This is a genomic window from Candidatus Competibacteraceae bacterium, from assembly GCA_016713505.1.
GTDB lineage: Bacteria > Pseudomonadota > Gammaproteobacteria > Competibacterales > Competibacteraceae > Competibacter_A.
Genome location: JADJPA010000001.1, coordinates 2055172 through 2111616, shown reverse-complemented (window position 1 = coordinate 2111616; position 56445 = coordinate 2055172). Strand labels below are relative to the sequence as shown.

At 60.9% G+C, this 56445-nt stretch carries 51 protein-coding genes, 1 pseudogene and 2 riboswitches (2 of these 54 cut by a window edge); of the genes and pseudogenes, 29 read left to right on the top strand and 23 right to left on the bottom strand.

Going from position 1 to position 56445, the window contains the following annotated elements; translation table 11 throughout:
* Positions 1 to 366 carry the 3' portion of a molybdenum cofactor biosynthesis protein MoaE gene (locus IPK09_09545; protein MBK7983856.1) on the top strand. Its footprint begins 72 nt before the window's first position, so the window shows 366 of its 438 coding nt (coding positions 73-438); its start codon lies off the left edge, out of view; it ends in the stop codon at positions 364 to 366.
* Between the two features lie 63 nt (positions 367 to 429).
* Positions 430 to 1068: a ribonuclease T gene (gene rnt, locus IPK09_09540; protein ID MBK7983855.1), complete on the top strand. Its 639-nt coding sequence runs from the start codon at positions 430 to 432 to the stop codon at positions 1066 to 1068.
* Here rnt and IPK09_09535 read toward each other — a convergent pair.
* Positions 1065 to 2120: a folate-binding protein YgfZ gene (locus IPK09_09535; GenBank protein ID MBK7983854.1), complete on the bottom strand. Its 1056-nt coding sequence runs from the start codon at positions 2118 to 2120 to the stop codon at positions 1065 to 1067. The two genes, rnt and IPK09_09535, sit on opposite strands and share 4 nt — an antisense overlap.
* A 247-nt stretch (positions 2121 to 2367) precedes the next feature.
* On the opposite strand from IPK09_09535, the gene IPK09_09530 reads away from it, so the two are divergent.
* From IPK09_09530 to IPK09_09505, 6 genes are all read left to right on the top strand, one after another.
* Positions 2368 to 2544, top strand: coding sequence for a DUF1674 domain-containing protein (locus tag IPK09_09530; protein MBK7983853.1), 177 nt, complete (start codon positions 2368 to 2370; stop codon positions 2542 to 2544).
* A gap of 160 nt (positions 2545 to 2704) precedes the next feature.
* On the top strand, positions 2705 to 3091 hold the full coding sequence (gene sdhC, locus IPK09_09525) for a succinate dehydrogenase, cytochrome b556 subunit (protein MBK7983852.1): 387 nt from the start codon (positions 2705 to 2707) through the stop codon (positions 3089 to 3091).
* 11 nt (positions 3092 to 3102) lie between these two features.
* Positions 3103 to 3480: a succinate dehydrogenase, hydrophobic membrane anchor protein gene (sdhD, locus tag IPK09_09520; GenBank protein MBK7983851.1), complete on the top strand. Its 378-nt coding sequence runs from the start codon at positions 3103 to 3105 to the stop codon at positions 3478 to 3480.
* A 26-nt stretch (positions 3481 to 3506) separates the two neighbouring features.
* Positions 3507 to 5297 carry a succinate dehydrogenase flavoprotein subunit gene (locus IPK09_09515; protein MBK7983850.1) on the top strand — a complete coding sequence of 597 codons (1791 nt, stop codon included), beginning with the start codon at positions 3507 to 3509 and terminating at the stop codon, positions 5295 to 5297.
* A gap of 12 nt (positions 5298 to 5309) precedes the next feature.
* Positions 5310 to 6086 (top strand): succinate dehydrogenase iron-sulfur subunit, encoded by a 777-nt coding sequence (locus IPK09_09510; GenBank protein ID MBK7983849.1) that lies wholly within the window; start codon positions 5310 to 5312, stop codon positions 6084 to 6086.
* A gap of 88 nt (positions 6087 to 6174) precedes the next feature.
* Positions 6175 to 6432, top strand: a complete 258-nt coding sequence (locus IPK09_09505; GenBank protein ID MBK7983848.1) for a succinate dehydrogenase assembly factor 2 — start codon at positions 6175 to 6177, stop codon at positions 6430 to 6432.
* A gap of 19 nt (positions 6433 to 6451) precedes the next feature.
* Here IPK09_09505 and tilS read toward each other — a convergent pair whose 3' ends face one another.
* The 3 genes from tilS to IPK09_09490 are packed head-to-tail and all read right to left on the bottom strand — an operon-like array spanning position 6452 to position 10300.
* The gene (gene tilS / locus IPK09_09500) at positions 6452 to 7828 is read right to left on the bottom strand and encodes a tRNA lysidine(34) synthetase TilS (GenBank protein ID MBK7983847.1); all 1377 of its coding nucleotides are present in this window, start codon (positions 7826 to 7828) and stop codon (positions 6452 to 6454) included.
* A gap of 26 nt (positions 7829 to 7854) precedes the next feature.
* Entirely contained in the window at positions 7855 to 8889 is a 1035-nt protein-coding gene (locus IPK09_09495; GenBank protein ID MBK7983846.1) for an acetyl-CoA carboxylase carboxyltransferase subunit alpha, read from the bottom strand.
* Between the two features lie 16 nt (positions 8890 to 8905).
* Positions 8906 to 10300: a DegQ family serine endoprotease gene (locus tag IPK09_09490; protein ID MBK7983845.1), complete on the bottom strand. Its 1395-nt coding sequence runs from the start codon at positions 10298 to 10300 to the stop codon at positions 8906 to 8908.
* Positions 10301 to 10651: 351 nt separating this feature from the next.
* Between IPK09_09490 and IPK09_09485 the strand changes: the two genes are divergently transcribed.
* On the top strand, positions 10652 to 11833 hold the full coding sequence (locus tag IPK09_09485; protein ID MBK7983844.1) for a PilT/PilU family type 4a pilus ATPase: 1182 nt from the start codon (positions 10652 to 10654) through the stop codon (positions 11831 to 11833).
* A 12-nt stretch (positions 11834 to 11845) separates the two neighbouring features.
* Here the strand turns inward: IPK09_09485 and IPK09_09480 are convergent, their stop codons facing one another.
* The 9 genes from IPK09_09480 to IPK09_09440 all read right to left on the bottom strand — a co-directional run bounded on the left by IPK09_09480 (position 11846) and on the right by IPK09_09440 (position 22299).
* Entirely contained in the window at positions 11846 to 12628 is a 783-nt protein-coding gene (locus IPK09_09480; protein MBK7983843.1) for a general secretion pathway protein GspB, read from the bottom strand.
* Position 12629: 1 nt separating this feature from the next.
* Entirely contained in the window at positions 12630 to 14711 is a 2082-nt protein-coding gene (locus IPK09_09475; GenBank protein MBK7983842.1) for an AAA family ATPase, read from the bottom strand.
* A gap of 2 nt (positions 14712 to 14713) precedes the next feature.
* Complete coding sequence (recG, locus tag IPK09_09470; protein MBK7983841.1) at positions 14714 to 16852, bottom strand: ATP-dependent DNA helicase RecG; 2139 nt, start codon at positions 16850 to 16852, stop codon at positions 14714 to 14716.
* Positions 16853 to 16864: 12 nt separating this feature from the next.
* Positions 16865 to 17251: a RidA family protein gene (locus IPK09_09465; GenBank protein ID MBK7983840.1), complete on the bottom strand. Its 387-nt coding sequence runs from the start codon at positions 17249 to 17251 to the stop codon at positions 16865 to 16867.
* A gap of 102 nt (positions 17252 to 17353) precedes the next feature.
* Complete coding sequence (locus IPK09_09460) at positions 17354 to 19624, bottom strand: HD domain-containing protein (GenBank protein MBK7983839.1); 2271 nt, start codon at positions 19622 to 19624, stop codon at positions 17354 to 17356.
* 38 nt (positions 19625 to 19662) lie between these two features.
* Entirely contained in the window at positions 19663 to 19950 is a 288-nt protein-coding gene (rpoZ, locus tag IPK09_09455) for a DNA-directed RNA polymerase subunit omega (protein ID MBK7983838.1), read from the bottom strand.
* Between the two features lie 73 nt (positions 19951 to 20023).
* A complete protein-coding gene (gmk, locus tag IPK09_09450) occupies positions 20024 to 20638 on the bottom strand; it encodes a guanylate kinase (protein ID MBK7983837.1) in 615 nt (204 codons plus the stop codon).
* A 318-nt stretch (positions 20639 to 20956) separates the two neighbouring features.
* A complete protein-coding gene (locus IPK09_09445; protein ID MBK7983836.1) occupies positions 20957 to 21118 on the bottom strand; it encodes a hypothetical protein in 162 nt (53 codons plus the stop codon).
* Between the two features lie 314 nt (positions 21119 to 21432).
* Complete coding sequence (locus tag IPK09_09440; GenBank protein MBK7983835.1) at positions 21433 to 22299, bottom strand: YicC family protein; 867 nt, start codon at positions 22297 to 22299, stop codon at positions 21433 to 21435.
* Between the two features lie 176 nt (positions 22300 to 22475).
* Between IPK09_09440 and rph the strand changes: the two genes are divergently transcribed.
* Both rph and rdgB read left to right on the top strand, forming a co-directional pair.
* Positions 22476 to 23198 carry a ribonuclease PH gene (gene rph / locus IPK09_09435; GenBank protein ID MBK7983834.1) on the top strand — a complete coding sequence of 241 codons (723 nt, stop codon included), beginning with the start codon at positions 22476 to 22478 and terminating at the stop codon, positions 23196 to 23198.
* A 21-nt stretch (positions 23199 to 23219) separates the two neighbouring features.
* On the top strand, positions 23220 to 23822 hold the full coding sequence (rdgB, locus tag IPK09_09430; protein MBK7983833.1) for an RdgB/HAM1 family non-canonical purine NTP pyrophosphatase: 603 nt from the start codon (positions 23220 to 23222) through the stop codon (positions 23820 to 23822).
* On the opposite strand, the gene IPK09_09425 is transcribed toward rdgB, so the two are convergent.
* On the bottom strand, positions 23819 to 24370 hold the full coding sequence (locus IPK09_09425; GenBank protein MBK7983832.1) for a hypothetical protein: 552 nt from the start codon (positions 24368 to 24370) through the stop codon (positions 23819 to 23821). The genes rdgB and IPK09_09425 overlap by 4 nt on opposite strands.
* Positions 24371 to 24634: 264 nt before the next feature.
* Here IPK09_09425 and IPK09_09420 point away from each other — a divergent pair, with 264 nt between their 5' ends.
* On the top strand, positions 24635 to 25789 hold the full coding sequence (locus IPK09_09420) for an oxygen-independent coproporphyrinogen III oxidase-like protein (protein ID MBK7983831.1): 1155 nt from the start codon (positions 24635 to 24637) through the stop codon (positions 25787 to 25789).
* Here the strand turns inward: IPK09_09420 and IPK09_09415 are convergent.
* Together IPK09_09415 and cysK are read right to left on the bottom strand one after the other, a co-directional pair.
* Complete coding sequence (locus IPK09_09415) at positions 25776 to 26834, bottom strand: agmatine deiminase family protein (protein ID MBK7983830.1); 1059 nt, start codon at positions 26832 to 26834, stop codon at positions 25776 to 25778. The genes IPK09_09420 and IPK09_09415 overlap by 14 nt on opposite strands.
* A 97-nt stretch (positions 26835 to 26931) precedes the next feature.
* The gene (gene cysK / locus IPK09_09410; GenBank protein ID MBK7983829.1) at positions 26932 to 27849 is read right to left on the bottom strand and encodes a cysteine synthase A; all 918 of its coding nucleotides are present in this window, start codon (positions 27847 to 27849) and stop codon (positions 26932 to 26934) included.
* Between the two features lie 245 nt (positions 27850 to 28094).
* On the opposite strand from cysK, the gene IPK09_09405 reads away from it, so the two are divergent.
* A complete protein-coding gene (locus IPK09_09405) occupies positions 28095 to 28946 on the top strand; it encodes a MoxR family ATPase (GenBank protein ID MBK7983828.1) in 852 nt (283 codons plus the stop codon).
* A gap of 56 nt (positions 28947 to 29002) precedes the next feature.
* Positions 29003 to 30190, top strand: a complete 1188-nt coding sequence (locus IPK09_09400; protein MBK7983827.1) for a VWA domain-containing protein — start codon at positions 29003 to 29005, stop codon at positions 30188 to 30190.
* A gap of 13 nt (positions 30191 to 30203) precedes the next feature.
* Here IPK09_09400 and IPK09_09395 read toward each other — a convergent pair whose 3' ends face one another.
* The 3 genes from IPK09_09395 to IPK09_09385 all read right to left on the bottom strand — a co-directional run bounded on the left by IPK09_09395 (position 30204) and on the right by IPK09_09385 (position 32307).
* Positions 30204 to 30863 (bottom strand): hypothetical protein, encoded by a 660-nt coding sequence (locus tag IPK09_09395; GenBank protein MBK7983826.1) that lies wholly within the window; start codon positions 30861 to 30863, stop codon positions 30204 to 30206.
* 44 nt (positions 30864 to 30907) lie between these two features.
* Entirely contained in the window at positions 30908 to 31429 is a 522-nt protein-coding gene (locus IPK09_09390; GenBank protein ID MBK7983825.1) for a nitroreductase family protein, read from the bottom strand.
* A gap of 86 nt (positions 31430 to 31515) precedes the next feature.
* The gene (locus IPK09_09385; protein ID MBK7983824.1) at positions 31516 to 32307 is read right to left on the bottom strand and encodes an outer membrane protein assembly factor BamD; all 792 of its coding nucleotides are present in this window, start codon (positions 32305 to 32307) and stop codon (positions 31516 to 31518) included.
* 79 nt (positions 32308 to 32386) lie between these two features.
* Between IPK09_09385 and rluD the strand changes: the two genes are divergently transcribed.
* Complete coding sequence (gene rluD / locus IPK09_09380; GenBank protein MBK7983823.1) at positions 32387 to 33343, top strand: 23S rRNA pseudouridine(1911/1915/1917) synthase RluD; 957 nt, start codon at positions 32387 to 32389, stop codon at positions 33341 to 33343.
* Positions 33340 to 34089: a peptidoglycan editing factor PgeF gene (pgeF, locus tag IPK09_09375; protein ID MBK7983822.1), complete on the top strand. Its 750-nt coding sequence runs from the start codon at positions 33340 to 33342 to the stop codon at positions 34087 to 34089. Before rluD ends, pgeF begins: the two co-directional genes overlap by 4 nt.
* Positions 34090 to 34134: 45 nt before the next feature.
* On the opposite strand, the gene IPK09_09370 is transcribed toward pgeF, so the two are convergent.
* On the bottom strand, positions 34135 to 34758 hold the full coding sequence (locus IPK09_09370; GenBank protein ID MBK7983821.1) for a TenA family protein: 624 nt from the start codon (positions 34756 to 34758) through the stop codon (positions 34135 to 34137).
* 151 nt (positions 34759 to 34909) lie between these two features.
* Between IPK09_09370 and IPK09_09365 the strand changes: the two genes are divergently transcribed.
* Positions 34910 to 36082 carry a PLP-dependent transferase gene (locus IPK09_09365; protein MBK7983820.1) on the top strand — a complete coding sequence of 391 codons (1173 nt, stop codon included), beginning with the start codon at positions 34910 to 34912 and terminating at the stop codon, positions 36080 to 36082.
* 44 nt (positions 36083 to 36126) lie between these two features.
* Here the strand turns inward: IPK09_09365 and IPK09_09360 are convergent, their stop codons facing one another.
* Positions 36127 to 37062 (bottom strand): LysR family transcriptional regulator, encoded by a 936-nt coding sequence (locus tag IPK09_09360; GenBank protein ID MBK7983819.1) that lies wholly within the window; start codon positions 37060 to 37062, stop codon positions 36127 to 36129.
* 171 nt (positions 37063 to 37233) lie between these two features.
* On the opposite strand from IPK09_09360, the gene IPK09_09355 reads away from it, so the two are divergent.
* Genes IPK09_09355 through IPK09_09345 form a run of 3 tightly spaced genes read left to right on the top strand, consistent with a single transcriptional unit; the run spans position 37234 to position 39884 of the window.
* Positions 37234 to 38391: a c-type cytochrome gene (locus IPK09_09355; protein ID MBK7983818.1), complete on the top strand. Its 1158-nt coding sequence runs from the start codon at positions 37234 to 37236 to the stop codon at positions 38389 to 38391.
* On the top strand, positions 38388 to 39461 hold the full coding sequence (locus IPK09_09350) for a metallophosphoesterase (protein ID MBK7983817.1): 1074 nt from the start codon (positions 38388 to 38390) through the stop codon (positions 39459 to 39461). The genes IPK09_09355 and IPK09_09350 overlap by 4 nt, the downstream gene beginning before the upstream one ends.
* 12 nt (positions 39462 to 39473) lie before the next feature.
* Positions 39474 to 39884: a cytochrome C gene (locus IPK09_09345; GenBank protein ID MBK7983816.1), complete on the top strand. Its 411-nt coding sequence runs from the start codon at positions 39474 to 39476 to the stop codon at positions 39882 to 39884.
* Positions 39885 to 39918: 34 nt separating this feature from the next.
* Here the strand turns inward: IPK09_09345 and IPK09_09340 are convergent, their stop codons facing one another.
* Positions 39919 to 40326, bottom strand: a complete 408-nt coding sequence (locus IPK09_09340) for a YjbQ family protein (protein MBK7983815.1) — start codon at positions 40324 to 40326, stop codon at positions 39919 to 39921.
* 116 nt (positions 40327 to 40442) lie between these two features.
* A riboswitch (cyclic di-GMP riboswitch) is annotated at positions 40443 to 40528 on the top strand.
* 137 nt (positions 40529 to 40665) lie between these two features.
* Here IPK09_09340 and IPK09_09335 point away from each other — a divergent pair.
* The 3 genes from IPK09_09335 (at position 40666) to clpB (ending at position 48345) form a co-directional block, all read left to right on the top strand.
* Complete coding sequence (locus tag IPK09_09335) at positions 40666 to 43032, top strand: DUF4214 domain-containing protein (GenBank protein ID MBK7983814.1); 2367 nt, start codon at positions 40666 to 40668, stop codon at positions 43030 to 43032.
* Positions 43033 to 43194: 162 nt separating this feature from the next.
* Positions 43195 to 43280: riboswitch (cyclic di-GMP riboswitch) on the top strand.
* A gap of 164 nt (positions 43281 to 43444) precedes the next feature.
* Positions 43445 to 45523 (top strand): hypothetical protein, encoded by a 2079-nt coding sequence (locus tag IPK09_09330; GenBank protein ID MBK7983813.1) that lies wholly within the window; start codon positions 43445 to 43447, stop codon positions 45521 to 45523.
* 215 nt (positions 45524 to 45738) lie between these two features.
* Positions 45739 to 48345 (top strand): ATP-dependent chaperone ClpB, encoded by a 2607-nt coding sequence (clpB, locus tag IPK09_09325; protein MBK7983812.1) that lies wholly within the window; start codon positions 45739 to 45741, stop codon positions 48343 to 48345.
* A 35-nt stretch (positions 48346 to 48380) separates the two neighbouring features.
* Here the strand turns inward: clpB and IPK09_09320 are convergent, their stop codons facing one another.
* The gene (locus IPK09_09320) at positions 48381 to 48557 is read right to left on the bottom strand and encodes a hypothetical protein (GenBank protein ID MBK7983811.1); all 177 of its coding nucleotides are present in this window, start codon (positions 48555 to 48557) and stop codon (positions 48381 to 48383) included.
* Positions 48558 to 48629: 72 nt separating this feature from the next.
* Here IPK09_09320 and IPK09_09315 point away from each other — a divergent pair, with 72 nt between their 5' ends.
* The 6 genes and pseudogenes from IPK09_09315 to glmS all read left to right on the top strand — a co-directional run.
* A complete protein-coding gene (locus IPK09_09315; GenBank protein MBK7983810.1) occupies positions 48630 to 50585 on the top strand; it encodes an AAA family ATPase in 1956 nt (651 codons plus the stop codon).
* A gap of 128 nt (positions 50586 to 50713) precedes the next feature.
* Positions 50714 to 51342, top strand: a pseudogene (locus tag IPK09_09310) (TetR/AcrR family transcriptional regulator).
* Positions 51339 to 52457, top strand: a complete 1119-nt coding sequence (locus tag IPK09_09305; protein ID MBK7983809.1) for a methyltransferase — start codon at positions 51339 to 51341, stop codon at positions 52455 to 52457. Before IPK09_09310 ends, IPK09_09305 begins: the two are co-directional and overlap by 4 nt.
* Before the next feature lie 114 nt (positions 52458 to 52571).
* On the top strand, positions 52572 to 53594 hold the full coding sequence (gene galU, locus IPK09_09300) for a UTP--glucose-1-phosphate uridylyltransferase GalU (protein ID MBK7983808.1): 1023 nt from the start codon (positions 52572 to 52574) through the stop codon (positions 53592 to 53594).
* A 27-nt stretch (positions 53595 to 53621) separates the two neighbouring features.
* Positions 53622 to 54887 carry an acetate/propionate family kinase gene (locus IPK09_09295; GenBank protein MBK7983807.1) on the top strand — a complete coding sequence of 422 codons (1266 nt, stop codon included), beginning with the start codon at positions 53622 to 53624 and terminating at the stop codon, positions 54885 to 54887.
* A gap of 145 nt (positions 54888 to 55032) precedes the next feature.
* Positions 55033 to 56445 carry the 5' portion of a glutamine--fructose-6-phosphate transaminase (isomerizing) gene (glmS, locus tag IPK09_09290; GenBank protein MBK7983806.1) on the top strand. It continues 426 nt past the right edge of the window, so the window shows 1413 of its 1839 coding nt (coding positions 1-1413); the start codon lies at positions 55033 to 55035; its stop codon lies off the right edge, out of view.

Genomic DNA, 56445 nt, shown 5'->3' with positions numbered 1-56445 from the left:
GAACTGAAAGGTCAGTACGGCGCGACGGCGATCTTCATCGGCACCGTGCGCGCCTCTAACGAACAAGCCGCCATCAGCCGGATGAGCCTGGAGCATTATCCCGGTATGACCGAGCGCTATTTGCAGCGCATCGTCGAGACCGCCGCTCGGGAATGGCCGCTCCTGGATGCCCTGGTGCTGCATCGGGTCGGCGAGCTGAACCCCAGCGATCCCATCGTGCTGGTGGCGGTCTGGTCGGCGCACCGGGCGACGGCCTTCGCGGCCTGCCGGTGGATCATGGAAGAACTGAAATCGAAAGCGCCCTTCTGGAAGCGCGAAGACACCACCGCCGGCTCGCACTGGGTGGAATACAACACGCCGGGCTGAGCCCAGCCCGCCCGCCGCGCGGGTGTCAGTGCGTTTCGACAGGCGATCCGTTATCCTGCACGGATGAACGGACCCCCCCCGAACGCTCTCATCGCTCGCCGGTTCCGGGGATTCCTCCCGGTCATCGTGGATGTCGAAACCGGCGGCATCAACGCCCAAACCGACGCCTTGTTGGAAATCGCCGCCGTCATCGTGCGCATGGACTGGCAAGGCGATTTACGTCCCGCCGGCACCTTGGCCCATCACGTCCAGCCCTTTCCCGGCGCGCGGCTGGACCCGGCATCGATGGCGGTCAACGGCATCGATCCCGACCATCCTTTCCGTTTCGCGGTCGCGGAACGCGAAGCCTTGGAGGGCATCTTTCAGGAGGTCCGACGGGAGATGCGGGAAACCGGCTGCACCCGCGCCGTTCTGGTCGGCCACAATGCGTTTTTCGATCTGGCGTTTCTGAACGCGGCGGTGGCCCGCGCCAAGATCAAGCGTAACCCTTTTCATCCGTTCAGCAGCTTCGATACGGTGTCGCTGGCCGGATTGGCCTACGGACAAACGGTGCTGGCGCGGGCGCTCCAGGCGGCGGACATCCGCTGGGACGAGCGCGAGGCGCATTCGGCGATTTACGATGCCGAACGCACGGCGGACCTGTTTTGCTTGATTGTCAACCGCTGGAAAGCATTGGGAGGTTGGATGCCCGCCGACGGTTAAGCGGTGGCCTCGAAGCAGTAAGGCAGCGGCTCCAGACGGAGCGTCGGCCCGCCGCTGGCGCCCAGTTGTAACGCCCCCCGTTCGGCAAGCTCGATCATTGCCACCGCCAGCACGGCATAGCCGCCGGCGGGATGCAATGCCGCATCGGCCAGTTGTCCCGCGCTCTGGCCGGGGTCGGCGTGAAGTGAAAACAGCGCATCGCCGGGATGGGGTGGCGTCGGACTGTCCGCCCGCGCCAAATACATCCGCCGTTTCAGTTTGCCCAAATACTGGGTGCGCGCCACGATCTCCTGCCCGGTATAGCAACCTTTCTGAAAGCCGATCCCATCCAGAAACTGCAGGTTGAGCATTTGCGGCACGAACGCGTCCACGGTTTCGGGGTAGACGGCCGGCGTTCCCGCCAAAATGTCCAGCAAGCGCCAGGACTCAGCGCCAATCGGGGTGACGCTCGGAACGAGCGCGTTCCAAAGCGCGCTGAGTGCCGGGGCCGGGCCATGCAGTTGGAAGCGAGGAGTGGGGCCGGGCAGGCGAAGGATGGTGACGCCGTGGGCATAGCGCGCCTCACCTTCCAGCATGGCAGCGACATCCGCTGAACCGTATTCCGCCAGCAAGGGCGCGGCGGCAGGCCCAGCCACTCCCATTCGCGCCAGGGTGTCGCTGGCGTCCTCCAGCGCGGTTTTGGCCCTGAGCACATATTTTCGCAAGCGCGCCAGCGTCGGCTCCACCAGCGCGCGCGGCAGCTCCAGATAATAAGCGTCTTCGCGTTGGAACACCCGCGGGCAGGCCAGCGCCCGACCCTTGGGGCTGCAATAAGCGCCGAGCAGGCTGCGCTCCGGCGTCGCCTGCCGCAGGTCGCAAGTCAGTTGGCCTTGCAAGAAGGTCTCGCTATCGGGGCCGCGCGCGACGATCAGACCCCGTTGCGACAGATCGCAACACACCTCGCCGGAAAGCGCCGCGCGGGATTCGAGGTCAGCCCGGCCGAAGTTTGCCACGCCATCGTTCGCCAGCACGGCGCCCGCCCGCTCAAGAAATACCCGCCATTCTGCGTTCATAGGATGAAATCTCGTTGTCTTTCCAATTTATAGCAGCAGGATGCGCGCGTGGTCCACCCGTTTGAGAATCCGCTGATTCGTTGCGTTCGAAGGCCGTGAAAGGCATAATGTCCACAAGAAATAAACCAAAATACCCGACCGTCGTACTAGGTTTTCAGAACTGTAATCTTTCCAGTGGCAGGGTCGACGGCTGGAAGTTGGATGGCCGGCTAGCGCCATCCCTTAACTTGCTTTTTCGTGAGCTGTCATGAACGAGAACGACACGCAGATAACGCCGCCGCAGCCGTCCACGAGCCCCGATCCGTCCCCGCCAGTCGAACCCGCCGCAAAACCCAAACAGCCCCTGGAATTTGGCGGTCCCAAAGGACCTGAGCCTACCCGCTACGGCGATTGGGAGAAAGCGGGCCGCTGTATCGATTTCTAGGCCCCCACCGTGGTGGCAGGCCCGCTAGCGTGCAACGTCGTCCGAATCCATCGTTTTCATTGTGATGTCCCCGAACATGGGGGTAGCATTCGACCTTGATTTTTGCGTCGCACAAAAAAACGAGCTTCATCTTCGCCACTGTATTAACGAGGAGAAACCTATGTCAGCCAACCAGCGGCCACTGTCGCCGTTCATGATCGGCCCGTATTACAAACCACAAATGACTTCGGTGTTATCCATCACCCACCGCGCCACCGGAGCGGCCCTGGTGGCCGGCACGCTGCTGCTGGTGTACTGGTTGGCCGCGGCCGCGCTCGGCCCGCAAGCCTATCACCACGCTCAAGCGGTGATCGGTTCGATGCTCGGCCAATTGCTGCTGTTTCTGTGGACTTGGGCGCTGTTTTACCACATGGCGAACGGTATCCGTCATCTGTTTTGGGACGCCGGTTACGGTTTTGAGTTGCAGGACGCCGCTAAATCCGGCTGGGCCGTGATCTGGGCGTCCATCATTCTGACCACGCTGTGCTGGCTGATCGCCGCGCCCTGAGGAGAGTCGCCATGAGTTTACGTACCCCGCTCGCTCGCGTTCGCGGCCTAGGCACCGCCAAAGAGGGCACCCATCACTGGTGGATGCAGCGCGTGACCTCCATCGCCTTGGTCCCCTTGGTGCTGTGGTTCGCGTTTTCGATGCTGCGCTACTCCCGCACCGAGTATGAAATGTTCCAGCACTGGTTGAGCAACCCGATCAACGCCGGATTGATGGTGACGTTCCTGTTTGTGGTGTTTTATCACGCCAAGCTGGGGATGCAGGTCATTTACGAAGACTACGTTCGGCCGGAATGGGCCATGTACCTCGCCCTGCTGGTGACCCAGTTCGTGTTGTTCCTGCTGGGCGCGATCTCCATTATCAGCGTGCTCAAAATCGCGCTTGCCTGACGCCCACCACCGGAGGCTGAGGTTTCATGTCCAACGAATACAAATTGATCCATCATAATTACGACGTGGTCGTGGTCGGCGCGGGCGGCGCGGGCTTGCGCGCCACCTTCGGCATGGCCCAGAAGGGCCTGAAGACGGCCTGTTTGACCAAGGTGTTTCCCACTCGCAGCCATACGGTCGCGGCGCAGGGCGGCATGTCGGCGGCGCTGGCCAACATGGGCCAGGATCTGTGGCAGTGGCACATGTATGACACCGTGAAGGGCTCCGACTGGCTCGGCGATCAGGACGCCATCGAATACATGTGCCGCGAGGCGGTGCCGGCGGTGATCGAGCTGGAGCACTACGGGGTGCCATTCTCCCGCACCGAGGAAGGCAAGATTTACCAGCGCCCCTTCGGCGGCATGACCACCAACTACGGCGAGGGCATCGCCCAGCGCACCTGCGCCGCCGCCGACCGCACCGGCCACGCCATCCTGCACACCCTCTACCAGCAGGCGCTCAAACACAACGCTGAATTCTTCATCGAATATTTCGCGCTGGATTTGATCATGGACGATTCGGGCGCCTGCCGCGGCGTGGTGGCCTGGGATTTGGCCGACGGTTCGCTGCATGTCTTCAACGCCCATCAAACCGTGTTGGCGACCGGCGGCTACGGCCGCGCCTACTTTTCGGCGACCTCGGCACACACCTGCACCGGTGATGGCAACGGCATGGTGCTACGGGCCGGTCTGCCGTTGCAAGACATGGAATTCACCCAGTTCCATCCGACCGGCATCTACGGCTCCGGCTGTCTGATGACCGAAGGCTGCCGGGGCGAGGGCGGCTATCTGACCAACTCCAACGGCGAGCGCTTCATGGAGCGCTACGCGCCGAACGCCAAGGACCTGGCCTCGCGCGATGTGGTCAGCCGTTCCATGACCATCGAAATCCGCGAGGGGCGCGGGGTCGGCGAACACAAGGATCACATTTATCTGCATCTGGAACATTTGGGCGCCAACGTCATCAACGAGCGGCTGCCGGGCATCGCCGAAACCGCCCGCATCTTCGCCGGCGTGGACGTGACCAAGGAGCCCGCGCCGGTGCTGCCGACCGTGCATTACAACATGGGCGGCATCCCGACCAACTACCACGGCGAAGTCGTCATCCTCAAAGACGGCAACCCCGATACCGTCATTCCCGGTTTGATGGCCATCGGCGAATCCGCTTGCGTGTCGGTGCACGGCGCCAACCGCCTGGGCTCCAACTCGCTGCTGGACATCGTGGTGTTCGGGCGCGCCGCCGCCATCCGCTGCGCCGAGCTGGTCAAACCCAACAGCTCGCACGGACCCTTGCCGCAAGCTTCGGTGGATAAGATCGTCGCCCGCTTCGACGGCCTGCGCAACGCCAAGGGCGAGAACCCGACCGCCAGTTTGCGGATGCGGATGCAGCGCACCATGCAGAATCACGCGGCGGTGTTCCGCACCGGCGATTCCATGGCCGAGGGCATCAAACTGCTGGAGGAGGTTTACGCCGGCTTCGAGCAGGTCGGCGTCAGCGACCGAGGCATGGTCTGGAATTCCGATCTGGTCGAGACCCTGGAACTGGACAACCTGCTCGGTTGCGCGATGGTCTCGATCAAATCGGCGATCAACCGGCCCGAAAGTCGCGGCGCGCACGCCCGCGAGGACTATCCCGACCGCGACGATGAGAACTGGATGAAGCACACCCTGGCGTGGCTGGACCCCAAGGGCGGTGTCAAGATCGACTACCGTCCGGTTCACACCTATACCCTGACCCAAGAGGTGGAATACATCCCACCCAAGAAGCGCACGTACTGAGGGGACACCGTCATGGCTCAATTCAAACTTCCAGCCAATTCCGTCATCGGCAAGGGCAAAACCTACTATGCCGGCGCGGGCGCCAAAAACGTCAGGCGCTTCCAGATTTATCGCTGGGACCCGGACAGCGGCGAAAACCCGCGCATGGATACTTACGAAGTCGATCTGGCCGCCTGCGGGCCGATGGTGTTGGACGCGCTGCTCAAGATCAAGAACGAGGTCGATCCGACCCTGACGCTCCGGCGCTCCTGCCGGGAAGGGGTGTGCGGTTCTTGCGCCATGAACATCGACGGCACCAACACCTTGGCGTGCACCAAGGCCATCGAGGACATCTCCGGCGAGGTCAAGATCTATCCGTTGCCGCACATGCCCGTCGTCAAGGATCTGGTGCCCGATCTGACCCATTTCTACGCGCAGTACACCTCGATCAAGCCCTGGTTGCAGGCCGCCACGCCGCCGCCGGCGCGGGAGCGCCTGCAATCCAAGGAGGATCGCGCCAAGCTGGATGGGTTGTATGAATGTATCCTGTGCGCCTGCTGCTCCACCAGTTGCCCGAGTTACTGGTGGAACGGCGAGCGGTATCTCGGTCCTTCCATCTTGCTGCAAGCCTATCGCTGGATCGTGGACAGCCGCGATGAATTTACCGGCGAGCGCTTGGACGATCTGGAAGACCCGTTCCGGCTCTATCGCTGCCATACCATCATGAATTGCACCAAGACCTGCCCGAAGAGCTTGAATCCCGCCAAAGCCATCGCGGAGATCAAAAAACTGATGGTGGAACGGCGCTAATTCGCTTCGGTTTTACGTTAGATTTTCTTATCCTTGACCCCTCTCCCGCGGTGCGGGTGAGGGGTTTTGTTTATGGGAGCAGCGGATCGTGACCGAACAATTAGGCAAATTGCGCTGGCGCTGCCGGCGCGGCATGAAAGAGTTGGACCTGCTGACGTTGGGCTATCTGGAACGGCATTACCCGGCTGCTTCAGCAGAAGAGCAGCAAGCGTTCGCGGAATTGCTGGAGCTGCAAGACCCGTTATTGATGCGCTATATGGTCGGACGAGAAACGCCGGCGGAGCCGATAACGGCGCAAGTAGTCAGCGTCATGCGCGCGCTGCTGAACGATGTGGATGCGTCTTGATCCTGAATGGGCGATGCCGTTACCGAGCACCGCCCATGAAGGACCCGCCGTATCGCAGCGGCGGCTCCAGCACCGGTTGCCAGCCCGTTTCGCCGGGCCTGGCGGCCCGGTCGGCGGCGACGCTCAATCCTACAACCGCTAGCAAGCTCCGATCCCTATACAGTAGCGGCAACCGGTCCCGCTCCCACGGTGGGATGCTCGCTTCCTGTAGCAGCTTCTTCAGTTCTTGACTGTGGCCGCGCCCGACCGGTTGAAAGCGTTCGCCGCCGATCCGAAAGCGAACGAGCAACGGACCATCGCGCCAGATTTCTGCCCGTAACCCTTGACTGAGCGCTGCCCGCATCCGCAGCCGGCCCACGCCCGGAAGCTCCAGCGGCGGCCAGCCATCGCCACACGCTCGCCAGCTGAAGGTTTGGCGTGCGTCATGCGGCGGCAAGGGCGGCATGGCGTAGAGTCTGTCCCGGTAGCGGCGCGCTTCGCCACCCGGCCAGCGGACGTAAGGCTGCCGGTCGCGCCCGGCGGCCAGCATATCGTGCAGCAGGTGCCGCAATTGCCGGTGGTCGGGAACCGGCAAGCCGAGCCGGCGCAACCAAAAGCGCACGACGTTGCGTTGGCGGATATCGCTAAGCTCGCACAGCGGCGGAAGGCGCAGCGCATCGATGCGTTCGGCGCCGATCCCACTAAGATCGGTTGCGGCTTCCGCGTTCAGCCAGTCGGCGGTTTCGGCGCACCAGCGCGCCGAACGCGCCAAATTGCGGTGAGCGGCCGGCCAGCGCTCGGCCAGTAAGGGCAGGATGTGGTGGCGAAGATAGTTGCGGTCGAACGCGGAATCCGTGTTGCTGGCATCCTCGATCCAGGGCAACTGATGGGTGCGGGCATAAGCCAGCAAATCGGCGCGGCCGACCTCCAACAAGGGCCGCAGCAGCCAGCCCTGTCCGAGTCGGGCCGCCGCTGGCATCGCCGCCAATCCGTGCGGACCCGCGCCGCGCAACAGTTGCAGCAACAGGGTTTCGGCTTGATCGTCCCGGTGATGGGCGGTCAACAAGCCAGTATCCGATTTGAGTTCGGCGGCGAGGGCGGCATAGCGGACACGGCGGGCGGCGGCTTCCGGACTCTCGCCGGATAGGGGTCGCGCATCGACTTTCAAGACTCGCAACGGAACGGCCAAGGTGCGACAGATGCGGGCGCAATGCTCGCCCCAGATGGCCGACGCGGGGTGCAACCCATGATCCACGTAGCAAGCCGCCAACGTCCGTTCGGGCCGAGCAGCGCGGTCGGTCGCCAGCAGATGCAGCAGTCCGTGGGAATCCAGACCACCGCTGTAAGCGACGATCAGATGGCGGAGCTGAGGATGGTCGTTTAGCAGAGGGGCGAACAGGGCGGGCGAAAGCACCATCGCGTTGCAATCCGAGTCCCGCCGGCTCAGGAATCCTTGTCCTTGCCCAGCAAGGCGGCCACGCTGCTCTGCCAGGACGATTGGGTCGAGGCGGCCGGCTCCGATTCCTTGAACACGCCGTAAGCCATCAGCCGCTGGTAGCGTTGTTCCAACAGCGCATCCACCGTCAGGGCGTCCAGTTGTTGCAAGTTTTTATGCAAGGCGGCTCGAATGTTCTCGACGATGCGCGTCGGGTCACGATGGGCGCCGCCCGGTGGTTCGGGGATAACGCTGTCGATCAGCTTCAGCTTCAGCAAGCGGTCGGCGGTCAACCCCAGCGCTTCGGCGGCTTCGGCGGCTTTTTCGGCGCTCTTCCATAAAATCGCCGCGCAGCCTTCCGGCGAAATCACCGAATAGGTGCTGTATTGCAGCATCAGCACGCGGTCGCCGACGCCGACCGCCAGCGCGCCGCCGGAACCGCCCTCACCGATCACCACGCAAATCACCGGAATGCGCAGCCGGCACATTTCGAACAAATTGCGGGCGATAGCCTCGCTCTGGCCGCGTTCCTCGGCGCCGATGCCGGGGTACGCGCCCGGCGTGTCGATGAACGTCAGCAGCGGCAGATGAAAGCGTTCGGCCAACTTCATCAGGCGCAGCGCCTTGCGATAACCTTCCGGTCGCGGCATTCCGAAATTGCGGTAAATCTTTTCCTTGGTGTCGCGACCTTTCTGGTGGCCGATCACCAGCACCGCCCGTCCGTCCAAGCGCGCCAGCCCGCCAACGATGGCGTGATCGTCGGCGAAGCTGCGGTCGCCGTGCAGTTCCTGGAAATCGGTGAACAGCCGCTCCACGTAGTCCAACGTGTAAGGGCGCAACGGGTGGCGGGCGATTTGGGAAATCTGCCACGGGGTCAGACTGGCGAAGATGGAGTCGGTCAGCGCTTTGCTCTTGGCTTCCAGCCGGGCGATTTCATCGCTGATGTTCAGCTCCTGTTCGGCGCTGAGAGTGCGCAATTCCTGGAGCATCGCCTCCAGTTCGGCGATGGGCTTTTCGAAATCCAGACAGTTGTTCGGAGTCATCGCGAAGATACTTGCTTCAATCCTTGTCGGGCAGGCGCACGGCCAAGTAGAGTGACTCGGTTTCCCGTTTCACCAATAACGGCACCGCCTTGCCCTTGGGCAGGCCCTTGGCCAGCTCGACGAACTGGCTGGCGCTTTTGACCGGATTGTGATTGATTTGCAGGATGATGTCGTCCGGATACAGGCCGGCGTTCGCGGCCGGGCCCTCGTCCACGGCGGTGACCAGCACGCCCTGTTCTTCGGCCGCCATGTTGCGACGCTGGTCGTTGCTGAGATCGGCGACGGTGATGTTGAGGCGTGAATCCGTGTGTTCGTCCATGGTGGCGACCGGTTCCTCCATCGCTTCCAGCCGGGCGATGGTCGCCTTGATTTCCAACGGCTCGCCGTTGCGCAAGACCGACATCGCCACTGTCTTACCGACCGGCGTGACGCCGATCATCCTCGGCAGCTGCGAAGAATCTTCCACCAATTCGCCGCCGTAACGCAGGATTACGTCCCCCACCTTGAAGCCGGCGCTGGCCGCCGGACTGTCCGGCAAGACCTGGGCGACCAGCGCCCCGCGCGGCCGGTCGAGCTGAAAGGCTTCAGCCAGATCGTTGTTGACCGCTTGCAGCAGGATGCCCAGCCAGCCGCGGGTGACTTCGCCGGTCGCTTTCAGTTGGTCGGTCACCTGCATGGCCAGCTTGATGGGAATGGCGAACGACAGCCCCATATAGCCGCCGGTGCTGCTGTAAATCTGCGAATTGATCCCGACCACTTCCCCGCGCAGGTTGAACAAGGGGCCGCCGGAGCTGCCGGGATTGACCGCCACATCACTCTGGATGAACGGCACGTAGGTGCCGCTGGGCAAATTGCGGCCGACCGCGCTGACGATGCCCTGGGTGGCGGTGTGTTCCAATCCGAACGGCGAGCCGATGGCCAACACCCATTCGCCGACTTCCAAGGCGTCGGAGTCGCCGATCTTGACCGCCGGCAGGTTGTCGCCTTCGATCTTGAGCACCGCCACATCGGTCAGTTCGTCCACCCCGATCACCTTGGCGGGACGTTCCCGCTGGTCGCTGAGCCGCGCGATGATCTTGTCGGCGTCGCGGGCGACATGGGCGTTGGTCAGGATGAAACCGTCCGGCGAAATGATGAAGCCCGAGCCCAGGGAGTTGGTTTGACGGTCGCCCGGCAATTCGGGTCGTTCCTGGAAGAAACGCCTAAAGAATTCCAGATACGGGTTTTCCTTGCCCGGCAGCTCCGGCAAACCGGGCTTGCGGGTGGCGTTTTGTTTGCTGGGCGCTTGGGTTGAGCTGATATTGACGACCGCCGATTCGTTTTGTTTGACCAACTTGCGAAAATCCGGCAGCGGTTGCGCTTCGGCGGGGCGGGGCGGGGCGGCGGCCGAGCAGCACAGCGGGAACAGCAGCGCGAGCGCGTAAGCCGTGCGATGGCCAGCGCGGTTTAGGACAAAGAGGGTCTCCTGAACACGAATCAAAGAGGGTCTCCTGAAACGAATGCGAAAGGGCGTGGCGAGCGCTGGCGATTTTTTCAAAAATTGGAGGGCGAACCAAACACTTGGTCGAAGCCTGAGGGGCGGGTTGAGCGGGTGTCCGAAACGGCCAAGCAGCGGCGCGATTTGCACAGTATAGAATAGTTGGCGATACTCGGGTAAGGCAGGTGAGAGCAGAAACGTAACCCGGAGCGGCGGGAGCGGTCGGAAGCGACGGCGTCAACCCGGCGCGTGGTGTGGTGCGAGCGATGAGAAGGGGAACCGATAATGGAGCAAAAATCCGAGCAGGTTGTGACCGATAATGATAAAGCGACCCAGTATCTTTATGAATTGGCACTCAAATTACTGGAGTTGAAAGGATCGGATATCTTTATCACCGCCGGCAGCCCGGCCGCCTTCAAGATCAATCAGGAAATCCGCCGGGTCGGCGGCCCAAGTTTGAGCCCGCAGCAAGTAGCGCTCCTGGTGCGTTCGATCATGAACGACCGGCAGGCGCGGGAGTTCGATCAGAATCGTGAGGCCAATTTTTCCCTCAATTTCCCGGATGTGGCGCGCTTTCGGGTCAGCGCTTTCACCCAGCGGGGTAGCTCCGGCATGGTGCTGCGGCTGATTCAGCAGCAGATTCCGACGCTTGACGAGCTCAATCTGCCGCCGATCCTGCATGACATCGCGCTGGCCAAGCGCGGGTTGGTGATTTTCCTGGGCGGCACCGGCTGCGGCAAGACCACGTCGATGGCGGCCATGTTGGATCATCGCAACAGTCAATGCCGCGAGCATATCATCACCATCGAAGACCCCATCGAGTTTTTCCACCGCCACAAACTTTCCCTGGTGGACCAGCGCGAAGTCGGCGTGGATACCGATTCCTACGACACCGCTTTAAAGAATACCTTGCGCCAAGCCCCTAACGTCATCCTGATCGGCGAGGTGCGGGATCGGGAAACCATGCAATCGGTCATCAACTTCGCCGAAACCGGCCACCTGTGCCTGACCACCTTGCACGCCAACACCACCGATCAGGCGTTCGATCGTATCATCAACTTTTTCCCGGAAGAAAGGCGCACTCAAATCTTGATGGATTTGTCCTTCAACATGAAGGCGTTCATCTCGCAGCGCTTGCTGCCGCGCGTGGACCAGCCCGGTTTGATCCCGGCGGTGGAAATCCTGCTCAACACGCCGCTGATGGCGGAATTGATCTTTCAGGGGCGGATCAAGGAAATCAAGACCATGATGATGCGCTCCAGCGATCAGGGCATCATCACCTTCGACATGGCGCTGTTCGATCTCTACGAAGCCGGCCAGATCGGCTACGAAACCGCGATCCGCCATGCGGACTCCGCCAACAACCTGCGCCTGAAGATCAAGCTGGAAAGCAAGCGACCGCCGCCACGCGCGGCGGGCGACAGCAACAGCCAGCTCAACGTCGATCCGGATCAAAGAAGGCGCTGAGCCACCCGGCGGCTAGCGGCGCACCGAGAGCCGAAACCGCTGGCCGCCCTGGCGCAACACCGCGCCGTTGGGCGTCACGCTTTCCAGCACGGCGCCCTTTTCGATCGGATCGCCTTCCCGATAGCGCCGGCCGTTGACGACCACAAAACGTTTGTCGCGATCCGGGCTGTAGACGTGAATGTCGAGATTCAGGTCGGGAAGGCCACGCCGTCCCTCGGCGGGCAACGTCTCCAGCAGCGGTGGGGGTTCCGGTCCGATGGTGACCGTGGGTCCGGGCGCCGGCTTCGGAGTCGATGCCTGCCGACGTTCCCGCACGGGAGCGGCCGACGACGGTCGCGCCGCTTCGGGCGGACTCGCTGCGGCGGGGCTTTTACGAGACGCGGGCGGTTGCGCGGGCGGAGCGGGCGGAGACTCGACGGTTGCTGGAGTTTTGGGTGGTGGGCTGACGGACGGGCCGGCATCCGGGTGCGTCGGCGCGATTGCGAGAGGCGCTGAACCGCTCGGTTCGGTTGTCGGTTTCGATACGCCAGCCGGCGGGCCGGACTCCAAAGGCGTTTGTTGGGCCGGCTTGGGGGTGGTCGCTACCAGCGTGGCCGGCCCGGTTGCCGGTTGGGGTCTGGTCAAGAAATAAGCCAGCAGAGCGGCGTTGAATCCCAAACCCAATCCTACGGCCAGCCAAAGCCACAGCCGCTGTCCTGTTGTCTGTGCCGGTGCCGGAGAAGCTGTAAGGCTCGGTGGTCGACCCAGGTGGCGCTCGTGCTCGGCCTTGCGCAGCGCGTCGAGGATATAAGACATCTTACGGTTCCCGCAGCGATTGACTGAGGAGCGGGGTGCCAGGCAGCGGTGCGAGGTTGTTCAGCAAGACCAGCGTTTGTTCGCCCGCCATGCCGTCCGCTAAAAGACCACGTGCCTGTTGAAACGCGCGCACTTGCTTGCCCAGTTCAGCGTCGAAACGTTCCGATGGCGCTTCGGGGATGGGCTGGCCGGCCGCCATCGCCAAGCGCCGACGCAGCCAGCGCACCGCCTCGCCGTTGTTGCCGGGACCGATGATGGGTTGATCGGTTTGCAATTTCCACAGCAGAACATATTGGCCGGTCCACAGCGGCTTGATCTGCTCTAAGGGTACGGTAACCAGTTGCCCGCCGACCTCCAAGGTCGCTCGATTGTCCGCGAGCGAGCGCAGCAGCACCGGGGCGGCGCCACCACCGGCTCGGTTCAGCGGCAGCACGGCGGGGCGGTTGAAATGGCGTAGCGCTTCCCAGTCGCCTTGACCGGACAGGCAACGCAGGCCGCGCGTTTTGACCTGTTCGCAAAAGGCTGCCGCGCGTCCCTGAAACGGGGCGATGCCCCACAGTGCCAGCAAGCCTTCGTTCGCTTTCTCAATGTGGGCATCGCGCAACAACGCGCTTAGATTGAGTTGACCGCCACCGACCGACGATGAGGGTGGTTTGCCTTCGTTGGAGGTTGGCGATAGGAGGGATATGAGGTCGGCCGTTGTGGCCGATGAAGTGGCCGGCATGGGCGTCGCCGGGCGTTCGCTAACGCCACTGGGAGCGGATGAAGGCGGTGCGCTGGCGGCGGATGACGCCGCTGGAGAGCTAGCGGCGACAGACGCTGGTGCTGGGGCGGTCTCAGTGACGGTTACGGCTGGAGCGCTAAAGGTCGTCGGTGACGCCGGCGCGGTGGTGCCGGCGGTGGAAGTCGGAGCTATTGCCGGCGCGTTAGCTAACGCCGTTGCTGGATCGACCCTGGCGGCCACTGGCGGCGGCGAGCGGATTTCTGAAGCGGACGCGGCGGCTTGATCGGCTTTTCTGGAAGCAGGGACCGAGGCCGGCGCGGCGGCTTGATCGGCTTTTCTGGAAGCGGGAGCCAGGGCGGGCGCGGCTACGAAAGCCGGCGCCGCAGCTGGCGCAGCCGTCTTACCGGCGGTCGGATCGTCGGCCGGTAAGGCGAGGGGCAGCGTGACGGTATCGGGTAGCCGAAGCGCGATGCCGATCATGAGCAGACCGGCCAGGGCGATGGCCAGCGCCGGCCGGATGTGAACGAAGCGCTTTTCCAACCCGAAACTTCGATCTTGCAACGCCTCGCGCGCCGCTTGCTGGACCACTCCGGCGCTGACCCGCCGCGCGTTTTGACCGTAAGCCCCCAGCAGCGCGCGGTCGCAGATAATGTTGATCAGGCGCGGCACTCCGCCGGAGCGTCGGTAAACGGCCCGCAGCGCCCGCCGGCTGAACAGATCGTCCCGCCCGCCGGCCACGCGCAGCCGATGGCGGATGTAGGCGGCGGTGTCCTCGGCATCGAGCGACGGCAGGTGGTAGCGGGCGGTGATGCGCTGGGCCAGTTGCCGCAAATCCGGTCGCGCCAGCAATGCCCGCAATTCCGGTTGCCCGACTAAGATGATGCGCAGCAGCTTGTGTTTGGTGGTTTCCAGATTGGTCAGCAGGCGCACTTGCTCCAGCACTTCCCGGCTCAGGTTCTGCGCCTCGTCGATGATCAGCACCGTGCGCCGGCCGGTCGCATGGACGCGCAGCAGATGCTCGTTGAGCGCGTCCACCAAGCCTTTGAGGGTGGGATGCTCGCGCGGGTAGCTGACATTTAGCTCATCGCAGACCGTGGCCAGCAGTTCCTCGACGGTCAGGCGCGGGTTCAGGCACAGCGCGATATCCACCTGCTCCAAGCCTTGTTCCAGCAAGGAGCGGACCAGAGTGGTCTTGCCGGTGCCGACCTCGCCGGTCAGTTGCACGAAGCCGCCGTTCTCGTCGGTGCCGTACAGCAGGTGCGCCAGCGCTTCCCGGTGGTGGGGGCTCAGATAAACGTAGCCTGGATCGGGCGTGATCGCGAACGGCGGCTCGCGCAAGCCGAAATATTCCGCATACATCGCTAGACCTCGCCGTAACGCGCGCCCGCCCCAATCCAGCGGCGGATCAGCGGTTCGACGCACTCGGGATGGTCGCGCAACAGGCGGTCGGCGGCGTAACGGGCCGCGTTCAACAAATCCTGATCGCGCAGCAAATCGGCCACCCGCAAGCTTTGCTCGCCGGTCTGCCGGGTGCCGAGCACCTCGCCGGGACCGCGCAACTCCAAATCCCGACGGGCGATTTCGAAACCGTCGTTGCATTCCCGCAGCGTCGCCAGCCGGGCGTGAGCGATGGGCGACAGCGGCGGCCGGTACAACAGCACGCAACTGCTGTCGCTGTTGCCGCGTCCGACCCGGCCCCGCAACTGGTGCAATTGCGCCAATCCCAGCCGTTCGGCGTTTTCCACGATCATCAGGCTGGCGTTGGGTACGTCCACCCCGACCTCGATCACCGTGGTGGCTACCAGCAAGTCGGTCGTGCCGGCCTTGAAGGCGGCCATCGCTGTTTCCTTATCGGCGGCCGACAAGCGGCCATGCACCAGGCCGATCCGCAGCTCCGGCAACAATGCCGTCAGCCGTTCGGCGGTGGCTGCGGCCGCCTGGCATTCCAACAGTTCGGATTCCTCGATCAACGGGCAAACCCAGTACGCTTGCCGGCCGCCGCGACACGCTTGGCGGATGCGCTCGATCACTTCCGCACGGCGGCCGTCGGGGGCGGCGACCGTTTTCACCGGCCGGCGGCCGGGCGGCAATGCATCGATCACCGAGGTATCGAGATCGGCGTAAGCGCTCATCGCCAGCGTGCGTGGGATCGGCGTGGCGGTCATGATCAACTGATGCAGGCAACAGCCGCTGTGGCGGCCTTTTTCACGCAACGCCAGCCGCTGGTGGACGCCGAAGCGATGCTGCTCGTCCACGATGGCCAGCGCCAGTTCGGAAAACACCACGGCTTCCTGGAACAGGGCGTGCGTGCCGACCGCCACCTGAACGTCGCCGGCCGCGAGCCGTTCCAGCAGAGTTTTACGGGCCCGGCCGACCAGTCGCCCGGTCAGCCAAGCGACCTCGACGCCCAACTCACCCAACCACTCTTGAAAATTCCGGTGGTGTTGTTCGGCCAGCAGTTCGGTAGGGGCCATCAATACCGCCTGGGCCCCGGATTCCACGGCCCGCAGCGCGGCGGCGGCGGCCACCACGGTTTTGCCGGAACCGACATCGCCTTGCAGCAGTCGCAACATCGGCCGGGGCTGAGCGAGATCGGCGGTGATTTCCGCCAACACGCGCCGCTGGGCGCTGGTGAGGGTAAAGGGCAAGCGTTCCAGAAAACGCTGGCTCAGGCCGCCGCCGCCGGCCAGGGCCGGCGCGGTTTGCTGGCGCATCTGTTCGCGCAGCCGCCGCAGGCTGAGCTGGTGCGCCAGCAGCTCCTCGAAGGCCAGCCGCCGTCGGGCGGGGTGGCGGCCGTTGTCCAACTCTTCCAACGACGCGGCGCTCGGCGGTTGGTGCAGCAGCCGCAGCGCTTCCGCAACCGACATCAATTGCAATTGCAGCCGCAAGGCGGAAGGCAGCAGCTCCGGCAGCAATACCGCCGCGTCGAGTTGCGCCAAGGCCCGCTCGGCCAGCGCGCGCAAGGTGAATTGTTGCAGGCCGGCGGTGCTGGGATAGACCGGAGTCAGCCGGTCGGGCACCGGCGGCGCGTCCCCATCAAGCCGCCGGCATTCGGGGTGGATCATCTCAAGGCCGCTGTAGCCTTGACGGACCTCGCCAAAACAGCGCAAACGGACGCCCGCCTGACCGAATAATTGTTCTTGAGCCGGACTGAAATGAAAAAACCGCAGGGTCAGCGCGCCGGTGGCGTCGCGCAGATGGCAGAGCAGAAAGCGCCGCCCGCGCTCCGTGATTTCGCGGCCGACGATTTCAGCGTCGATCTGGGCTTCCTCACCAGGGACCAAAGCGCCGATGGGGGTGATGCGGCTGCGATTCTGATAGCGCGATGGGAGGTGCAACAGCACATCCTCCGCGCTGCGGATGCCCAACCGGCGCAACCGTTCGGCCAGCCTCGGGCCAACACCGGGCAGGGCGGTCACCGGCAGCGGTTCGCAAGCCAGCGGGCGGGCCGCGCCGCGCGTGTCGGACGCCTTGCCGGCCGGGCTAGCGCCGCGTTCCATGCCGGCGACCGGTCAGCGCTCCAACACCAAAATCGCTTCCATCTCGACCTGAGCGCCGCGCGGCAGGGCGGCGACGCCGACGGCGGCCCGCGCCGGATAAGGCTGGGGAAAATACTCGGCCATGATCTGATTGAACCGTGCGAAGTGGCCGAGATCGAGCAAAAATACGCTGAGCTTGACCGTATCGGCCAGACTGCCCCCCGCCGCTTTCGCCACCGCCGCCAGATTGTCGAACACCCGGCGGATTTGTGTTTCAATGTCGCCCTCCACCAGTTGCCCGGTGCCCGGATCGAGTGGAATCTGACCGGACAGGTAGACGGTATTCCCGACCTTGACGGCTTGGGAATAGGTGCCGATAGCGGCGGGAGCCCGATCGGTTTGGATGATTTCACGAGACATGGGGAAGCTCCTGACGAAAGAGTTTCCGGTTGTCACCGGAAGGTTTAAAAACAGAGGTTGCGCCGGATTCGGTAGGTCGGAGCGGATCGATGGGCGGTGAGCTTAGGCGCGCCGGGCCACCTTCGACACTTCCGGTAGGGTCCGCAACCGCCGCAGCACTCGAGCGAGCTGTTTGCGATCACCCACGTTCACCAACAGGGATACCGTGATCAGATTTCCGTCCCGTTCTGCGGTGTTGATGGTCTCGATATTGGTATCGGTGGCGGAAATGGCGGCGGCGATGGTGGCCAGCACGCCGCGCTTGTTGCTGACTTCCAAGCGCAATTCCACCGGAAAGTCCGTCGTGATGTTTTGCGCCCATTCCACCTCGATCCATTTCTCGGCGTTTTTCTTGTAGTTGGTGACGTTTTTACAGTTGTCGCGATGGATGACGATGCCGCGTCCGGCATGAAGAAAGCCGATGATGGCGTCGTCCGGCAACGGCCGACAACATTTGCCGAAGCTGACCACGGCGCCTTCGGTGCCCTTGATCAGCAGCGGTTGGGCGCTGGCGTCCGGGGAAGGCGGCTCGTCGCGGTCGCCGCTGGGCAACAGGCGCTTGGCGACCAAGGCGGCGACGCGGCTGCCCAGGCCGATATCGGCCAACAGTTCCTCGAAACTGCTCAGATTGAATTCTCGCAACAGCGCCTTGACCCGGTCGAGCGGCAGTTCGTTCAAGCCGTTGATCCGGCCGACCAGCGCTTTTTCCAGCAAGCGCTTGCCGAGCAAGGCGGCCTCCTCGCGCTTGAGGTGCTTGAGGTAATGGCGGATGCTGGCGCGGGCCTTGGCGGTCACCACGAAGTTGAGCCAGGACGGGTTGGGTCGGGCGGTCGGCGTGATGATGGCTTCGACCGTCTGGCCGGTGGCCAGCGGCGTGCGCAGCGGCACCAGCCGGCGGTCGACCCGCGCGCCGACACAGGTGTTGCCGACGTCGGAATGAATGGCGTAGGCGAAATCCACCGCCGTGGCGCCGCGTGGCAGTTCGATGATCTCGCCGCGCGGGGTGAACACGTAGATTTCGTCGGGGAACAGATCGATCTTGACGCTTTCCAGGAATTCGACCGGGTTACCGGCGCGGCGCTGCATGTCCAGCAGCTTGCGCAACCATTCGCGGGCGCGCTGCTGGGCGTGGCCGCCTTCGCCCTCGCCGCCGGCCTTGTAACGCCAGTGGGCGGCGACGCCGACCTCGGCCATGATGTGCATGTCCTCGGTGCGGATTTGCAGTTCGATGGGGACGCCGCCGGGGCCGAACAGCACGGTGTGCAGCGACTGATAGCCGTTGGCCTTAGGGATGGCGATGTAATCCTTGAAGCGGCCCATGATCGGCTTGTACAGATTGTGCGTGACGCCCAATACCCGGTAACAGGTATCTACGGTATCGACGATGATCCGCACCGCATAAACGTCATAGACATCCCGGAAGGGCTTGCTTTTGCGGGGAGAGAGGCGGTCGGGTTCGTTTGGGGAGCCGGACGCCGGTTCCCGGAACGGCAGCGGCAGCTTGCCGCGCATCTTCTGATAGATGCCCCATAAATGCTTGCTGCGGCCCACGACCCGAGCATTGATGGCTTCTTCCTGGAGCCGGGCGTCGATGCGCGCTTCCATCTGGCTGACGATCTCGTGGCGGTTGCCGCTCATCCGGCGCACCGCTTCTTGCAAGACCCGGAAGCGGAACGGATAGAGGTGGCTCAGCCCGAGATCTTCCAGCTCCTGGCGCAAGTGGTTCATGCCCAGCCGGCCGGCGATGGGGGCGTAGATTTCCAGGGTTTCGCGGGCGATGCGCCGGCGCGAGTCCGACCGCATGGCTCCCAGGGTGCGCATGTTGTGCAGGCGGTCGGCCAACTTGATCATGATGATCCGCAAATCCTTGGCCATCGCCAGGAACATCTTGCGGAAATTCTCGGCCTGCGCTTCCAGCTTGGAATTGAAGTGAATCTGGGTCAACTTGCTGACGCCGTCCACCAGCTCGGCCACTTCCGGCCCGAAGCACGCGCTGATGTGCTCCTTGTCGTAGGGAGTGTCTTCGATGACGTCGTGCAGCAGCGCCGCCAGCAAGGTCTCGTGGTCGAAGCGGACGTTGGCCAGGATGCGGGCCACGGCCAGCGGGTGGAAAATGTAAGGTTCACCGCTCTTGCGGTAAACGCCGGCGTGAGCTTCGGCCGCGAAGTAGCAAGCCTCGCGCAGTTGTTCGATGTGCTCCTGTTCCAGGTATTCGCTTGCGATGGTGCAAAGATCGTCGATGCGCAGCCGCAGGTCGTCCAGCCAATCGTCATCGACGGCCAGCGGGCGAAGCTGCTGAAGCTCGTTTCGAACTTCCCGCAACGGCGCGCTCATCGCTCGTGTTCTCCGGGTGGGTTAAAGGGTGAAAGCCATCATTCCGGTTCGGCCGCGGCGTCGCTATCGCTGTCGGCTTCGGCGGGGGGCGGCTGATCGGGCGCGGTCGGGGCAGCGACGGGGCGACGGTACTTTTCCTGGAGCATGTGATCGAGCCTGCCCTCGGCCAGCTCGCGCAGCGCGACGACGGTGGGCTTGTCGTTTTCCCAAGGAACCAACGCCTCCTTGCCGAGCGCCAGATCGCGGGCGCGGCGCGCGGCGATCAACACCAGTTCGAAACGATTGTCCACTTGGTCGAGGCAGTCTTCAACGGTGATGCGGGCCATTCAGGGCGATCTCCAAAAGCGAGCGGGCTATTTTAAACGATTGAAGCTTTGAAGTTTAATGAAAAACAAGTAATTAAGACAAGAGCGTTCTGAGCAATCCCTCCTGCCTTTTCAATTGTCTTTCCCGGCGCTGGCGGTTGGCGATGACGATGGCGCGCAAGGCGTCCAGCGCGGCCGCAAACCGATCGTTGACGACCAGATAGTCGAATTCCGCATAGTGCGACAGTTCTTCCAGCGCCACCGCCATGCGCCGCTCGATGGTGCCGCTGCTGTCTTGGCCGCGCCCGATCAGCCGTTCTCGCAAGGTGGCCACCGAGGGCGGCAGGATGAAAATGCTCATGCTGTCGGGCAGCTGCGCTCGCGCCTGCCGGGCGCCTTGCCAGTCGATTTCCAGAATCACGTCCGAGCCGGTGTCGATCTGCGCCGAAACGGCGGTCCGGCTGGTGCCATAAAAATTGTCGAACACGCGCGCGTGCTCCAGGAACAGGCCAGCGGCGCGCATCGCATCGAAATCGGCGGTGGACACAAAGTGATAGTGTCGGCCGTTTTCTTCGCCCGGTCGGGGCGGGCGGGTGGTGTGGGAGACCGAGAGCGCCATTTCGGGCGTGGTTTCCACCAGACCTTTGACCAAACTGGTTTTACCTGCTCCCGACGGAGCGGAAACAATATACAGGTTGCCGGTAGTCATCGGATTATTGATTGGACAGCGGAGAATGAGGAAGTTTGGTTGAAGCAACGCACGCGGCTCGATCGCGCCACCTTCCTCGCTGGCGGGGCGGTGAACCCTTTTGGATAATGTCATGAATCGCCGTCGGTGGGTAGATTCTCTATCGTCGCGTGGTTGCTGGCTCGAAGTCGGGATTTGGCGTTTTTCGCGGTTTGGACGTGGCGGCCAGCACCTTGAATCAAGCCGCTGAAACCAGGCAGCGGACCGGCGATTGCGGGATGTGGCGAGCATTCCAGCATAAAAAAACCCGCCGGCGGCGGGTTTCGAGGGAGCGTTCCGTCAAGGAGGGTCTTTCTTGTCGCCGCCGGGGCCGCAGGCGCTCACGGTCCGAACATCGGCTGCCCAGCTTTGCGCGGTCATCGCTTGATCGTATCGCTGGGCTTGCGCGGCGCCAGCACAGCCCAGCAACAAAGCCAACACTAGTGATAGGCGAGTCATCATGCCGGTCTCCTCAAGTGGCGAATAATGCTTACTAGAGTAGTCTGAATATCGTCAGTACGCCAGAAGGCGGTTCCTTGGGCGGTGTCAAATGGGCTTGCCGTGTTTTGCCTCGGCGAGCGATAGGTTTCCCAGGCTTATCGCGAGCACAGCATGAATCTGTTGCGGTGGTGGCCATCTCTCGTGAAACGGGCGGATCGCTGGCGGGGCGGTGCCGCATTTCGAATTCCCTGGAAGCGGGTTGCCGGCGGATCAACGTGCGAGCAAATTTCGCTTTAAGCCGTCAAACAGCCCGTCAACGACAAGCCGCCATCAACCTACTCGATATTCTGAACCTGCTCGCGCATCTGCTCGATCAACACTTTCAGTTCGACGGCGGCGCGGGTGGTGTCGGTGTCGGCGGATTTCGAAGACAAGGTATTGGCTTCGCGATTGAGCTCCTGCATCAAGAAATCCAGCCGCCGGCCGACCGGTTCGGGGCGGGCGAACACGTCTTGAATTTCGTCGAGATGGGCGTCCAGCCGGTCGAGTTCCTCGTCCACGTCCAAGCGTTGGGCGATCAGCGCCAGTTCCTGCTCCAATCGGCCGGGATCAGCCTCAGTGGGGATATCCGCCAGCCGGCTCGACAGCTTGTCGCGCCAGCGGGCTTGCACTTCGGGCCGGCGGGCGCGCACCCGCTGGACCTGGGTTCGAATCGCCTCGCAACGCTGCTGGAGCAGGTCGGCGGTGCGTTGGCCTTCCCGTTCGCGGGTGGCGATCAGTTCCGCCAAGGCCGCGTCCAGGCAGCCCAGTAAAGCCTGCTTGATATCGTCCAAATCCGGCTCGACCTCGTTGACCACACCCGGCCAGCGCAGCACATCGCCCAATTTCAAGCCGGTGCCCGGCCCGATCATGTGCTCCACTTCGCCCGCGATTTCGAGCAAGCGCGCGACCAGCGAATGATTCAGGGTGATGGCGGTCAGGCCCGCGCCGGTGGTTTGCAGCTTGAGGTTGCATTCCACCTTGCCCCGGCCGAGCGCGGCCGCGATGCGCTCGCGCACCAGCGATTCCAGCCCGCGCAGCGCTTCGGGCAGGCGCACGGTGGTTTCCAGATAGCGGTGATTCACCGAGCGCAGTTCCCAGATCATCGTACCCCAGGTGCTGGCTTGTTCCTGGCGCGCGAAAGCGGTCATGCTGCGTAACATGGCGTAACCTCAACATTGGTGATTTGGTAAGCTTAGGCGCTATTGGCTATCGTGGCGCGTCCGCGCCGGTTTTTTCCGTCGCCGCCGGCTACATCCCACGCATTGTATCCTGCCGGGCAGATGGGTTCTGCTATAGTTCGCCCCCCATCCCTCTTATCGACCTCGGAAATCCCACCATGCGTCCCAGCTCCCGCGCCGCCGCCGAACTGCGCCCGATCCGTATTACCCGCCAATTCACCAAGCACGCCGAGGGCGCGGTGCTGGTGGAGTTTGGCGATACGCGGGTAATTTGCACCGCCAGCGTCGAGGAACGGGTGCCGCCGTTCCTGAAGGGTAAGGGCCGGGGTTGGGTGACGGCTGAATACGGCATGTTGCCGCGCTCCACTCACAGCCGGACTCAGCGCGAGGCCAGCCGGGGCCGCCAGGACGGACGGACCATGGAAATCCAACGCCTGATCGGTCGGGCGCTGCGGGCGGTGCTGGATTTGGAAGCGCTGGGCGAGCGCACCATCACGCTCGATTGCGACGTGATTCAAGCCGATGGCGGCACCCGCACCGCCGCCATCACCGGCGGCTTCGTGGCGCTGGCCGACGCGGTGCGCTATCTGCTCGGCAAGAAGTTGGTCAAGAAGAATCCGTTGCACGGTCAGGTGGCGTCGGTGTCGGTCGGCATCTATCAGGGCGTGCCGGTGCTGGATTTGGATTATGCCGAGGACTCCGAAGCGGAGACCGATATGAACGTGGTGATGAACGATGCCGGCGCGTTCATCGAAGTGCAGGGCACCGCCGAAGGCCACGCCTTTCGGATGGAGGAGTTGCAGGCGATGCTGGAACTGGCGCGAACCGGCATCAGCCAGCTTTTGGGCAAGCAGCGGGACGTGTTGGGCCTGTCGGGCTGAGCGCGCGGGAGAGGTTTTTCAATGCGCAAAATCGTTCTGGCGACCGGCAATCCCGGTAAGGTTCGGGAGTTCAACGCCGTCCTGGCGGGTTTCGATCTGGAGATTGTCCCGCAGTCGGACTATGGCGTGCCCGAGGTGGAAGAAACCGGCCTCACCTTTGTCGAGAATGCGCTGCTCAAGGCCCGCAACGCCGCGCGACACACCGGATTGCCAGCGCTGGCCGACGATTCCGGCTTGGTGGTGGACGCGCTCGGCGGCGCGCCGGGCATCTATTCGGCCCGTTACGCCGGTTCCGGCACCGATGATCGCGCCAACATCGAAAAACTGTTGACCGAGCTGGCCGGCGTGCCGGCGGGACAGCGCGGTGCCCGCTTCGTTTGCGCGCTGGTGCTGCTGCGCCATCCCGCTGATCCGATGCCGCTGATCTGCCAGGCCAGTTGGGAAGGGGCGGTGCTGACCGAACCGCGCGGCGCGGGTGGTTTCGGTTACGATCCGATCTTTTTCGTCCCCGGCGAACGGTTGAGCGCCGCCGAGCTGAAACCCGCCGTCAAGAATCGGCTCAGCCATCGCGGGCGAGCCTTGGCGCTTTTGCGCCAGCATTTAGACGATAGGGATGCGGGTTAGAGCGGTGGCGTGCTGATCGAGACCATGAGCGGTTCCAGCTGTCGCCATGCGCGTTGAGCCTCCTGTTTGGACAACACCTTGGGTAGCATATCGTGGATGGCGTCGAGTTCGACGCGCAATGCCTCGGGGGTGGTGGTGGCCTCGATGCGATTGATGCGGCGCTCGGCGGTTGGTCCCATGGTTCCCAACAGGATGAAGCGGATAAATTCCTTGGCTTTTTTCAAGTTGAATTCCGCATCGCGCGGCGGTTGAAAGTCCAGCGGTTGCGCGCTGGCGCTGGGTGATTGAGGGGTTTTGAGAGTAGGCTGACGGGATGTTTCGGGTAGGGTGAAGGCGGGGTTGGGTGCAATAAAGCCATCCATCTCCAATTGTGCCAATACAGATTCTATTTCCCCGAGTTTTGAAAGTTTTTTAACAAGCTCCGTTATCGTGGCTTGGCCGTTAACCATAATTAGAATTTGACGAAATTCAGCAGGTAATTTGTGCGTACGCTTTGCAATTTCTTCTAAGCCTTTAGAGGTTTTGATAGGTGCTTGATTTAGATTCATGGCTGTTATTCCCTACAACTTTTCTAGAATTATCTGATTTAACTGGTTAATGTTAATTGAATTTTGAATTAAATACTGCTTTTTTTGTTTTATTTTTGCATAAAAAATAGCCAAAATTGGATAAGTAACGTGTCCTTTGTCATTTATGATTTCCTTTCTTGTCGGGAATTTCAGGTTTTGCTTTACAAATGCGGTTAATTTCGTTTAGACCGCAACTTGCTTGATTCGATCTTTCAATTTTCAACTCTGTTGGAGAATAACGCCATAAACACAGGCGCGATTCCATTGACGCTCTATCTTCATATTCCCTGGTGCGTCCGCAAATGCCCTTACTGCGATTTCAATTCCCATGAAACGCGCGGGCCGGCGCCGGAACGCGCCTATGTCGATGCGCTACTCGTGGATTTGGAGCAGGATTTGCCGCAGGTGTGGGGGCGGCGCATCGCCAGCGTCTTTATCGGCGGCGGCACGCCCAGTTTGTTCTCGGCCGAAGCGCTAGACCGCTTGCTGTCGGGCGTGCGCGCCCGGCTGCCGCTGCGCCCGGAGTTGGAAATCACCCTGGAAGCGAATCCGGGAACGGTGGAGCGGGGCCGCTTCGCCGAATTCCGGGCCATCGGCATCAACCGGCTGTCGATTGGGGTACAAAGTTTCAACGACGATCAGTTGCGCCGGCTAGGACGCATTCACGACCGCCGCGACGCCGTTGCCGCCGCTGAAGCCGCTCACGCGGCCGGGTTGGACAATTTCAATCTGGATTTGATGTTCGGCCTGCCGGCACAGACGGTCGAATCCGCCTTGGCGGACATCGCCAACGCCATGGCCCTGGAGCCGGCGCATCTGTCGTATTACCAGCTGACCATCGAACCGAGCACCGCGTTTCATCATGCACCACCGCCGTTGCCGGACGATGAGACTAGCGACGCTATCCAGCAGCGCGCGCAAGCGGAGCTGGCTCGATACGGCTATCAGCGTTATGAGGTCTCGGCGTACGCCCGTGCTGGTCGGTGCTGCCGGCACAATCTGAATTACTGGAAATTCGGTGATTATCTCGGCATCGGAGCCGGTGCGCACGGCAAGCTGAGCGATCCCGCCACCGGCCAGATTCGCCGGCTTTGGAAGCTCAAGCACCCGCGCGCTTATCTGGAGCAAGCCGGTACAGCCGCCGCTATCGGCGGCGATGAGCTGATTCGAGCGGTTGATCTGCCCGTGGAATTTCTGATGAACGCTTTAAGGCTGGTCGAGGGTGTGCGGGCTGAATTATTCGGTGAACGTACTGGCTTGTCGTTGAATGTCCTGGAGCCGGCATTGAGTCAGGCGCGGGCGTGTGGGTTGTTGGAAGCCGCTGCGCAACGCTTGCAGCCGACCGCGTTGGGTCTGCGGTTCTTGAACGAGGTATTGCAACGATTTATGCCGGATTAGCGGCGGCCGGCATCACCCCGGCTGGCAACTGCATGGTCGCGCAGTGCAGGCTGCCGCCCTGGCGGACCAGCGTGGCGCATGGCACGCCCTTGATTTCATGGTTCGGGAAACAACCGCTCAAGCGCTCCAGCGCCACCGCATCCAACGGATCGCCGTAGGCCGGCACCAGCACCGCGCCGTTCACGATCAAGAAATTGGCGTAACCGGCGGGCAGGCGGTTGCCGCGCTCGTCGTGCCGGGCGGCGGGCAGCGGCAGTTCGATCAAGCGGTAGGGTTCGCCGCTGGCGGTGCGAAAGCTCCGTAACTCTTCCGCCATCGCCTGTAGCGCTGCGTAATGGGGGTCGGTCGGATCGGTGCAGCCCTGATAAGCAAGAGTGCGGGCATCGCAAAAGCGGGCCAGCGTATCGATGTGGCTGTCGGTGTCATCGCCGAGCAAATAACCGTTTTCCAGCCACAAATAACGGTTGATACCCAGCATTTCACCGAGCCGTTGCTCCAGCGTCGCGCGATCCAGCCCGTTGCGGTTGGGGTTCAGCAAGCATTGAGTGGTGGTCAGCAGCGTGCCTGCGCCATCGGTTTCGATGCTGCCGCCTTCCAGAATCAAGTCGACAGGTTCCAGCGGGGTCGCGCCAAACGCTCCCAGCGCGTGCAGCCGAACGGTGATTCGGTCGTCGAGCTCATGCGGGAATTTGCCGCCCCAGCCGTTGAAGCGGAAATCCAGCAACACCGGCTGACCGTTCCGATAAATCGCGATCGGACCGTGGTCGCGCGCCCAGATGTCGTTGGACGCTACGGTGAATAAGCGGCAGCGGGCGAAATCGGCGCCGGCGGCGTGCAACAGATCGTGGACGTGCTGGCGATGGCCGTCATCGCGACAGCCAATGGCGGCGGTTTGGTGGCGGCTGATGGCGGCGGCCAAGACCGCGAAGGTTCGATCCGCCTGACTCAAACAATGCCGCCAGTCGCTATCGGCGTGCGGCCAAGTCAGCAGGATGGCGTCTTGAGGCGCCCATTCGGCAGGTAGGAAAGTGACCGCTTGCGACATACCACCGTTCCCGATGTACCAGAGGACAACCGACGCCACGCCATCGAACGCAAGCCCGGACCGCCTGTGGCGGCGCCGGCGCAAGCGCGCCGGTCGGTCAGTCGAACAGACCCCCTACCGACAGATAGCGTTCGCCGGTGTCGTAACAGAAGGTCAAAATCCGGCTGCCGTCGGGGATGTCCGGCAATTTCTGGGCGATGGCCGCGAGCGACGCGCCAGAAGAAATCCCGATAAAAATGCCCTCCTCCTTGACGCAGCGCACGGCGTATTTGAAGGCGTCTTCCTGAGCGACTTGAATCACCCCATCCAGGATATCGGTGTTCAGCACCACCGGTACGAAGCCGGCGCCGATGCCCTGAATGGGGTGCGGGCCGCGCTGGCCGCCGCTTAGCACCGGCGAGGCGGTGGGTTCGACCGCGAACGCCTTGAGCGCGGGAAATTTTTCCTTCAGCACTTCGGCGCAGCCGGTGATGTGACCCCCCGTGCCGACGCCGGTGATCAGATAATCCAAGCCTTCGGGAAAGTCATTCAGAATTTCTTGGGCGGTGGCGCGGCGGTGGATCGCCACGTTGGCGGGATTTTCGAACTGCTGGGGCATCCAGGCATTTGGGGTTTCTTTGACCAGTTCCTGGGCTTTTTCGATCGCGCCCGGCATTCCCTTTTCCTTGGGGGTCAGCACCAGTTCCGCGCCGAGCGCCGCCAGATAGCGCCGCCGTTCCACCGACATCGATTCGGGCATGGTCAGGATCAGGCGATAACCCTTGGCGGCCGCCACCAGCGCCAGCGCGATCCCGGTGTTGCCGGAGGTCGGTTCGATGATGACGGTATTGGGTTTCAGGATGCCGCGCCGTTCGGCGTCCTCGACCATGGCCAGTCCGATGCGGTCTTTGATACTGCCGCCGGGATTGACGCGTTCCTGCTTCATCCAGACTTCGACCTTGCGCTCCGCGAACAGCCGGTTGATGCGGACGTGGGGGGTGTTGCCGATGGTTTCAAGAATGTTGTTCGCTTTCATGGATTTTCCTCGCGCTCGCGATGATGGGAAGTCGCGGATGTAAAACGGGTCAGGCGGTAACAGTAACAAATAATTTTATATAAGCAGCAGAATAAATTAGCAGTTAGAAATAGCTTTTTTTCATATCAAGCCTCGCTCGGACGCATGATCGCGGCGCGCCGTCGCGCTTGCGTAGTGCAGGCGGCCTGCCCAACAATGCGCCTTGCGACAGCCGTCGCCACCCGTGCCTTGGAGGAGTGTTCCTCATGTCCGAATCGCGTTTTCGTGGGACCGACCGTTACGTTGCGACCGACGATCTGATGATGGCGGTGAACGCCGCCGTCACCTTGGGCCGGCCGCTGCTGGTGAAGGGCGAGCCGGGAACCGGCAAAACCCAACTGGCCGAGGAAGTCGCGCTCGCCCTGAAGCGGCCCTTCTTGCAGTGGCACATCAAATCCACTACCAAGGCCCAGCAAGGCTTGTACGAATACGACGCCGTGTCGCGGCTGCGCGATTCGCAACTGGGCGATGCGCGGGTGCACGACATCGGCAATTACATCGTCAAGGGCAAGCTGTGGGAGGCGTTCACCACCGACGTTCAGCCCGTGCTCTTGATCGATGAGATCGACAAAGCCGATATCGAGTTCCCCAACGATTTGTTGCACGAACTCGACCGGATGGAATTCTTCGTTTACGAGACGCGACAGATAGTCAAGGCCCGGCATCGCCCGATCATCATCATCACCAGCAACAACGAGAAGGAGTTGCCGGATGCGTTCCTGCGCCGCTGCTTTTTCCACTACATCCGCTTTCCCGACAAGGAGACCATGGAACGGATCGTCAACGTCCATTATCCGACTCTGAAAAAACGCTTGTTGAGCGAAGCGCTGGAGGCGTTTTTCGAGATTCGCGAAGTGCCGGGTTTGAAAAAACGGCCTTCGACCTCGGAACTACTGGACTGGATCAAGTTGCTGGTGGCGGAGGAAATTCCGCCCGAAGCGTTGCGCGGCGACCAGCATAAGTTGATCCCCCCGCTCTACGGCGCGTTGCTGAAGAACGAGCAGGACGTGCATCTGTTCGAGCGGCTGCTGTTTATGAGTCGGCGCAAGCGCGATTGAAGCGGACGCTGCGCGATAGCCGATCAATGCGAGTCCGACGCTGAGAGGGTCCGCCGATGATGACCGAATTTTTCTCCAAGCTCCGTAAGGCGGACATTCCGGTCACGCTGACCGAGTTCTTGACCTTGCTGGAGGCGCTGAGCCAGCGCGTCACCGCGCACAGCATCGATGAATTTTATTATCTGGCGCGGGCGACGCTGGTGAAGGACGAGCGCTACTACGACCGTTTCGATCAGGTGTTCGGCAGCCATTTCAAGGGACTGGAAACGCTGTTCGATCAGATCATCGGCGCCACGGTGCCGGTGGAATGGCTGCACAAGCTGGCGGAGCTGACGCTGAACGATGAGGACAAACAACTGATCGAGTCGCTGGGCGGCTGGGAAAAGCTCATGGAGACTTTCGCCAAGCGCCTGGCCGAACAGGAAGGCCGCCATCAGGGCGGCGGCAAATGGATCGGCACTGCCGGGAAGTCGCCTTTTGGCGCTTACGGCTACAACCCGGAAGGCATCCGCATCGGGCAAGAGGAATCGCGCCACCGCCGCGCGGTCAAGGTGTGGGACCGCCGCGAATTTCGCAATCTGGACGACACCATCGAACTCGGCACCCGCAACATCAAAGTCGCGTTGCGCCGCTTGCGCCGCTTCGCGCGGGAGGGCGCGGCGGAGGAACTGGACCTCGACGACACCATCCGCTCCACCGCCCGCAACGCGGGTTATCTGGAGTTGAAGATGGTGCCGGAGCGCCACAACGCGGTGAAAGTGTTATTGTTTTTGGATGTCGGCGGCTCAATGGACGATCACGTCCGGGTGTGCGAGGAGCTGTTTTCGGCGGCGCGCGCCGAATTCAAACATCTGGAATATTTCTACTTTCACAACATGGTGTACGAGGGACTGTGGAAGGACAACCGCCGCCGCTATACCGAAAAGACCGAGACGCTGACGGTATTGAACACGTTCGGTCACGATTACAAGCTGATTCTGGTCGGCGACGCCACCATGAGCCCCTATGAAATCACCTTTCCAGGCGGCAGTGTCGGACACTTCAACCCCGAAGCCGGCGAAGTCTGGCTGAGCCGGTTGCTGGCGGCTTATCCGCGCGCCATCTGGCTCAACCCGCAGTCGCAAAACCGTTGGAGCTACGTACCCTCGATTGAGATGGTGCGGGAGTTGATGGGCGAGCGGATGTTTCCGCTGACCCTGGAAGGCTTGGAGCAGGGGATTCGGGCCTTGCAGCGGGCGCGTTGAGAACCGACGGGATTTAGTGATAGGTCATGCTGATCTGCGGGACGATTTTCACGCCGGGCTGCCTGGCGAGAAAATCGTGCAGGAAGGCGATCAACCGCTTCTCGCACAGGGCGACGACCGTCGCGTCGGAGGCCAGCGCCTCGCCTTGTTCCTTGGCGTTCTTGGCGGCTTCCTCGTACAAGCGCAGCACCGCGTCTCGCTCGTCGGTAAACAAGCCGCCGGACAGAATCCGATATCTCAAATTCGCGATCGCGGGCGTCGTCACCAGGACCGGCTTCTTGACGAGAACCTCGATCCCCGAAGCGGTGGGCCGCACGTCGTAGCTGTCAGCTTGAAGGTCGAAACCGAACGAATATTCGACCGAGTACCAAATCGCGACGGTGCCGGTCGAGGACAAACCGAGCAGGGAGCGCTCGATGACCTGGGTGACGCTTTCCTCGCGGACCACGGTGGCGGCGAGCAGCTTCATCTGCTCCGCCAGCGATTGTTTGCCGACGGTGAGGTAGCTGGTGTATTGGGTATAACCCAGCAGCTCCGATTCCTGGCGTGAAACTTCCTGTTTCAACGTTGAAACCATGGCGTAGGCGTCGCCCAAGCGGCCGTTCATCACCGAGTAGGTCAACCCGGTCGCGATGCCGCAGCCTAAAACAAAAATTGCGGGGTATGAGGGCATCAATTGCTTGAGCGGAAAGAGCGGAGCGTCTCCGGAGGAACTGACTACCGCCACGCCACCACTTCATCCAAGCGCCGGCGCGAGCTGGGTTCGGGCAATTCGGCCGGATAGCCGAGGCTCAACAGCGCGACCGGCACTAAACCCGACTCCAATTTCAAGATCTCGCGAATCTTGTCTTCCTCGAAATAGCCGATCCAGGTAGAACCCATGCCGGCGGCGACGATGGCCAGTTGGGCGTAGGTGGCGGCGATGGTGGCATCTTGCAGGGCGTATAACCTGGCGCCGCGCTCGCTAAAGACGCTTTCCGAACGGGCTGGATCGGCGCAGAACACCAGGCAGATCGGAGCCTCGGCAATGAAATTTTGCTGGTGACAGCTATTCACCAGCATTTGCCGGTCGGCCAGATCGCGCACCACGATGATGCGGTACGCCTGCAAATCGCCCGCCGAAGGAGCCGCGCAGGCCATTTCCAGGATGGCGGACAGCTTCTCGGGTTCGACCGCCATATCCGGTTGGTATTTGCGGATCGAATGGCGATGGCGTACGGTTTCGAAAAAATCCCACATGGCGAATCCTCACGGTGATCGGCAATCAGCGGATAAAGCTTGGAAAACGCCTGCTGCGTTCGAACGAAGCAATGGATATAAACCAATCAGCCCGCGCTCTTGACCAGCGCGTTCAGCTTCGGTAAGTCTGGGTCTTGCGGATAATTACGCTCCAGCACCCTCAGGCTGTCGGCGGCGAGCTGCGGCATCCCCATCTTGACGTAAGCCTGCGTCATGATGCTCAGCGCACCGGCGGAAGCCGGCGTGCGCGCGTAGGTTTCCACGACGTATTTGGCCCGGTTGACCGCCGCGACGTAAGCGCCCCGCCGCAGGTAATAATCGGCCACGTTGACCTCGTAAGCCGCCAGATTGTTGTGCAAGAACAGCATCCGCTGCCGCGAGTCCTCGGCGTATTTGCTGTTGGGGAACTTGCGGACCAATTCGGCGAAGTCGCTGTAGGACTGACGGGCGGTGGCGGTGTCGGTTTTGGCGCGATCGCTGGGGGCCAACCGTTCGATCAAGGTGTTGCTGCGGTTGAAATTGACCAGCGCTTTCATGTAATAGGCATAATCCACATAGGGATGACGCGGATTGGCCTGGATAAAACGGTCGGCGGCGGCGATGGCCGCATCGGGTTCGTTGTCGTGGTATTGGATGAAGAGGGTGTCGATCTGCGCTTGCTGGGCGAAGCGCCCGAACGGATAACGGGCCTGGATTTTGTCCAGATATTCCAGCGCGGTCTTGTAGTTACCATCATTCATGGCACTCTTGGCCTCGCTGTAAAGCTGCTGGGCCGACCAGTTTTTGGTTTCGTCGATTTTTTCGGGAAGCAGCGAGCAACCCGCGAGCAGCGCGGCCGTGAGAGGGCCGATGAGAAACAGTTTTGATGTGCGGCGCATGGATGACGGCATGAAACGGCAATTGTCGAAGGTAGAATAAATTTGGACCAGTATAACGCTCGAACCGTTAAAAACCATCATGGCGACCGGCGGACGCATCGCTTGTCAAATACCCGCTGATTGCGCGGGGATGCGGCTCGATCAGGCGTTGGCGGCGCTGCTGCCGGCCTATTCGCGCAGCCGTTTGCAGCAGTGGCTCAAAGCCGGTCAGTTACAAGTGAACGGTCGGATTTGCCGGCCCCGCGATCCGGTGGCCGGCGGAGAAACCGTCAGCGGCGAACCGGTGTTGGAGCCGGAAACCCGCGCGCTCGCGCAAGACATTCCGTTGGCGATTTGCTATCAGGACGAGGACGTGCTGGTGATCGACAAACCGGCCGGACTGGTGGCGCATCCCGCGGCGGGTAACCGCGACGGCACCTTAGTCAATGCGCTGCTCCATCACGCCCCCGAACTGGCCGCGCTGCCGCGCGCCGGGCTGGTGCATCGCTTGGACAAGGATACCACCGGCCTGCTGGTGGTCGCTCGCAGCCTGCGCGCCCATACCGCATTGGTCGAACAGTTGCAGGCGCGGCGCATCGAGCGGGAGTATCTGGCGGTGGTCAATGGAACGCCGGTTGCAGGCGGTACGGTGGAGGCGCCCATCGGCCGCCATCCCGTCGACCGGCAGCGGATGGCGGTAGTGGCCGGCGGCAAGCCGGCGGTGACTCATTACCGGGTGCTGCGCCGGTTTCGCGCCCACACCTTGTTGCGGGTCAAGCTGGAAACCGGCCGCACCCATCAGATTCGGGTTCACCTGGCGCATCTTCGGTTGCCGCTCCTGGGTGATCCAATCTACGGGGGCCGGCCGCGCTTGCCCCCCGAAGCGTCGCCCCAGTGTCTTGAGGCGATTCGAAACTTCCAGCGCCAAGCGCTACACGCCGCGCGGCTGGCCTTGACGCATCCCGTCAGCGGCGAGCGATTGGAATGGCGGGCGGACACTCCCGCGGATTTGGCGGACTTGTTGGCGGCTTTGAGCGAGAGTAGGGATCCAACATGAATGAGCTCAAACTCGAACATTTGATCGTACCGGCCTGGCCGACCCCCCCCGGCGTATTGGCGGTGAGCACGACCCGCCGGGGCGGGACCAGCGCGCCACCCTACGATAGTTTGAACTTGGCCAGCCACGTCGGCGATGCGTCGCTCCACGTCGCCGAAAACCGGCGGCGGCTGGCGGTGGTGGCCGGCTATCCCTCCGAACCGGCGTGGTTGCAGCAAGTGCACGGCAATCAGGTGGTGGCCGCCGAAACGGTCGCCGATCCGGTCGCCGCCGATGCCGCCTGGACCCGCGAATCCGGCAAGCCGTGCGTGGTGCTGACCGCCGATTGCTTGCCGATCTTGTTATGTGATCGCGCCGGTACGGTGGTGGCCGCCGTTCATGCCGGTTGGCGCGGGCTGGTCGCCGGGGTGATTGCTAAGACCGTGGCGCGGATGAAGGTGCCGCCGATGGATCTGATGGCGTGGTTGGGGCCGGCCATCGGCCCCACCGCCTTCGAGGTCGGCGATGAAGTGCGCGGTGCTTTTTTAGCTCAGGATAGGGCGAATGGCCATTTTTTCCATCCCTCTCTCAGCGACGGTCGTTGGCTGGCGGATATTTACGGTTTGGCGCGGCTCCAACTGCGCCGCCTGTTTGTAACGGCGATTTACGGCGGGCATTCCTGTACCTTTCTTGATGCCGAGCGCTTTTTTTCTTACCGTCGAACCGGTGACACCGGACGGATGGCCAGCCTGATTTGGCTGGTGTAGGGCAACCGCCGACCGCTCTCGTTGCCGACAACCCCGAACCGTGGCTCAGGCAGCCCGCCAAGCAGCCTGAAAAAAATCGGTTTCGCACTGCATGGCGTAACGGTAAGTCTCGGAGGCGATTGGAGTATCCGGTGTATAACGGTCGAGCAATCGTTCCAGCCGGGTCGCCAGCTGGTCGAAGTCGGCGCTGCTGTAGGTCGTTATCCAGTCGCTGTAGGGATGAGCCTGTTGTTGGCGGCGAGCCAATTGCTGGCCCAGCCAAGCGTAGAGCCTCATGCAAGGCATCATGGCCGCAAGGGTGATACCGGTCTCCTGTCCCCAAGCCGTGGCCAGCAGGAAGTCGATATAACGCCGGGTGGTCGTACCCGGTGTGATACGGTCCAACTCAAGTTCCCACGCCTTGGCGATCATGTGATGAAGTTCCAGCTCTTGAAACACGCCGCCCGCCAGCTCGTGCAATTTCCGAAACCCGATCCAGTCTGGCGCCTTGGCGGCGGCGATGGTGTAGGCGCGGGCGAAGGCTTGCAGGTAGAACGCATCCTGCCCGATATACCAGGCGAAGCGCGACCGAGGCAGCGAACCGTTGCCGATGCCTTGCACGAAGGGTTGGTTGAGGCAAGCTTGTGCCAGATCGGCGTTGGCTTGCCAGAGCGTGTCCGAAAGCGCCATGCGGGATTCCTTTATCAAGCGGGTGTGATGCCGATATTATGGCGTTTCACAAGTTTATTATCGGAGAAAAACGGCGGTGTGGTTCTGGGATAGGCCGGCCGATCCACCTTCGCGATTCTCCGGCAGCAACCCATTTTTCAAGGCTTCGACCATGACCGACTCCTCCCGTCCACTCGGTTTCGCCACCCGCGCCGTGCACGCCGGCCAATCGCCCGATCCGGCCACCGGCGCGGTGGTCACCCCGATTTATGCGACGTCCACCTACGTGCAATCGAGTCCGGGCGTGCATCAGGGTTTTGAATATTCGCGCAGCCAAAACCCGACCCGTTTCGCTTACGAGCGCTGCGTGGCCGATCTGGAAGGCGGCGAGGCCGGATTTGCGTTCGCGTCCGGGCTGGCGGCGACCTCGACGGTGTTGGAGTTGTTGGATACGGGCGATCATCTGGTGGCCTTGGACGATATTTACGGCGGCACCCGTCGCTTGTTCGAGCAAGTGCGCCGCCGCAGCGCCGGCCTGACCTTTTCCTATTCCGACCTGCGCGACCGCGCGGCCCTGGAGGCGGCGCTGACGCCGAAAACCCGGATGATCTGGGTGGAGACCCCTAGCAATCCGCTGATGAAGTTGGTGGATTTGGAGATGGTCGCCGCCGTGGGGCGCGCGCGCGGCGTTCTGACCGTGGCCGACAACACCTTCGCCACGCCGTGGTCGCAGCGGCCGTTGGAATACGGCTTCGATATCGTTTTGCATTCGGCCACCAAATACCTCAACGGCCATTCCGACATCATCGGCGGGGTGGCGGTCTGTCGCGGCCGGGATCTGGTCGAGCGATTGACCTACCTGCAAAACGCCATCGGCGGAATCGCGGGGCCGTTCGACAGCTTTCTCGCCTTGCGCGGCCTGAAAACGTTAAGTTTGCGCATGGAGCGGCACAGCGCCAACGCGCTGCGCGTCGCGACCTGGTTGGAGCGGCATCCGAAAATCGAGCGAGTGATTTACCCTGGCTTGCCCAGCCATCCCCAACACCTGCTGGCGCGGCGACAGATGCAAGGAGGGTTCGGTGGGATGATCGGGGCGGTGGTGCGCGGCGGTCTGACGGAGGTGAAGGAATTTCTCGCCCGCTGTCGGTTGTTTGCGCTGGCGGAGAGCTTGGGCGGCGTGGAAAGTTTGATCGAACATCCGGCGATCATGACCCATGCGTCCGTGCCGCCGGAGGTGCGCCGGCAACTGGGTTTCGACGACGGCTTGGTGCGCTTGTCGGTCGGGATTGAGGACGTTGATGATCTCATCGCCGATCTGGCGCAGGCGTTGGGATCAGCGTTGTGATCCGCGCGCTCGATCGACGGCGGGGCCGGCGTTCGGCCGGGCGGCTAGGGCCTTGCGGCGTGAGTAAGGCCGGCTGGTAGATGATTCTGAATGACCTCCGCCAGCCGTTCGACGGCCGCTTGGCGGGGAAAATTCCGACGCCACACCAAACCGATGGCGCGGGTGGGGGCCGGCGGCGCGAACGGGCGGATTTCGATCAAATGCTGGTAATCGGCGGTTTGGGCTAGGCGGATGGCCAACTCCGGCAACAGGGTGAGACCGATCCCGACCGCCACCATCTGCCGCAAGGTTTCCAGACTGGTCGCCGAAAATTCCTCAATCACTTGGGGCGACTCACAAAGCGCCAGCGCTTGATCGCGCAAGCAATGGCCTTCCTCCAGCAGCAAGATGCGGTAGTCCCTCAAATCCCTTTCCCTGATCTGGACGCGCGCGGTCAAGGGATGGCCGGCCGGCAGCGCGACTTGGAACGGTTCCTCGAACAGCGCCAGGGTTTCGACCCCCTCGCTTTTTACCGGAAGCGCCATGAGCAGCACATCGAGCTGACCGCCGCGCAGTTGGCGCAGCAAATGGTCGGTCAAATCCTCGCGCAGGAACAGCCGCAGTTTCGGATAAACCGTTTTCAGCCGCGCCAGAATGGCCGGCATCAAATACGGACCCAGCGTGGGGATGATGCCGACGCGCAGGGAACCTTGCATCGGATCGAGCCGTTGCAAGGCGATTTCTTGGATTTTATCCGCTTCCTCCAAGGTCAGGCGGGCCTGAGCGATGATTTCTCGGCCCACTGGCGTCGGAGTGACTTGGCGCTGGCTGCGATCGAATAGCGTGACGTTGAGTTGATCCTCCAGTTTTTTAAGCTGGGCGCTCAACGTCGATTGACTGACGTGGCAAAGTTCAGCCGCGCGTTCGAAATGTTTTTCCTCGGCGACAGCGACTAAATAACGCAATTCTTGTAGCGTGATGTGCAATTCCGGTGGCGGCATTGATCAACCTCCTGACGCTATCGAATTTATCGATAAGGCCTATCGAAAAAATGAGCTTGATCGAATTTATCGATAAGGCCTATCGAAAAAATGAGCTTGATGGCAGGTATCGCACTTCTAGACTCTAAATTGAGCCGAGGTTCCATGGGCTCGCTGATCATAGGAGAGCGCATGATGCACAAGCAGGTCATTTCATTATTGGGTGCGTTGATCATAACCCAACTGGCGCACTCAGAACCTTTGGGGTTGCCGCCGTTACCCATCCCCGTCGATAACCCGCAAACCCCGGAAAAGATCGCGCTGGGCGCAAAATTATTTAACGACCGGCGCTTCAGCACCACGGGCGACATCGCCTGCGCCCATTGCCACGCGTCGGATAAGGCGTTTACCGATTTAAAGACGGTTTCCGAAGGCATTCAGGGATTGAGGGGCACGCGCAACGCGCCCACCGTCATCAATGCCGCCTATTTTAAATCCCAGTTTTGGGATGGGCGCGAACCCAGCTTGGAGCGCCAATCCATGCAACCGCTGTTGAATCCGGTGGAAATGGCGCTACCCAATCACGATCCGGTGCTGGAAATCGCCAGAACCGATCCCGATTATCAAAAAGCGTTTCAAGCCGTCTTCGCTAAATCCGGCGACGGCATCACCATGGATGAAGTGTCCAAAGCCATCGCCGCGTTTGAAAGAACGTTGATCGCCGGGGATTCGCCTTTCGACCATTATTATTTCGGCGGAGAGAAAAAAGCCATGACCCCAGCGCAAGTGCGCGGGTTTTCATTGTTTCTCAACGAAGGTCGCTGCGTGTCCTGCCATACCATCGAGCACAATCACGCGCTGTTTACCGACAGCCGGTTTCATAACATCGGTATCGGCATCAACCAAATTCAAGATCAGGTTCCCGGTTTGGCGACATCGTTTTTACAGGCCAAGGCTCAAGGTGTAAACGTCGATAAAGCCGTGCTGGGCGACAAGAAAACCTCCGAACTCGGTCGTTTCGCGGTCACCAGCTTGATCGATGAATTGGGGTCCTTCAAAACGCCCACGCTGCGCAATGTCGCCGTAACAGCACCCTATATGCACGATGGCAGCCTCAAGACGCTTCGTGAAGTCATGGTGCATTACAACAACGGCGGCGTGAATCAAAAAGGCGAACGGGTGAACCCCTACCTGAGCGGGGGCATCCGTCCGTTGAATTTGACCGACGCGCAAATCGATGATTTGGTCGCCTTTATGGAAGCGCTGACCAGCCCGCAATTCGCCAAGGTGGCGACGGCCGCCCAGCCCGCCGCCCAGCCCGCCGCCAAACCAGCCGGGAGGAAGCCATGAGCACGCAAATCAGCCGTCGAGAATTTTTGAAAGGAGCCGGCGCGCTGGCCGCCGTCGGCGCGTTGCCGGTCAGCCTGGTGGAATTGGCCTTCGCCAACAGCGCGGAGAATTTTACCTTCGCCCATATTTCGGATTCACACATCCAACATATCAGGGGAACGGAATTCGTCCGCAATTGGGACCGTGGCTTGATCCGGGCAGTCGCGGAAGCCAACCTAATGACGCCCAAGCCTGATTTCATCATCTACGGAGGCGATCTCGCGCAGCTCGGCGCCAAGGCCGAACTGGATCATGGCGCTGAAATCATGTCAGCGTTGAGCGGCAAAGTGCACTACGTGATGGGCGAGCACGATTATTATCTGGATTTGGGACAACACTGGGAAAAACTGTTCGGCCCTCAATACCATAGTTTCGATCATAAAGGCGTGCATTTCATCGTGTTGAACAGCGTGCTGACTTACGATGAGTGGACGCACAACCGTTGGCCGACCCCGGAGCAGCGGATGTTGGAAATGGCGGGGCTGGATAACCCCAACGGTTCGCCGTTCATGGTGGGGGAGCAACAACGACAATGGTTGCAAAACGATTTGCAAAAGGTGAGCAAGGACACCCCCATCGTCGTGTTTTCGCATTCACCCCTTCAGAAGATTTACAAGGGTTGGAATTTCTGGACGGAAGACGCCGAACAAATCCAAGCGCTATTGCAGCCTTTCAATAAAGTCACGGTCATTTACGGCCACGTCCATCAGATTCAATACAACCAGATCGGCAATATCAGCTTTCACGCGGTGATGGCGACGGCGTGGCCTTGGCCTTATCCCTCGACTTACGCGCAAGTCGAACAGCATTTGCCCAAGCTGACCGTGCCGATGAATCGAGCCGATCCTTTTTTCGAGCGCGATGCGACCGGCTGGCAATTTATCAACGTCGCGACGGGTAACGTGGACCTACGCTACAACCTGTATAACAACACCAGCCGCGCCGTGGCCTTCAATCCCAAGACCGGCCAACCGGAGGATACCACCTATCAACTTGCGGAAAATCGCATCCCGCCTCAAGTTCATTTTTAGGAGAAAACGCCGATGCGTTCATCAAGGCTGGTCAATTCGGTTCTGTTGTTGCTCGCGGTCGGAGCGGCGAGCGTGTCGCCCGCGCGGGCCGATGAATTTACCCAAGACGATTTAAAGCGTTGGGAAGGTCAATTCATGGAGGTGGTGAAACAGGGACGCGATCTATGGACGCGCGCGTTGGGCAGCAACGGCGTCTCTTGCGCCCAATGCCACCCCAACGCCGCCAACACCCATCCGGAGACCTATCCCAAATTTCAAAAACAAATCGGAAAGGTGGCGCTGGTGGCGGATATGATCAACTGGTGTATCCGCAATCCGGCGGAAGGACAGCCGATGGCGCTCGACGATCCGCGCATGGTCGCCATCCAAGCCTATATCAATTACGAACGCCGGGGCGTGCCGATGGCCCCTGGCAAACACTGAAGAACCGCTTGACGGGTCGCTCGCGCCGGTGGGCTTAGCCCGCCGGCAGCACCGTGCAAACCACGGTCCGGTTTGAACGCGGCCCGTCGAATTCGCAGAAAAAAATCCCCTGCCAAGTGGATAAGCCTAATTTCCCGTCGATGATCGGAATGGTTTCGGACGGGCCGACCAAACCTGCCTTCAGGTGAGCATCGCCGTTGCCGTCTTGTTGGTCGTGCAGCCAAACGCCGGACGGGATCAATTTGCGCAGCAGGCTGATTACATCCAGCGGCACGCTTTCATCCCAATTTTCCTGAATCATGATGGCGGCGGTCGCGCCTTGCGCGTAGACGTTGATCAAGCCATTCGTGACCTTGCTTTCACGCGCGACGGCGCGCACGCGCTCGGTAATGTCGATCAGCTGTTGGGATCGGCCGGTACTGAAGCGGATAAAGTGATTCATGAATGGGATACGCTCCACGTCTTGCAACAAGCAACCATCAAGTTAATAATCAGCATTATTTCAAAAATTAGTAACTCTTGGCATACTATTCGCAATTTTCCTCTGTGCAAGAGTCAATCTGCAAAAGGCATAACTACCGAAAGGTAGTGACGCAAAGTCACCGGTCTAAGGGGCCTTGCCCTATGACAGCGGAACCGCCAGATTCAACGCCGCTCGCGGCGCGTTGGCTTTTCTCTGCGTAGATGGCTTGGCCAGAGACCGCACAGGCATCGTTCAAGGCGTGCAGTCATCATGGCTAATTTTTTTAATCGTTCGGTTTTTCAAAGTGATAGCGGCTCTTTGCGAGCTGTTCAAAGGCGCTTGCCGCTCCGGCGGCGCTGGGCGGTCGCCCTCGGTTTGACGCTGCTGGCGTCGGGGCTGTCGGCGGTGGCCGCCGAGTCTGAGCCGCAAGCCGCCGCACCGGATCAGCTCGTGGAGCTGTTTGCTCCGGTCTCAGTCACCGGCGCTCAACCCATGCGCGCCAGCCGTGCGGGGATCGGGCGCGAAGCGGTCCGGCTCAACCGGGCCATTGCTGACCTGCCGTTGCAGGCTAAGGCGCGGTTTTCGCTGCCGCGCGGCGTCAGTTATGAGCTGGTTTACGACAACCGCCAGGACCACCCCAGCGGCAACGTCACCTGGTCGGGTTATCTCAAGGATTACGGCGACGATTACCGCGCCGTCATCACCTTCGGCGAGCACGGCGCATCGGGCCGTATCCTGACCCCGGACGGCGAGTTTTTGATTGAGTCCGATGCCGGTGGGGAGTGGTTGGTCGATCCGCAAGCGGCGGGTTTGAAGCCGATGGAAGCAGGGGATGACGCCATCATTCCGTTGCCGGAAGGCATTCAAATGCCCCTGCTCAACAGCAAGCGCGGAGCCGGCGCTCAGGCCGTACCGATGGCGGCCGACACCACATCGGCCACCATCGACGTGATGATTTTGTACACGCCGGGCCTGGCCAGCCGGCTGGGCAGCGGCCTGTCGGCCCGGCTGGATCAGTTGGTGGCCTTATCCAATCAGGCCTATCGCGACAGCGGTATTTATATCAACCTGCGACTCGTCCATAAGCAGCAGGTCAACTATAGCGATACCACGACCAATGATGGCGCGCTCGATGCGCTGACCGACGGCAGCGATCCGGCGCTGGCTGATGTCGCCAAGTTGCGCGATACCCACGGCGCGGATTTGGTTTCGCTGATCCGGCCGTTCAATAACACCACCTCGGGCGGTAGTTGCGGGGTGGCTTGGGTCGGCGGTTACGGCGGACAACCGATTTCAGGCTATGCCAACTACGGCTATTCGGTCATCGGCGACGGGCGAGATGTCAACGGCTCCGGTTATTACTGTCTGGATTTGAGTTTCGTCCACGAACTGGGCCACAACATGGGCAGCCTGCACGACCGGGCCAACTCCGGCAGCGGGATTGGCGCCTATCCCTATTCGTACGGTTACGGCGTCAGCGGCACCTTCGGCACGGTGATGAGCTACATCAACCCCCGGATCGGCAAGTTCTCGAATCCGGCGATCACCTGCGCGGGCGGGATCGCCTGCGGGATCAGCGAAACGGCGGCCAATTCAGCGAACAACACCCTGTCGCTCAACAACACCCGCGCCGCCGTGGCGGCCTTTCGCAGCGCCCAGGTCGTCACGCCGCCGGCTCCCACCACCTACGCCTTGACGGTGAGCAAATCGGGCAGCGGGACGGTCAGCAGCAGTCCGGCCGGCATCAACTGCGGCAGCGATTGCAGCGAGAACTACGCCAGCGGGACCAGTGTGAGCCTTAGCGCCACACCGGCCAGCGGCTTTACCTTCAACGGTTGGAGCGGAGCCTGTTCCGGTACGGGCAGTTGCCAAATTGTGATGAGCGCCGCTCGCAGCGTCACGGCGACCTTCACCGCAGCCAGCGCCCCCGCCCAAACCCTGATCGCCCAGTACTATCAATCGATTCTCAATCGTGCGCCAGACGCGGGGGGCTTGGCGTTCTGGCAAGCGGAAATCATCCGGTTGGAAGGATTGGAGGTCGATGTCAGTGAAGCCTTTCGGGTGATGGCCGGTCAGTTCTTCACCAGCACTGAGTATTTGGCCAAGAACACCAGCAATAGCCAGTACATCACCGATATCTACCGCACTTTCTTCAACCGCGCGCCCGACAGCAGCGGATTGAGCTACTGGACCAACCAATTGGCGGCCGGTCTGCCGCGCAGCGTGGTCTTATTCTCGTTCGTGTTTTCGACCGAGTTCGCCACTTACATGCAAGGGTTGTACGGCGACGCAAGCGCCCGCGCCGAAATCAATGCGGTGGTGGATTTTTATCGAGGCTTTCTCAATCGCCTGCCCGACAGCGCTGGTTTTAGCTACTGGTTGAACCGGTTTCGTACAGCGCAATGCCAAAGTGCGGCGGCGGTGAACGCGGAGGCGGAGTCGATTTCCCGACAGTTTGCCGCGAGCGCTGAATATAGCGGCCGAAACCGGAGCAGTAGCGACTACGTGGCGGACTTATATTACGGTTTCCTGCGCCGAGGCGGCGATCTGGGCGGCTTCAATTATTGGGTCAACCAATTGAATACCAAGGCGCAAACCTCGGATCAGGTGCGACGCAGCTTCCTGCAATCCCCAGAGTTTCAGAGCCGGGTTCGGCAAATTATCAATCAAGGTTGTTTAAATTGATGTTGGTGGCAGCCCGTGGCTCTGGAGAATGCTGCCACGAGCGATAGGACCAAGAGAGCGCATGGCCTTTTTGTCGATGGTTGCAGCGAAGTAAAGCGATGGCCCGCCCTGAAGGCGGGCTTCTCGCTGTTGGCATACCCTTCGCACGTTATTCCCCGCAAGATCTGCAAAAGGCATAACTACCGAAAGGTAGTGACGCAAAGTCACCGGTCTAAGGGGCCTTGCCCTATGACAGCGGAACCGCCAGATTCAACGCCGTTCGCGGCGCGTTGGCTTTTCTCTGCGTATAAGGCTTGACCTGAGACCGCACATTCAAAATCAAAGGTGTGCTGTCATCATGGCAAATTTTCTTCATCAGTCCTTGTTTCAAAAGGATAATTCTTCTTTTAGTGCCGTTCGAGGCCGTTCTCCCGTGCGTCGTTGCTCGGTGGTCGCCCTCGGTTTGACGCTGCTGGCGTCGGGGCTGTCGGCGGTGGCCGCCGAGTCTGAGCCGCAAGCAGTCGCGCCGGAGGCCGCCGTCGAGTTGTTCGCTCCAGCGCCAGCGACCGGTCCCCAAGCAGCGCGCGCCGGCCGCGCGAGGGTCGGGCGCGAAGCGGTCCGGCTCAACCGGGCCATTGCTGACCTGCCGTTGCAGGCTAAGGCGCGGTTTTCGCTGCCGCGCGGCGTCAGTTATGAGCTGGTTTACGACAACCGCCAGGACCACCCCAGCGGCAACGTCACCTGGTCGGGTTATCTCAAGGATTACGGCGACGATTACCGCGCCGTCATCACCTTCGGCGAGCACGGCGCATCGGGCCGTGTCCTGACCCCGGACGGCGAGTTTTTGATCGAATCCGATGCGGCGGGCGAGTGGCTGATCGATACGCAGGCAAGCGGATTGACGCCCGTCGAACCCGGCGAGAACGATGCCCTGATTCCGTTGCCGGAACATCTTAAAAAGCGCATTCCCAGGAACAAGCCCGGCGCTGGGGTCGAGGGCGGGCGCGACGCTCAGGCCGTACCGATGGCGGCCGACACCACATCGGCCACCATCGACGTGATGATTTTGTACACGCCGGGCCTGGCCAGCCGGCTGGGCAGCGGCCTGTCGGCCCGGCTGGATCAGTTGGTGGCCTTATCCAATCAGGCCTATCGGGACAGCGGCGTCTACATTAACTTGCGGCTGGTTCACAAAGAACAAGTCAACTACAGCGATACCACCACCAACGACGCGGCGTTGAACGCGCTGACCAACGGGAGCGATCCCGCCTTGGCGGGAGTGGCCAACCTGCGCACCAGCAAGGGCGCAGACTTGGTGTCGTTGATCCGGCCGTTCAATAACACCACCTCGGGCGGTAGTTGCGGGGTGGCTTGGGTCGGCGGTTACGGCGGACAACCGATTTCAGGCTATGCCAACTACGGCTATTCGGTCATCGGCGACGGGCGAGATGTCAACGGCTCCGGTTATTACTGTCTGGATTTGAGTTTCGTCCACGAACTGGGCCACAACATGGGCAGCCTGCACGACCGGGCCAACTCCGGCAGCGGGATTGGCGCCTATCCCTATTCGTACGGTTACGGCGTCAGCGGCACCTTCGGCACGGTGATGAGCTACATCAACCCCCGGATCGGCAAGTTCTCGAATCCGGCGATCACCTGCGCGGGCGGGATCGCCTGCGGGATCAGCGAAACGGCGGCCAATTCAGCGAACAACACCCTGTCGCTCAACAACACCCGCGCCGCCGTGGCGGCCTTTCGCAGCGCCCAGGTCGTCACGCCGCCGGCTCCCACCACCTACGCCTTGACGGTGAGCAAATCGGGCAGCGGGACGGTCAGCAGCAGTCCGGCCGGCATCAACTGCGGCAGCGATTGCAGCGAGAACTACGCCGGCGGAACCAACGTGACGCTCAACGCCGTTCCGGCCGCCGGCTCGACCTTCGCCGGCTGGAGCGGCGCGTGCACCGGAACGGCCGCCTGCGCCGTCACCATGAACGCCGCTAAAAACGTCACCGCGACCTTCAAGGCGCAAACCACCAGCGCCAAATACACCTTAACCGTCACCAAGGCGGGATCGGGAGCGGGCACGGTCGTCAGCAATCCCGCCGGCGTCAACTGCGGATCGGCGTGTTCCTATGGATTCGCCAGCGGGACCAACGTGACCTTAACCGCAACGCCCGCCAGCGGCTCCACGTTCGCGGGTTGGAGCGGCGCGTGCACGGGAACCGGAACCTGCACGGTGCCGATGAGTGCGGCCAAGAGCGTCAAGGCGACCTTCAACAAGACGCAGACCAAGAGCAACACTTATACCTTCAAAGTGGTGCTCAGCGGCGGCGGCACGGTGACCAGCAGCCCGGCCGGCATCAACTGCGGCGCGGTGTGCAGCGCGGTTTTCCCGATGGGGACTACGGTGACGCTGAAAGCGGTTCCGGCGACCGGCTACACCTTTGGCGGCTCGAACACCAATTGCGCCAATAACGTGTGCACGGCCAACATCAACTTCAAGAAACGCTGAGTTTCGAGAACGTTGTACGCCAAGGCGGCAGGGATCGTCGCTAGAAGCAACAGACCTGAAGGCGGTGGAGACACGGTTTCCACCGCCTTTTTTATGCACCTAGCCCGATAAAATCGTTGCCGATATTGCGGTATTCGAATGGCCACCAGTCTTGAATTTCCCCCGATCCGCACCCAATTTATGAAGAAATTTTGCGTTTACAGGGGTACCTAGCCATGCGCATGGACAAACTGACCAACAAATTTCAACTGGCGCTGAGCGAAGCTCAAAGCTTGGCGATCGGTCGCGACCATCAATTTATCGAACCGGTGCATGTGCTGGCGGCGTTGCTCGATCAGGACGGCGGCACGGTGCGACCGTTGCTGGCGCAGGCCGATGTCAACGTCAACCTGTTGCGCTCGCAGATCGGCGAGGCGTTGGATCGCTTGCCGCGCGTCGAAGGCGCGGGTGGCGACGTGCAAATCTCCAACGCCCTGTCGCGGGTGCTGAATTTGACCGACAAACTGGCCCAGCAGCGCAAGGACGCCTACATCTCATCCGAATTATTCGTGCTGGCGGCGCTAGAGGACAAGGGCGAACTGGGCGCGATGCTGCATAAGGCCGGCGCGACCAAGACCCTGATCGAGCGCGGCATCGAGGCGATGCGCGGCGGTCATAAGGTCGACGATCCCAACGCCGAGGAGCAGCGGCAGGCGCTGGAAAAATACACCATCGACCTGACCGAGCGGGCCGAGCAGGGCAAGCTCGATCCGGTGATCGGCCGCGACGACGAAATCCGCCGCACCATTCAGGTGTTGCAGCGGCGCACCAAGAACAATCCGGTGCTGATCGGCGAACCCGGCGTCGGCAAAACCGCCATCGTCGAAGGGCTGGCCCAGCGGATCATCAACGCCGAGGTGCCGGAAGGTTTGAAGAACAAGCGGGTGCTGGCGCTCGACATGGGCGCGTTGATCGCGGGGGCGAAGTTTCGCGGCGAGTTCGAGGAGCGGTTGAAGGCGGTGCTTAACGATCTCGCCAAGCAGGAAGGCCAGATCATCCTGTTCATCGACGAATTGCATACGATGGTCGGCGCGGGTAAGGCCGAGGGTGCGATGGACGCCGGCAACATGCTGAAACCGGCGCTGGCGCGCGGCGAATTGCATTGCATCGGCGCGACCACGCTGGACGAATATCGTAAATATGTCGAGAAGGACGCGGCGCTGGAACGGCGCTTTCAAAAGGTGCTGGTCAACGAGCCGAGCGTCGAGGACACCATCGCCATTCTGCGCGGCCTAAACGAGCGTTACGAAGTGCATCACGGCGTGGAAATCACCGACCCGGCCATCGTCGCCGCCGCCACCCTGTCGCACCGCTACATCACCGACCGCAATTTACCGGACAAGGCCATCGACCTGATCGACGAGGCGGCCTCGCGCATCCGCATGGAGATCGACTCCAAGCCGGAAGCGATGGATCGGCTGGAGCGGCGCTTGATTCAGTTGAAGATCGAACGCGAGGCGCTAAAGAAGGAAAGCGACGAGGCATCCAAGAAGCGGCTGGAACTGCTGGAGCAGGAAATCAGTAAGCTGGAAAAGGAGTACAGCGATTTCGAGGAAGTCTGGAAAGCGGAAAAGCTGGCGCTGCACGGTTCGGCGCAAGTCAAGGAAGAATTGGAGCGGGCCAAATTGGAATTGGATACCGCCCGCCGGGCCGGTGATCTGGCGCGGATGTCGGAGTTGAGCTACGGCCGCATTCCCGAATTGGAGCGAAAACTGACCCAGGCCACGGCGGCGGAGTCGGGTGACGGCGTGCAATTCAAGCTATTGCGCAATAAAGTCACTGACGAGGAAATCGCCGAGGTGGTGTCCAAATGGACCGGGATTCCGGTGTCCAAGATGCTGGAAGGCGAGCGCGACAAGCTGTTGCGGATGGAAGAGGTGATCCGCAAGCGGGTGGTGGGGCAGGATGAAGCGGTCAAAGCGGTCAGCGATGCGATCCGCCGCTCGCGGGCGGGGCTGTCCGATCCTAACCGGCCCAACGGCTCATTCTTGTTCCTCGGCCCGACCGGCGTCGGCAAGACCGAATTGTGCAAGGCGCTGGCGGCGTTTTTGTTCGACACCGAGGAAGCGATGGTTCGGATCGACATGTCGGAATTCATGGAAAAACATTCCGTGTCGCGGATGATCGGTGCGCCGCCGGGCTATGTCGGCTACGACGAGGGCGGCTATTTGACTGAGGCGATCCGGCGGCGGCCGTATTCGGTGATTTTGCTGGATGAGGTCGAAAAGGCGCACCAGGACGTATTCAATGTGCTGTTGCAGGTTTTGGACGACGGCCGCTTGACCGACGGTCAGGGCCGCACTGTGGATTTCCGCAACACCGTGATCGTGATGACCTCGAATCTTGGCTCGCAGATGATTCAGGAGATGGCGGCGCAGAATAACTACACGCTGATGAAAAGCATGGTGATGACTCAAGTGTCGGATCATTTCCGGCCGGAGTTCATCAACCGCATCGACGAGGTGGTGGTATTCCATCCGCTGGGTCGCGAGCAGATTCGTTCGATTGCCGATATTCAGATCGGTTATCTGCGCAAGCGGCTGGCCGACCGACAGATGGGTCTGGAGGTCGCAACGGCGGCGCTGGACAAGCTCGGCGAGGCGGGATTCGATCCGGTCTACGGCGCGCGGCCGCTCAAGCGGGCGATCCAGCAGGAGTTGGAAAATCCGCTGGCGCGGCGGATTCTGGCCGGGGAATTTGGACCGGGCGATACCGTGGTGGTAGAAGCGGGCAAGGAGGGATTGGAATTTCGCAAACGGTCGGGCGATAAGCTCGCCAAGTGAAGTAAAACCGGAGCGCCGAAAGGCGCTTCGGCGGTTTAATCACGTTTGTTTCCTAAAGCCTTTTCCGTTTTCTGAACAGATTTGTTATTTGGAAATTGCGTTCTGATTTGTTTACCCGCGCTCGAATTAGCGAGCGAAAGACAAAGCTTTCGCAATTGTTCGACGGTTTTCAGGCGATTTGTCACCGCTTCCCGGCTCATATCGATCTTCATTAAGCAATCCTAATAAGCGGTAATCCTTAGATAGATAAATTGGCCAAATAGAAAAGTTCTCAAGGAGAGAATATGCTGGCTCTGATTAAGGCGCAAGTCTGGAAATACAAGTGCATTGAGGATTCTACACCAGTTTTGCTGGCCGATGACGTGACAGTGCTTGTTGGTAAAAACGAATCAGGTAAAACAGCCTTTCTTGAAGCTCTTCACAAAGCATTGCCAGTAGGCTCACCGAAGTACGATTTTATTTATGATTATCCACGCAAAGATTTGGTGCGGTATCGCCCTCAACATGAAGCTGAAAAGTATCAACGGGTTGTTGAGCTGACGTTCCGTATTGAGAAAGAGCTTGCCGACAGGGTTAACAAGGAGGTATTTTCCAGAATGGAGGTTGTCACTGCTGGTGATATATTCACATACAACACAACAATTGCTAATACACACACTGTTGGATTTTCTATTAATGAAGAATTGGCCCTTTCTGCACTAAAAGTGAGTATGGGTGAATTAGAGCATAAGGATGAGGTTTTTGCTGATGCTATAGATCTGGAAACCGTAATCCAAAAGATCGAGAGTCTCAGTTTGTCCGTGGACAGCAAACTAGCTGCTTTCGCGGCTACGTGGCGTGCACGGGCTACTACTGGAGGTTGGAAACTTATTGAAGGTTATATCTGGCGGGAATATCTAGGGCCAAAACTACCAAAGTTTTTGTATTTTGATGACTATAAGCTGCTTGAAGGGAAGATCAATCTGCCATCGTTGCAGCAGCGTGAAGCGGCAAAGCAGATAACTGATGCTGACGAGACAGCACAGGGACTTATGGAACTTGCTGGTACAACACTACAAGAACTTATGAGCGAGGAGGGTTACGAAATTGCCAAAGCTAAACTAGAAGCAATTGGCTTGAGTATTACGCAGAGAATTTTTGATTTCTGGAGGCAAAATAAGGACTTGGATGTAGAGTTCGATTTAAAAACAGACACTAAGGACGTTGCGCCGTATAACAATGGTGTCAATCTCTACATCCGTATAAGGAATCGGCGGCATGGAGTGACCGTACCTTTTGACCAGCGTAGCAAAGGATTTATCTGGTTTTTCAGCTTTATCACTTGGTTCGACGCTGTACAGTCACGCGCTTCAACAGATGATGCTCTCATCCTGCTACTGGACGAGCCAGGATTGAACTTGCACGCTTTAGCTCAAGCCGATCTTTTGGAATACATACGCGAGTTGTCAAATAAGCACCAGATTATCTATACGACCCATTCTCCTTTTATGGTGGACAGCGTGCATCTTAGCGATGTGCGCGTTGTCGAGGATCACATCAAAGAAGGTACCAAAATCACTGAAGATTTGGCCAGGTCGTCGGAAGAAAGCGTCTTTCCTTTGCAGGCCGCCCTTGGTTACTCCATTGCTCAGAACCTATTTGTTGCCAAGAAGAATATCCTAATCGAAGGCCCAGCAGATTTGATAATCCTGCAACATATGAGCGCTCTGCTGGAGGCCAAGGGTAAACAGGGACTCGGCGACGCCATTCTTGTGCCAGTTGGTGGGCTTGATAAGTTGGCTACATTCATCGCGCTGCTGGGAGCTAATAAACTTAGTCTCGCAGTATTGCATAATCGTGCGAGCATACCACACCAAAAACTTGAAGATGTGATCCGGCAAAAGCTGATTGAGCGAAAGCGCGTACTCGATTTTTCCATATTCCTCAGTCCGGTGCCGAGTGAGGCGGATATCGAGGATTTGCTGCCGACTGACGCATATATTGCCGCCTTTAATAGAGTGTATGTTAAAGAGTTGAAGGGCTTAGCGCTGAAAACCAGCGAACTTGGTGCACAACCTCGTATAGTCGAGCGGATCAACCATTGGCTAAAAGAGAAAGATATTTTGCTGTTTAAGGATGGTGGATTTAATCACTATCGTGTTGCCCAAGCGGTCTTGCCAGCACTCAAAGCTTCATCACTAAGCCCGGAAGAGTTGGGCCGCTTTGAGAGGGTATTTATAAAACTTAATGGGGTGCTATGAATATAAGGAACCTCTACTATTAAATGTGATCTCATCAATCAATCCCCCCGATTTGATTAACGAAATCGCTGTAATTCTTTCTCTGCGCAATGCTACTCTGCCACGGTCGTCGGCAATAAGGAAAAGCCCTGATCGTGGTCGCCCAACAAACCTCTGATTCCGTCCGTGAGCGGCTGCTCAGAGCCGCGCTGGATTGCTTTCTGGCGGATGACTATCACAACGTCACCACCCGGCGGATCGCCCAGCAGGCCAACGCCAACGTCTCCATGATCCGCTACTACTTCGGCAACAAGGAAGGACTGTACGAAGAGATGATCCGGGAGACCCTAAGCCCGCTGCTGGCGGTGTTGGATGGGCCTTTGCTGTCCTCGGTGACGGGTTTCACCGGCTTCTTTCAGCTCTATTACGACACCATGCGCCAACGGCCGGAATTCCCCGGCTGATTCTCAAAGTGCTGGCTTTGAATCAAGGGCCGGGTCGCCGCTTTATCCAGCAACTGCTCGAACGCGGCCGCACGCGCGGGGCGCGCAAGGTGGCCGATCTCCAGCATCGGGGTCAGATTGCCCCCGCCATCGACCCGGACATCGTGCGGATGGCGTTTGTCAGTCTTGCCATGACGCCGATGCTGCTCAAGGACATCTTCGAGGAACAGATGGAGCGCCCGCTGGACGCCGACTTCCTGGAAAATCTGGCCCGTTTCAATGGCCACCTGTTTGCGGCGGGTCTTGCGCCGGTCGCGCCGGAGAAAAAACCATGACCTTTCAAAAACAGGCAGGAGCTGTGCGCCGCTTTGCCTGGCTATGGCGGTTCGCCCATTGGATGCAGAATCTCCCCAACAATATGACGCCGCCGCCGTTTCGGCTGGTGCAGATCGGCTCGGCGTTTTGGCAGTCGCGGGCGCTGTACGTGGTGGCGCGGCTCGATATCGCCACCGTGCTGGGCGGTCAGCCCCGGACGGCGGAAGACATCGCCGCCCGCGTGGCCGCCGGGCCGGATACGGTTTACCGACTGCTGCGGCTGCTGGCGGCGGCGGGCGTGTTCGAGGAAACCGCGCCGCGCACCTTCGCCAACAATCGACTTTCCAGGTACTTGCGCACCGACGAGCCGGGCAACGTCCGTGCCATGATCCTCATGCACAATTCCGACGCCATGAGCCGCCCCTGGTACGAGCAACTGGAGCAGGGCGTTAGAACCGGCGAGACGCCGTTTGAGCTGACCCACGGTCAGGCGCTGTTCGATTACATGGATCAGCATCCTGATTTCGATGCCCTATTTGCGCAGGCGATGGATAGCGTGGAAGCATTGGCGGGCGACAGTTTCGCGCGGGATTTCGACTGGAGCCAATTCGACCGGATCATCGATCTCGGCGGCGGCAAAGGCAGCAAATCTGCCGTCATCCTCAAGCAACATCCCCGATTGCAGGCGTTGGTGGTGGATCGCGCTTCCGTAATCAAAGAAGCAGAGCGTTATTGGATCGGGCGTGAAGCACCGGATCTGCTAGCCCGCCTGCATTTTCAAGCGGGTGATGTGTTTGAAGTCATACCGCCAGCCGTCAGCGCCAAGGATATCTACCTGCTTAGCGCGGTTTTACACGGTTTTGACGATGAGGCGTGCGGTCGAATTCTGGGTAATCTCGCCGCTGCCAGCGCGGACACCGGCGCGCGGGCCGCGATCATGGAATTAATCGTGCCGGAGACACGAGCCGATCTCACCAGCGCGACCTTCGATCTTCAGATGTTCGTCGGCGCGGGCGGTCGGGAACGCACGCTCGCACAGTGGCGGAATCTGATTGAAAGGAGCGGCTGGCGACTAGAAGGGGTCGTCGATCTGCGCTCGTTCGCTAAGATACTAATTATCCGAATCGATAATTGAAATCGATCAGCCATCTTGAAGCCCTGAGCCTATGTGGCTGCACCGTCATCGCATGATGCTTGAAGGGGTAAAATGCGGGTATCTCTGCGGGTTTTGCTTGTCCGACCGGACGCGATGCCGGACAATGCACCGCCATCGGCAACCCAGCCAGACAGCAAAACCAGAGAGGTGAACAAGGTGAAACGGCAAGTGCGCAAGGCGGTATTCCCCGTGGCCGGCCTTGGGACGCGGTTCCTGCCGGCGACGAAGGCCAGCCCCAAGGAAATGCTTCCCATCGTGGACAAGCCCCTGATTCAGTACGGCGTCGAGGAAGCGGTGGCGGCCGGCGTGGATACCTTGGTTTTCATCATCGGCCGCACCAAGAACGCCATCGCCGACCATTTCGACAAAGCCTACGAATTGGAAGTCGAACTGGAAATGCGCGGCAAAACCGACCTGCTGGAAATGGTGCGCAAGATCGTCCCCACCGGGGTCGAATGCGTCTACGTGCGCCAAGCCGAAGCGCTGGGTCTGGGCCATGCGGTGCTGTGCGCCCGGCCGGTGGTGGGCAACGAACCCTTCGCGGTCATCCTGGCCGATGATCTGATCGAGGAAGACGCGACGGAAGGCGGCGCACTCACTCAGATGACGCGTCATTTCAACAAATACCAATGCTCGATCCTGGGCGTGGAGCGGGTGCCGCAAGAAGAAACCCACAAATACGGCATCGTCCACCCGCTGCCGTTCGCCGACCGGCTCAACAACGTCGACGGCATCATCGAAAAGCCGAAACCAGCCGACGCGCCTTCCAATCTGGCGGTGGTGGGCCGCTATATCCTCACTTCGCGCATTTTCGATTTGCTGCAAACCATCCCGCGCGGCGCGGGCAACGAAATCCAACTGACCGACGGCATCGCCGCCCTCCTGAATGAAGAACAAGTGCTGGCCTACGAATTTTCCGGCCGGCGTCACGATTGCGGCAGCAAGCTCGGCTATCTGGTGGCGACGGTTGAGTACGGCGCGCGCCATCCCGAACTGGGCGAACAATTCCAAGCGTATCTGCGAGCGAACTCGTATCGTCTCAACAAATCTGAACCTGCGGAAGATAGGGCGCTGGCTTATTCCGAATCTCGATTGCTGGGCTCGTTGGATCAATAAAGCCGGTCGCGCGTGAGGGTTGCAGGCATGTCGAAGGGTTTGCTGGTCATTAACGCCGGCTCCTCCAGCATCAAATTTTCAGTGTTCGCCTTGGCGGCGAAGCGCGATCTGGCGCTGGTCTGCCGGGGCGTGCTGGAGAGCATCGGTGAGGAAAGCCCCCGTTTCAAGGCGTTCGATCACGCTGGAACGGTGTTGGCCGATGTCCGTCCGACCCCGCCGTCCGGCCAGTATCGGAAAGCGGGAGCCGATCACCGCCGGCGGGCGACCGACGCCCCTTCAGTTTCGTCGGACGGCGAGGTTTACGATCATCAGATCGCGTTGCGCGATCTGCTGGATTGGCTCGATAAAAAGCCCGAACTCCCTGAGATCGTCGCGGCGGGGCATCGGGTGGTGCATGGCGGCAAGGAATTCAGCGACCCGCAACGGCTGACCCCGGAAATCATGGCGCGCTTGGAAACCTTCATCCCGCTCGCGCCGTTGCATCAGCCGCACAATCTGGCCGGCATCCGCGCCTTGACCGCCGTGCGCCCAGATTTGCCACAAGTCGCTTGTTTCGACACCGCCTTTCACTTCGGGCAGCCCGAGTTGGCGCGCGTGTTCGCCTTGCCCAAGATTTACCGGCAAGAAGGGGTGCAGCGCTACGGCTTTCACGGCCTGTCCTACGAGTACATCGCCGGCGCCTTGGCGGAAGAGATGGAAACATCGACCACGGGCCGAGTGGTGGTGGCGCATCTGGGCAACGGCGCCAGCATGTGCGCCATGCGGGACGGCAAAAGCATGGCGAGCACCATGGGCTTCACCGCCGTGGAAGGGTTGCCGATGGGCACGCGCAGCGGCTCGCTCGATCCCGGCGTGTTGTTGTACCTGCTGGAACGCCACGGCATGGGCGTCCGGGATTTGAACAATCTGCTGTACAAGCAATCCGGCCTGCTGGGTCTGTCGGGCATCAGCAACGACATGCGCGAATTGCTGGCGAGTTCCGACCCCAACGCCCAGCTGGCGGTGGATTATTTCACCTACCGCATCGCCCGCGAACTCGGCTCGCTGGCGGCGGCGCTGGGCGGCCTAGACGCGCTGGTGTTCACCGGCGGCATCGGCGAAAACGCCACGGCGGTGCGCGAGCAGGTTTGCGTTCGATCGGGTTGGTTGGGCATCCAACTGGATGCCGTCGCCAACGCCGAGCGGCATACCCGTATCAGCACGCCGGCCAGCCGGGTGACGGTTTGGGTGTTGCCGACCAACGAAGAACTGATCATCGCCCGTCACACGCGCCAACTCGTGTTGGAACATTAAATGCAATATACCGTCTCATGCCGCTCCGTCGTGAAAGCTGTGGCGCGGTGGCGACCTCAAATCGCTTGTTCCTCGCCGCTCATGCCGTTAGTCTAAAAGCTGGCTGTCTAAAAGTTATTCATAAATTGCGTGGTTATAAATTGCTATGTGTGGAATTGTAGGCGCTATCGCTGAACGAAATGTCACTCCCATTCTGCTCGAAGGGCTGCGGCGGTTGGAATACCGCGGCTATGATTCGGCGGGCATCGTCACCCTCGACAGCCGCGACGATCGGTTGCATCGAGTGCGCGCGGTCGGCAAGGTGCAGGCCCTGGCGGAGCGCTTGCAGCAGGACTCAGTGCGTGGGCCGATCGGCATCGCGCACACCCGCTGGGCCACGCACGGCGAGCCGTGCGAGCGCAACGCGCACCCGCATCTCAGCAACAACTCGGTGGCGGTGGTCCACAACGGCATCATCGAAAACTATCAGGAACTCAAAACCAAGCTGAGCGCGGCCGGCTATCGATTTGAATCCGATACCGATACCGAAGTGGTCGCCCATCTGATCGACCAGCACTTGCGCAAAAACGGCGGTGATTTGCTCGCATCGGTGCGTGAAACCGTGACGCAGTTGGCGGGCGCTTACAGTTTGGGCGTGCTCTGCCGCGAAGACCCGGAACGGCTGATCGCGGCTCGCGCCGGTAGCCCGCTGGTGCTGGGTATCGGCATCGAAGAACACTTCATCGCCTCGGATGTGTTCGCGCTGGCCCCGGTCACGCAAAGCTTCGTGTTTCTGGAAGAAGGCGATGTCGCTGAAGTGCGGCGTGAGGGCTTCAAGATTTACGACCGGGACGGACAGGCGGTGGAGCGGCCGCTGTCCTATTCGGGGCAGATGGGCAGTGCGGCGGGCAAGAGCGGCTATCGCCACTTCATGTTGAAAGAGATTTTCGAACAGCCGGGCGTGGTGGCCGAGACCCTGGAAGGGCGCATCCATCAGGGCCGGGTGTTGGAAGACAGCTTCGGGCCGGACACGGGGTCGCTGTTCGAGCGGGTGCAAGGCGTGCATATCATCGCTTGCGGCACCAGCTATCACGCCGGTTTGGTCGCGCGCTACTGGCTGGAGCATTTGGGCCTTCCCTGCACGGTCGAGGTGGCCAGCGAATACCGCTACCGGCAAGGGGTGACGCCGCCCGGCACCTTGTTCGTCAGCATTTCGCAGTCGGGCGAAACCGCCGACACCCTGGCGGCGCTGCGCGCGGCCAAGGAACGCGGCTATCTGTCCACCCTGACCATTTGCAACGTCGCCGAAAGCTCGCTGGTGCGCGAATCGGCTCTGGCGCTGCTGACCCGTGCCGGCCGGGAAATCGGTGTGGCGTCCACCAAGGCGTTCACCACCCAACTGGTGGCGTTGCGCTTGCTGTCGCTGCTCTTGGGCCGCCAGCGCGGCTTGAGCGAAAGCGCCGAGGCGGCGCTGGTGCGCGATCTGGAACTGTTGCCGCGGGCGTTGGAAAAGGCCTTGGAATTGAACAACGCCATCGAAAAGCTGGCCGAGTTTTTCGCCGAAAAACATCATGCCCTC

What these genes read in the sequence shown, in the direction of transcription:
- rnt (MBK7983855.1), top strand. Translation starts at nt 430, where the DNA reads ATGAACGGACCCCCCCCGAACGCTCTCATCGCTCGCCGGTTCCGGGGA.
- IPK09_09535 (MBK7983854.1), bottom strand. Translation starts at nt 2,120, where the DNA reads ATGAACGCAGAATGGCGGGTATTTCTTGAGCGGGCGGGCGCCGTGCTG.
- IPK09_09530 (MBK7983853.1), top strand. Translation starts at nt 2,368, where the DNA reads ATGAACGAGAACGACACGCAGATAACGCCGCCGCAGCCGTCCACGAGC.
- sdhC (MBK7983852.1), top strand. Translation starts at nt 2,705, where the DNA reads ATGTCAGCCAACCAGCGGCCACTGTCGCCGTTCATGATCGGCCCGTAT.
- sdhD (MBK7983851.1), top strand. Translation starts at nt 3,103, where the DNA reads ATGAGTTTACGTACCCCGCTCGCTCGCGTTCGCGGCCTAGGCACCGCC.
- IPK09_09515 (MBK7983850.1), top strand. Translation starts at nt 3,507, where the DNA reads ATGTCCAACGAATACAAATTGATCCATCATAATTACGACGTGGTCGTG.
- IPK09_09510 (MBK7983849.1), top strand. Translation starts at nt 5,310, where the DNA reads ATGGCTCAATTCAAACTTCCAGCCAATTCCGTCATCGGCAAGGGCAAA.
- tilS (MBK7983847.1), bottom strand. Translation starts at nt 7,828, where the DNA reads ATGGTGCTTTCGCCCGCCCTGTTCGCCCCTCTGCTAAACGACCATCCT.
- IPK09_09495 (MBK7983846.1), bottom strand. Translation starts at nt 8,889, where the DNA reads ATGACTCCGAACAACTGTCTGGATTTCGAAAAGCCCATCGCCGAACTG.
- IPK09_09485 (MBK7983844.1), top strand. Translation starts at nt 10,652, where the DNA reads ATGGAGCAAAAATCCGAGCAGGTTGTGACCGATAATGATAAAGCGACC.
- IPK09_09480 (MBK7983843.1), bottom strand. Translation starts at nt 12,628, where the DNA reads ATGTCTTATATCCTCGACGCGCTGCGCAAGGCCGAGCACGAGCGCCAC.
- IPK09_09475 (MBK7983842.1), bottom strand. Translation starts at nt 14,711, where the DNA reads ATGTATGCGGAATATTTCGGCTTGCGCGAGCCGCCGTTCGCGATCACG.
- recG (MBK7983841.1), bottom strand. Translation starts at nt 16,852, where the DNA reads ATGGAACGCGGCGCTAGCCCGGCCGGCAAGGCGTCCGACACGCGCGGC.
- IPK09_09465 (MBK7983840.1), bottom strand. Translation starts at nt 17,251, where the DNA reads ATGTCTCGTGAAATCATCCAAACCGATCGGGCTCCCGCCGCTATCGGC.
- IPK09_09460 (MBK7983839.1), bottom strand. Translation starts at nt 19,624, where the DNA reads ATGAGCGCGCCGTTGCGGGAAGTTCGAAACGAGCTTCAGCAGCTTCGC.
- rpoZ (MBK7983838.1), bottom strand. Translation starts at nt 19,950, where the DNA reads ATGGCCCGCATCACCGTTGAAGACTGCCTCGACCAAGTGGACAATCGT.
- gmk (MBK7983837.1), bottom strand. Translation starts at nt 20,638, where the DNA reads ATGACTACCGGCAACCTGTATATTGTTTCCGCTCCGTCGGGAGCAGGT.
- IPK09_09445 (MBK7983836.1), bottom strand. Translation starts at nt 21,118, where the DNA reads ATGATGACTCGCCTATCACTAGTGTTGGCTTTGTTGCTGGGCTGTGCT.
- IPK09_09440 (MBK7983835.1), bottom strand. Translation starts at nt 22,299, where the DNA reads ATGTTACGCAGCATGACCGCTTTCGCGCGCCAGGAACAAGCCAGCACC.
- rph (MBK7983834.1), top strand. Translation starts at nt 22,476, where the DNA reads ATGCGTCCCAGCTCCCGCGCCGCCGCCGAACTGCGCCCGATCCGTATT.
- rdgB (MBK7983833.1), top strand. Translation starts at nt 23,220, where the DNA reads ATGCGCAAAATCGTTCTGGCGACCGGCAATCCCGGTAAGGTTCGGGAG.
- IPK09_09425 (MBK7983832.1), bottom strand. Translation starts at nt 24,370, where the DNA reads ATGAATCTAAATCAAGCACCTATCAAAACCTCTAAAGGCTTAGAAGAA.
- IPK09_09415 (MBK7983830.1), bottom strand. Translation starts at nt 26,834, where the DNA reads ATGTCGCAAGCGGTCACTTTCCTACCTGCCGAATGGGCGCCTCAAGAC.
- cysK (MBK7983829.1), bottom strand. Translation starts at nt 27,849, where the DNA reads ATGAAAGCGAACAACATTCTTGAAACCATCGGCAACACCCCCCACGTC.
- IPK09_09405 (MBK7983828.1), top strand. Translation starts at nt 28,095, where the DNA reads ATGTCCGAATCGCGTTTTCGTGGGACCGACCGTTACGTTGCGACCGAC.
- IPK09_09400 (MBK7983827.1), top strand. Translation starts at nt 29,003, where the DNA reads ATGATGACCGAATTTTTCTCCAAGCTCCGTAAGGCGGACATTCCGGTC.
- IPK09_09395 (MBK7983826.1), bottom strand. Translation starts at nt 30,863, where the DNA reads ATGCCCTCATACCCCGCAATTTTTGTTTTAGGCTGCGGCATCGCGACC.
- IPK09_09390 (MBK7983825.1), bottom strand. Translation starts at nt 31,429, where the DNA reads ATGTGGGATTTTTTCGAAACCGTACGCCATCGCCATTCGATCCGCAAA.
- IPK09_09385 (MBK7983824.1), bottom strand. Translation starts at nt 32,307, where the DNA reads ATGCGCCGCACATCAAAACTGTTTCTCATCGGCCCTCTCACGGCCGCG.
- rluD (MBK7983823.1), top strand. Translation starts at nt 32,387, where the DNA reads ATGGCGACCGGCGGACGCATCGCTTGTCAAATACCCGCTGATTGCGCG.
- pgeF (MBK7983822.1), top strand. Translation starts at nt 33,340, where the DNA reads ATGAATGAGCTCAAACTCGAACATTTGATCGTACCGGCCTGGCCGACC.
- IPK09_09370 (MBK7983821.1), bottom strand. Translation starts at nt 34,758, where the DNA reads ATGGCGCTTTCGGACACGCTCTGGCAAGCCAACGCCGATCTGGCACAA.
- IPK09_09365 (MBK7983820.1), top strand. Translation starts at nt 34,910, where the DNA reads ATGACCGACTCCTCCCGTCCACTCGGTTTCGCCACCCGCGCCGTGCAC.
- IPK09_09360 (MBK7983819.1), bottom strand. Translation starts at nt 37,062, where the DNA reads ATGCCGCCACCGGAATTGCACATCACGCTACAAGAATTGCGTTATTTA.
- IPK09_09355 (MBK7983818.1), top strand. Translation starts at nt 37,234, where the DNA reads ATGATGCACAAGCAGGTCATTTCATTATTGGGTGCGTTGATCATAACC.
- IPK09_09350 (MBK7983817.1), top strand. Translation starts at nt 38,388, where the DNA reads ATGAGCACGCAAATCAGCCGTCGAGAATTTTTGAAAGGAGCCGGCGCG.
- IPK09_09345 (MBK7983816.1), top strand. Translation starts at nt 39,474, where the DNA reads ATGCGTTCATCAAGGCTGGTCAATTCGGTTCTGTTGTTGCTCGCGGTC.
- IPK09_09340 (MBK7983815.1), bottom strand. Translation starts at nt 40,326, where the DNA reads ATGAATCACTTTATCCGCTTCAGTACCGGCCGATCCCAACAGCTGATC.
- clpB (MBK7983812.1), top strand. Translation starts at nt 45,739, where the DNA reads ATGCGCATGGACAAACTGACCAACAAATTTCAACTGGCGCTGAGCGAA.
- IPK09_09320 (MBK7983811.1), bottom strand. Translation starts at nt 48,557, where the DNA reads ATGAAGATCGATATGAGCCGGGAAGCGGTGACAAATCGCCTGAAAACC.
- IPK09_09315 (MBK7983810.1), top strand. Translation starts at nt 48,630, where the DNA reads ATGCTGGCTCTGATTAAGGCGCAAGTCTGGAAATACAAGTGCATTGAG.
- IPK09_09305 (MBK7983809.1), top strand. Translation starts at nt 51,339, where the DNA reads ATGACCTTTCAAAAACAGGCAGGAGCTGTGCGCCGCTTTGCCTGGCTA.
- galU (MBK7983808.1), top strand. Translation starts at nt 52,572, where the DNA reads ATGCCGGACAATGCACCGCCATCGGCAACCCAGCCAGACAGCAAAACC.
- IPK09_09295 (MBK7983807.1), top strand. Translation starts at nt 53,622, where the DNA reads ATGTCGAAGGGTTTGCTGGTCATTAACGCCGGCTCCTCCAGCATCAAA.